At 66.1% G+C, this 57,671-nt stretch carries 46 protein-coding genes and 2 rRNA genes (2 of these 48 cut by a window edge); 23 read left to right on the top strand and 25 right to left on the bottom strand.

Annotation, left to right across the window (positions count from 1 at the left end; genetic code table 11):
* A protein-coding gene (locus tag DMR_RS07920; protein WP_015860384.1) for an N-acyl homoserine lactonase family protein crosses the window boundary here: on the top strand, positions 1-689 show its 3' portion. 64 nt of this gene lie to the left of the window's left edge; 689 of the gene's 753 nt are visible here — the last part of the coding sequence; its start codon lies beyond the left edge, outside the window; the stop codon is at positions 687-689.
* A gap of 71 nt (positions 690-760) precedes the next feature.
* On the opposite strand, the gene DMR_RS07915 is transcribed toward DMR_RS07920, so the two are convergent.
* The gene (locus DMR_RS07915) at positions 761-988 is read right to left on the bottom strand and encodes a hypothetical protein (RefSeq protein WP_015860383.1); all 228 of its coding nucleotides are present in this window, start codon (positions 986-988) and stop codon (positions 761-763) included.
* Between the two features lie 201 nt (positions 989-1,189).
* Positions 1,190-1,354 (bottom strand): hypothetical protein, encoded by a 165-nt coding sequence (locus DMR_RS25035; protein WP_173362475.1) that lies wholly within the window; start codon positions 1,352-1,354, stop codon positions 1,190-1,192.
* A 248-nt stretch (positions 1,355-1,602) separates the two neighbouring features.
* On the opposite strand from DMR_RS25035, the gene DMR_RS07905 reads away from it, so the two are divergent.
* The 3 genes from DMR_RS07905 to DMR_RS07895 are packed head-to-tail and all read left to right on the top strand — an operon-like array spanning position 1,603 to position 4,232.
* The gene (locus tag DMR_RS07905) at positions 1,603-2,298 is read left to right on the top strand and encodes an acid phosphatase (protein WP_043600312.1); all 696 of its coding nucleotides are present in this window, start codon (positions 1,603-1,605) and stop codon (positions 2,296-2,298) included.
* Between the two features lie 12 nt (positions 2,299-2,310).
* On the top strand, positions 2,311-3,306 hold the full coding sequence (locus tag DMR_RS07900; RefSeq protein ID WP_015860380.1) for a hypothetical protein: 996 nt from the start codon (positions 2,311-2,313) through the stop codon (positions 3,304-3,306).
* Positions 3,303-4,232 (top strand): YihY/virulence factor BrkB family protein, encoded by a 930-nt coding sequence (locus DMR_RS07895; RefSeq protein ID WP_015860379.1) that lies wholly within the window; start codon positions 3,303-3,305, stop codon positions 4,230-4,232. Before DMR_RS07900 ends, DMR_RS07895 begins: the two co-directional genes overlap by 4 nt.
* A gap of 76 nt (positions 4,233-4,308) precedes the next feature.
* Here DMR_RS07895 and queF read toward each other — a convergent pair whose 3' ends face one another.
* Positions 4,309-4,740 carry a preQ(1) synthase gene (queF, locus tag DMR_RS07890; RefSeq protein ID WP_015860378.1) on the bottom strand — a complete coding sequence of 144 codons (432 nt, stop codon included), beginning with the start codon at positions 4,738-4,740 and terminating at the stop codon, positions 4,309-4,311.
* A gap of 108 nt (positions 4,741-4,848) precedes the next feature.
* Here queF and DMR_RS07885 point away from each other — a divergent pair, with 108 nt between their 5' ends.
* Genes DMR_RS07885 through queC form a run of 3 tightly spaced genes read left to right on the top strand, consistent with a single transcriptional unit; the run spans position 4,849 to position 6,576 of the window.
* A complete protein-coding gene (locus DMR_RS07885; RefSeq protein WP_015860377.1) occupies positions 4,849-5,220 on the top strand; it encodes a 6-pyruvoyl trahydropterin synthase family protein in 372 nt (123 codons plus the stop codon).
* Positions 5,220-5,852 (top strand): 7-carboxy-7-deazaguanine synthase QueE, encoded by a 633-nt coding sequence (locus DMR_RS07880; protein ID WP_015860376.1) that lies wholly within the window; start codon positions 5,220-5,222, stop codon positions 5,850-5,852. The genes DMR_RS07885 and DMR_RS07880 overlap by 1 nt, the downstream gene beginning before the upstream one ends.
* Before the next feature lie 16 nt (positions 5,853-5,868).
* The gene (queC, locus tag DMR_RS07875) at positions 5,869-6,576 is read left to right on the top strand and encodes a 7-cyano-7-deazaguanine synthase QueC (protein WP_015860375.1); all 708 of its coding nucleotides are present in this window, start codon (positions 5,869-5,871) and stop codon (positions 6,574-6,576) included.
* A 27-nt stretch (positions 6,577-6,603) separates the two neighbouring features.
* Here the strand turns inward: queC and DMR_RS07870 are convergent, their stop codons facing one another.
* The gene (locus DMR_RS07870) at positions 6,604-7,659 is read right to left on the bottom strand and encodes a hypothetical protein (protein WP_043600309.1); all 1,056 of its coding nucleotides are present in this window, start codon (positions 7,657-7,659) and stop codon (positions 6,604-6,606) included.
* A gap of 242 nt (positions 7,660-7,901) precedes the next feature.
* Here DMR_RS07870 and uvrA point away from each other — a divergent pair, with 242 nt between their 5' ends.
* Positions 7,902-10,658 (top strand): excinuclease ABC subunit UvrA, encoded by a 2,757-nt coding sequence (uvrA, locus tag DMR_RS07865; RefSeq protein WP_043600308.1) that lies wholly within the window; start codon positions 7,902-7,904, stop codon positions 10,656-10,658.
* A 94-nt stretch (positions 10,659-10,752) separates the two neighbouring features.
* Here the strand turns inward: uvrA and DMR_RS07860 are convergent, their stop codons facing one another.
* Positions 10,753-10,929 carry a nucleoside transporter gene (locus DMR_RS07860; RefSeq protein WP_043601596.1) on the bottom strand — a complete coding sequence of 59 codons (177 nt, stop codon included), beginning with the start codon at positions 10,927-10,929 and terminating at the stop codon, positions 10,753-10,755.
* Positions 10,930-11,472: 543 nt separating this feature from the next.
* On the opposite strand from DMR_RS07860, the gene DMR_RS07855 reads away from it, so the two are divergent.
* Positions 11,473-13,806, top strand: a complete 2,334-nt coding sequence (locus DMR_RS07855; protein WP_043600307.1) for a methyl-accepting chemotaxis protein — start codon at positions 11,473-11,475, stop codon at positions 13,804-13,806.
* Positions 13,807-14,013: 207 nt separating this feature from the next.
* On the opposite strand, the gene DMR_RS07850 is transcribed toward DMR_RS07855, so the two are convergent.
* Entirely contained in the window at positions 14,014-14,931 is a 918-nt protein-coding gene (locus DMR_RS07850; RefSeq protein WP_015860371.1) for a hypothetical protein, read from the bottom strand.
* Between the two features lie 279 nt (positions 14,932-15,210).
* Between DMR_RS07850 and DMR_RS07845 the strand changes: the two genes are divergently transcribed.
* The 5 genes from DMR_RS07845 to purE all read left to right on the top strand — a co-directional run bounded on the left by DMR_RS07845 (position 15,211) and on the right by purE (position 24,996).
* A complete protein-coding gene (locus tag DMR_RS07845; protein ID WP_043600306.1) occupies positions 15,211-17,544 on the top strand; it encodes a methyl-accepting chemotaxis protein in 2,334 nt (777 codons plus the stop codon).
* Between the two features lie 369 nt (positions 17,545-17,913).
* Positions 17,914-20,265: a methyl-accepting chemotaxis protein gene (locus DMR_RS07840; protein ID WP_015860369.1), complete on the top strand. Its 2,352-nt coding sequence runs from the start codon at positions 17,914-17,916 to the stop codon at positions 20,263-20,265.
* Between the two features lie 291 nt (positions 20,266-20,556).
* A complete protein-coding gene (locus tag DMR_RS07835; RefSeq protein ID WP_015860368.1) occupies positions 20,557-22,893 on the top strand; it encodes a methyl-accepting chemotaxis protein in 2,337 nt (778 codons plus the stop codon).
* Between the two features lie 318 nt (positions 22,894-23,211).
* Positions 23,212-24,498: a phosphoribosylamine--glycine ligase gene (gene purD / locus DMR_RS07830; RefSeq protein WP_015860367.1), complete on the top strand. Its 1,287-nt coding sequence runs from the start codon at positions 23,212-23,214 to the stop codon at positions 24,496-24,498.
* Positions 24,499-24,996, top strand: a complete 498-nt coding sequence (gene purE / locus DMR_RS07825) for a 5-(carboxyamino)imidazole ribonucleotide mutase (RefSeq protein ID WP_006921735.1) — start codon at positions 24,499-24,501, stop codon at positions 24,994-24,996.
* 262 nt (positions 24,997-25,258) lie between these two features.
* Here the strand turns inward: purE and DMR_RS07820 are convergent, their stop codons facing one another.
* Positions 25,259-27,256, bottom strand: coding sequence for a hypothetical protein (locus DMR_RS07820; protein ID WP_043600304.1), 1,998 nt, complete (start codon positions 27,254-27,256; stop codon positions 25,259-25,261).
* Positions 27,256-29,487 carry a DNA helicase RecQ gene (gene recQ / locus DMR_RS07815; protein WP_015860365.1) on the bottom strand — a complete coding sequence of 744 codons (2,232 nt, stop codon included), beginning with the start codon at positions 29,485-29,487 and terminating at the stop codon, positions 27,256-27,258. Before recQ ends, DMR_RS07820 begins: the two co-directional genes overlap by 1 nt.
* Positions 29,488-29,633: 146 nt before the next feature.
* On the opposite strand from recQ, the gene DMR_RS07810 reads away from it, so the two are divergent.
* Positions 29,634-31,595: a sigma-54-dependent Fis family transcriptional regulator gene (locus DMR_RS07810; RefSeq protein ID WP_015860364.1), complete on the top strand. Its 1,962-nt coding sequence runs from the start codon at positions 29,634-29,636 to the stop codon at positions 31,593-31,595.
* Positions 31,596-32,004: 409 nt separating this feature from the next.
* Positions 32,005-33,186 (top strand): iron-containing alcohol dehydrogenase, encoded by a 1,182-nt coding sequence (locus DMR_RS07805; RefSeq protein ID WP_015860363.1) that lies wholly within the window; start codon positions 32,005-32,007, stop codon positions 33,184-33,186.
* 423 nt (positions 33,187-33,609) lie between these two features.
* Here the strand turns inward: DMR_RS07805 and DMR_RS07800 are convergent, their stop codons facing one another.
* On the bottom strand, positions 33,610-34,083 hold the full coding sequence (locus DMR_RS07800) for a YbaK/EbsC family protein (protein WP_015860362.1): 474 nt from the start codon (positions 34,081-34,083) through the stop codon (positions 33,610-33,612).
* 139 nt (positions 34,084-34,222) lie between these two features.
* Here DMR_RS07800 and DMR_RS07795 point away from each other — a divergent pair, with 139 nt between their 5' ends.
* Positions 34,223-35,062, top strand: a complete 840-nt coding sequence (locus DMR_RS07795) for a hypothetical protein (RefSeq protein ID WP_052278972.1) — start codon at positions 34,223-34,225, stop codon at positions 35,060-35,062.
* Positions 35,063-35,263: 201 nt separating this feature from the next.
* Here the strand turns inward: DMR_RS07795 and DMR_RS07790 are convergent, their stop codons facing one another.
* The 10 genes from DMR_RS07790 to DMR_RS22365 all read right to left on the bottom strand — a co-directional run bounded on the left by DMR_RS07790 (position 35,264) and on the right by DMR_RS22365 (position 44,588).
* Positions 35,264-36,088 carry a DUF4198 domain-containing protein gene (locus DMR_RS07790; RefSeq protein WP_015860360.1) on the bottom strand — a complete coding sequence of 275 codons (825 nt, stop codon included), beginning with the start codon at positions 36,086-36,088 and terminating at the stop codon, positions 35,264-35,266.
* A gap of 27 nt (positions 36,089-36,115) precedes the next feature.
* On the bottom strand, positions 36,116-36,439 hold the full coding sequence (locus DMR_RS07785) for a hypothetical protein (protein ID WP_015860359.1): 324 nt from the start codon (positions 36,437-36,439) through the stop codon (positions 36,116-36,118).
* Between the two features lie 99 nt (positions 36,440-36,538).
* Positions 36,539-39,049, bottom strand: coding sequence for a ferrous iron transport protein B (gene feoB / locus DMR_RS07780; RefSeq protein WP_015860358.1), 2,511 nt, complete (start codon positions 39,047-39,049; stop codon positions 36,539-36,541).
* A complete protein-coding gene (locus DMR_RS07775; protein WP_015860357.1) occupies positions 39,046-39,297 on the bottom strand; it encodes a FeoA family protein in 252 nt (83 codons plus the stop codon). Before DMR_RS07775 ends, feoB begins: the two co-directional genes overlap by 4 nt.
* Positions 39,298-39,350: 53 nt before the next feature.
* The gene (locus DMR_RS25135; RefSeq protein ID WP_015860356.1) at positions 39,351-40,742 is read right to left on the bottom strand and encodes a methyl-accepting chemotaxis protein; all 1,392 of its coding nucleotides are present in this window, start codon (positions 40,740-40,742) and stop codon (positions 39,351-39,353) included.
* A gap of 98 nt (positions 40,743-40,840) precedes the next feature.
* Positions 40,841-41,221: a DUF1987 domain-containing protein gene (locus DMR_RS07765; RefSeq protein ID WP_043600301.1), complete on the bottom strand. Its 381-nt coding sequence runs from the start codon at positions 41,219-41,221 to the stop codon at positions 40,841-40,843.
* A gap of 195 nt (positions 41,222-41,416) precedes the next feature.
* Complete coding sequence (locus tag DMR_RS07760) at positions 41,417-41,965, bottom strand: SiaB family protein kinase (protein WP_015860354.1); 549 nt, start codon at positions 41,963-41,965, stop codon at positions 41,417-41,419.
* A complete protein-coding gene (locus tag DMR_RS07755) occupies positions 41,962-43,134 on the bottom strand; it encodes a PP2C family protein-serine/threonine phosphatase (RefSeq protein WP_043601590.1) in 1,173 nt (390 codons plus the stop codon). Before DMR_RS07755 ends, DMR_RS07760 begins: the two co-directional genes overlap by 4 nt.
* Before the next feature lie 112 nt (positions 43,135-43,246).
* A complete protein-coding gene (locus DMR_RS07750) occupies positions 43,247-43,444 on the bottom strand; it encodes a hypothetical protein (RefSeq protein WP_043600297.1) in 198 nt (65 codons plus the stop codon).
* Positions 43,445-43,481: 37 nt separating this feature from the next.
* Complete coding sequence (locus DMR_RS22365; RefSeq protein ID WP_015860352.1) at positions 43,482-44,588, bottom strand: GGDEF domain-containing protein; 1,107 nt, start codon at positions 44,586-44,588, stop codon at positions 43,482-43,484.
* 305 nt (positions 44,589-44,893) lie between these two features.
* On the opposite strand from DMR_RS22365, the gene DMR_RS07740 reads away from it, so the two are divergent.
* The 5 genes from DMR_RS07740 (at position 44,894) to larB (ending at position 50,513) form a co-directional block, all read left to right on the top strand.
* Positions 44,894-45,829, top strand: coding sequence for an AraC family transcriptional regulator (locus tag DMR_RS07740; RefSeq protein ID WP_015860351.1), 936 nt, complete (start codon positions 44,894-44,896; stop codon positions 45,827-45,829).
* Positions 45,830-46,008: 179 nt separating this feature from the next.
* Complete coding sequence (locus DMR_RS07735) at positions 46,009-47,214, top strand: aldo/keto reductase (RefSeq protein WP_015860350.1); 1,206 nt, start codon at positions 46,009-46,011, stop codon at positions 47,212-47,214.
* Positions 47,215-47,334: 120 nt separating this feature from the next.
* Positions 47,335-48,792 carry a nickel pincer cofactor biosynthesis protein LarC gene (gene larC, locus DMR_RS07730; RefSeq protein WP_015860349.1) on the top strand — a complete coding sequence of 486 codons (1,458 nt, stop codon included), beginning with the start codon at positions 47,335-47,337 and terminating at the stop codon, positions 48,790-48,792.
* Positions 48,789-49,634: an ATP-dependent sacrificial sulfur transferase LarE gene (larE, locus tag DMR_RS07725; RefSeq protein ID WP_043601586.1), complete on the top strand. Its 846-nt coding sequence runs from the start codon at positions 48,789-48,791 to the stop codon at positions 49,632-49,634. Before larC ends, larE begins: the two co-directional genes overlap by 4 nt.
* 117 nt (positions 49,635-49,751) lie before the next feature.
* Positions 49,752-50,513, top strand: coding sequence for a nickel pincer cofactor biosynthesis protein LarB (gene larB, locus DMR_RS07720; protein WP_015860347.1), 762 nt, complete (start codon positions 49,752-49,754; stop codon positions 50,511-50,513).
* A 144-nt stretch (positions 50,514-50,657) separates the two neighbouring features.
* On the opposite strand, the gene DMR_RS07715 is transcribed toward larB, so the two are convergent.
* Together DMR_RS07715 and DMR_RS07710 are read right to left on the bottom strand one after the other, a co-directional pair.
* On the bottom strand, positions 50,658-51,353 hold the full coding sequence (locus tag DMR_RS07715; RefSeq protein ID WP_015860346.1) for an LrgB family protein: 696 nt from the start codon (positions 51,351-51,353) through the stop codon (positions 50,658-50,660).
* Positions 51,353-51,721: a CidA/LrgA family protein gene (locus DMR_RS07710; RefSeq protein ID WP_015860345.1), complete on the bottom strand. Its 369-nt coding sequence runs from the start codon at positions 51,719-51,721 to the stop codon at positions 51,353-51,355. The genes DMR_RS07715 and DMR_RS07710 overlap by 1 nt, the downstream gene beginning before the upstream one ends.
* Positions 51,722-52,097: 376 nt before the next feature.
* Between DMR_RS07710 and DMR_RS07705 the strand changes: the two genes are divergently transcribed.
* The gene (locus DMR_RS07705; RefSeq protein WP_015860344.1) at positions 52,098-53,465 is read left to right on the top strand and encodes an APC family permease; all 1,368 of its coding nucleotides are present in this window, start codon (positions 52,098-52,100) and stop codon (positions 53,463-53,465) included.
* 72 nt (positions 53,466-53,537) lie between these two features.
* Here DMR_RS07705 and DMR_RS07700 read toward each other — a convergent pair whose 3' ends face one another.
* From DMR_RS07700 to DMR_RS07685, 4 genes are all read right to left on the bottom strand, one after another.
* Positions 53,538-54,176, bottom strand: coding sequence for a LysE family translocator (locus DMR_RS07700; RefSeq protein WP_015860343.1), 639 nt, complete (start codon positions 54,174-54,176; stop codon positions 53,538-53,540).
* Between the two features lie 100 nt (positions 54,177-54,276).
* The gene (locus tag DMR_RS07695; RefSeq protein WP_015860342.1) at positions 54,277-54,975 is read right to left on the bottom strand and encodes a hypothetical protein; all 699 of its coding nucleotides are present in this window, start codon (positions 54,973-54,975) and stop codon (positions 54,277-54,279) included.
* 339 nt (positions 54,976-55,314) lie between these two features.
* Positions 55,315-55,429: ribosomal RNA gene (gene rrf / locus DMR_RS07690) — 5S ribosomal RNA — on the bottom strand.
* A 44-nt stretch (positions 55,430-55,473) separates the two neighbouring features.
* Positions 55,474-57,671 (bottom strand): 23S ribosomal RNA (locus DMR_RS07685); it runs 725 nt beyond the window's last position.

Raw genomic sequence — 57,671 nt, 5'->3', positions numbered from 1 at the left:
CCTACCAGTTCGACTACGGCACGCCTTACACCATCCCCATCTACGGCTGGTATCTGGAAGGCGGCGGCAAGAAGGTGCTGGTGGACACCGGCGAGATACGCCCGGTGCAGTCCGCCGCCCGCGAGGCGGCCCTTGGCGGCACAATCCACACCCTGGAATCGGGCCTGGCCCAGTACGGTCTGACCCCTGCCGACATCGACGTGGTCATCCACACCCACCTGCACAACGACCACTGCGAAAACGACGCCTATCTGGAAAACGCGGTCATCTACGCCCATGAACGGGAGCTGGCCCACGTGAGCGACCCGCATCCCCTGGACTTTCGCTACAACGCCGAATACGTGGAAGACGTCATCGATTCCGGCCAGATGCAGGCGATCACCGGCGACACGGAGATCCTGCCCGGCCTGCGCATGGTCCACACCCCGGCCCACACCGAAGGCGGCATGTCGGTCTTTGTGGACACCCCGGCCGGCCAGGCCGTCATCACCGGCTTTTGCGTCATCAACGAGAATTTCTTTCCGCCCAAGGCCGTAACGGCCCGAGAGATGGACGTCATCCCGCCCGGCACCTGCGTCAATCCTTACGCGGCCTACGACATCATGGTCCGCGTCAAGAAGGCGGCCCACATCCTGCTGCCGCTGCATGAGCCGGCGTTTGCTTCCGGCGCGCCCATCGGCGTGAAGTAGAAAGGCCACGCCCGGGTGGAAAACAAAACGCCGGCCCCTTTCGAGGAGCCGGCGTTGTTGCGTTCAAAAGCTTAAGGCGCGGGCGGATAACCGCCTGGATGGCCGTAAGGGCCGGGGCCGGGTTGATACGGTGCCTGACCGGGGCCGGGCGGGTATCCTCCGGGACCGGGCGCGGGGTGGTAGGGGCCGGGCTGATAGGCTCCCGGACCGGGCGGCGGCAGGGGCCGGCGCGGCGGCGGGCAGCCGGCGGCCGTGAAGGCAAAGGCCAGCAAAGCCAGGATGCACAGCAGGCGTTTCATGAAGCCTCCGAGTTTCTGGCCGGGACCGGCCGCGCGGCAAACAACGCGTCGGCCCGGTTCTCGAAAGCAAGCAAATATTGCGCCGTCATCGTGGCTCGGCTGGGATTCGCCTCAAAAAATATGGTTGTTTCGAGAAATAACTTCTCCCCCCCGTAACGCCGCTGCCTGTTTCGCATCGGCCCCATCAAGGCTGGCCGGCAATTACAGCAGCGAGCGGCGGCAGAAGGAAAGAAAGTCCTCATCCTCGTCGTCCGGGCAGCGCGAAGACTCCTCTTCCGCCAGACCCTTGACGCGCTCCTCCCGCCATTCCCCCTTGGACGGTTCAAAAAAACTCACGCATTCCACATGGATACTTGGTGCGAACATGGGCAATTCCTCCCTGTATGCAGGCGATCATGCAGAATCCATTCCACAATCGTCCTGCTTCAGGCCGGCGCAGGCCAGGGACACTCCCATCCCCCCAACCCCCCGCGCCGATGCCCGTCAGTCGCTCCAAAGCCCAAGCCGGTTGCAGCCCCGGCCGTGACAGCCGCCGGCCAAGGCCCTATAACTTGCCCAGCCCCGGCTGCGCCGTCCCGGCCGGCCCCATGCCCGTCAACCCAAGGAGGTCCGCCATGCTTGCCCGGTTCCGCCTGCTCCTGCTGGTCCTGCTGCTGTCGCTGCCGCAGCTGGCCTGGTCCGAAACGCAGTTCGTCAGCCCGCAGCAAGTCGATCTGGCCCGGCTGCTGCCGCCGCCGCCGGCCATGGACTCGGCCGAGCAGCGCGACGAGATCGCCCTGCTCCTGCAACTGCAAAAGGACCGCACCCCGGACATGGTGGCCTTTGCCCAGGCCGACGCCGCCCGCGAGGTTTTCCGCTTCACCGATGTGGTCGGCCCCCAGTTCACGGCTGAAAAGCTACCCGTGGCGGCGGCCTTTTTCAAGGCGGTCAAGGAAAACGGCGACGCCATTCTCGGCAACGCCAAGAAGCACTGGGACCGCCCCCGACCCTATGCCGCTAGTTCGCAAATCGATCCCTGCGTGCCCAAGCCCGGCAACGCCTCCTACCCCAGCGGCCATTCCACCTACGGCACCTTGATGGGCATCATCCTGGCCAACATGGTCCCGGAAAAGGCCCAAGCCCTGGCGGCCCGGGCCGAGCAGTACCGCTTCAACCGGGAGATCGGCGGCGTCCACTATCCCAGCGACGTGGCCGCCGGCCGCATCACCGGCACGGTCATCGCCGCCTTCCTGTTCAACAGCCCGGAATTCCAGCAGCAGTACGCCGCCGCCCGGGCCGAAGTCCGCAGCGCCCTGGGGCTGGCCCAGTAACAGGAGGAAGCCATGTCCGCCCTGCCGCCGTCGTGCCGCCGGCTTCGCCGGTCCGCTCGGCCGCGCCTTGCGGCGCCCTGGCCCCTGGCCGGGCTGCTGGCCGTGGTGTTGGCCCTGTTCCTGGCCGGTCCGAGCGCTGCCGCCTCGGCCGAACCCGGACCGGACGTCGGGGTTTTGACCCTGGACGCCCCTGCCGCCAGCGCCCTGCCCCATCGGTTTCGCACCTGTTTTTTCCCCCTGACCGCGTCGGACGGGGCTGCCGTCCCCTCACGGGAGGGCTTAAACGGGCTGCGCGTCTCCGGCAGCAGCCAGTTCTCCCTGGCCGGGCTGGCCCTTATGCGCGAACAATTTCCGCCGCGCGCCGTCATCGTCGATCTGCGCCGGGAATCCCACGGTTTTCTCGGCGGTAATGCCGTGTCCTGGCGGCTGCCCGACAACCAGGGCAACCCGGGCCGCGACGCTGCTTTCGTGGCCGAGGCCGAAGCCGCCCTCCTGGCCGCCATCGATGAGCGGCCGGACATCGTCGTGGCCCGGGAAGCCAGGCGCGGTGGCCCCACCCCCCTGACCCTCGGCCCGCTACCCGCCGTCAGCGAAGCCCAGGCCGCCGCGTCCCTGGGCCTGGGCTATCTGCGCCTGGCCGTGTCCGACCATACCCGGCCCGACGACGCCGTGGTCGAACGGTTCGTGCGATTCTCCCGCAGCCTGCCCCCGGACGTCTGGCTGCATTTCCACTGCCGGGGCGGGGCCGGACGCACCACCACCTTCATGACCCTGGTCGACATGCTGCGAAACGCTCCTAGCGTGGCTTTCGAGGACATCATCGCCCGCCAAAAGGCCCTGGGCGGCTCGGATCTGGCCAAGACCAGCGACGGCAGCGCCCCGGGCCGCGACGCCCTGGCCCGGCAGCGCCTGGAATTTCTGCGCCGGTTTTACGAATACGCCCGGGCCAATCCCGGCGGCGCGCCCCTGGGCTGGACCGCCTGGCTGGCCGGAGGCGCGAAGCCTTGATCCTGACCCGGTTGCGGCGACGTGATGTTACCGCCTGGCTGCGGGAGGTCGGACGCTTGTCCGTCAAGGCCACGGCCGCCTTTTTCCGCTCGGGCGGGCCGACCCAGGCCGCCGCCCTAGCCTTTTACGCGCTGCTCTCTTCGGTGCCGCTGCTTTTTGCCATGCTGGCCCTGTGCGGGGCGGTGTCGGGCGAGGACTGGACCGGCCAAATGGCCCTACGCCGCCAGCTCGCCATCCTCACGCCGTATATCGACGAACTGCTGGTCTCCCGGGCCAGGCGGCTGCTGTGGGCCTCGCCGGGGTTTTCCCTGGAAAGCGCGGTGTTTGTGCTGTGGTCGTCGTGGCTGTTTCTGGGCGCGTTTCGCCGGGCGCTACGCCGGCCTCTTGGCGAGGCGGCCCCGGAACAACGGCCGCCCCTGGCCGCGCGATTGATGAGCACGGCCTGGGGGGCGATTGCCGGCGTCTTGTTCTTGGGAGCGCTGACGGCGGCCCTGTATCTGGCCTATCTGCCGCGCCTGGAGCCGCGCGGGAGTCTGGCGCGCCAGTGGTCGGCGGCCTGGGGCGTTCTCTGCCTGACCGGCATGTTCGCCGCCGCCTATCTGCTGTTTTTGCCGGGGCGGCGGCCGCTTCGGGCCATCGCCGGCGTGTCGGCCTTGCTGGCCGTCGCGGCCTGGGCGGTGACGGCGGCTTTCGGGCAGTTCGTGGCCCATGGCGGGCGCTACGAACTCGTATACGGTTCCCTGGGCGGGGCGGTGCTGTTTTTGTTGTGGCTGCAGTACAACGCCTGTCTGGTGCTGTGGGGAGCCTGGTTCTTGCGCCTGTGGCGGCGCGACCATGGCCCGTCGGCCCTGCGGCGGCGGCTGTCGCCGGCCAGCCTCTTCGACCGCCTGCGCGCCGGCCGCCTGGCCCGCCGCTCGCGGAGCTGATTCCCCATTTTCCCAAGTGGGGGGTCTGGGGGCCTCAGGCCCCCAGCCGCCGGAGGCATCTTCCTCCTATCTCTCCCTATTTCTTCTCTTTCACAAACGTCGCCGTCACCGAAATAGTGATGCCGCCCCGGGCGGCGAAGTCGCCGGTGACTTCCATATGATGCGGCTGGCAGACTTCCACGAGGTCATCGAGGATGCGGTTGGTGAGGGTTTCCATGAAAGCGCCTTCGTCGCGGTAGCTGAAGAGGTAGAGTTTGAGCGACTTGGATTCGATGCACAGCTTGTCGGGCACGTAGCGGATGGTGATGGTGCCGAAGTCGGGCTGGCCGGTCTTGGGGCACAGGCTCGTGAACTCGTCGGAGGCGAAGGTGATGTCGTAGCGCCGGTCCGGGAAGGCGTTGGGGAAGGTTTCGAGCAGGCCGGGGGTGACGTTTCTCGGGTAGACCGTGGCCCCCTGGCCGAGGGTTTTGAGCGTGCTGACGTCGTCTCTGGGTACGCGATGCGGCATGGGTACGTCTCCTTGACGGCCGGGAGCGGCCGTGGTTGTCTTGACCTTTCGGGCGACCCTCCATAGCTTTCCTCGCCCCGATGTTCAACGCCAGGGAGAGTCCCAGCCATGCCGCCGATCTATACCATCGCCGTTGCCGGCGACTTCAGCGCCGCCCACCGTCTGCCGGGCCATCCCGGCCCCTGCGCCGCCATGCACGGCCACAATTTCCAGGTCACGGCCGAAATCTGCGCCGACAGCCTGATAAACGGCATGGTGGCGGATTTCCTGGATGTCCGCACGGCCATGGACGCCATTTTCGCCGATCTGGACCACGCCTGCCTAAACGACGTGCCCGCCCTTGATCCGCCCACGGCCGAGGTGCTGGCCGGCTACATCCTCTCGCGGCTCAAGGCTCGGCTCGACGACGGAAGGGTGCGCGTCACGGCCGTGACGGTGGTGGAAAGCCGTGGCCTGGCCGCCACCTGCCGCGAGGCGTGATGCTCAAGGTTCATGAAATATTTGCCAGCATCCAGGGCGAGTCGAGCTATGCCGGCTGGCCCTGCGGTTTTTTGCGCCTGTCGGGCTGCAATCTGGCCTGCCGTTGGTGCGACACCCTCCATGCCGGGGATTCCTACGCCGAAATGACCGTGGCCGACGCCACGGCCGCCCTGGCCGGGCTGGGGCTGCCGCTGGTGGAAGTGACCGGCGGCGAGCCGCTTCTGGCCCCGCAGACCCCGGAGCTGGTCAAGCGCCTGTGCGATCTGGACCTGACCGTGCTGGTCGAGACCAACGGCAGCTTCGACATCGCCGTGCTTGATGCCCGGGCCACGGCCGTGGTGGACGTCAAATGTCCGGGCAGCGGCATGGAGCATCGCAACGATTACGGCAATCTGGAGCGGCTGCGTCCCCATGACGAGGTGAAATTCGTGCTGGCCGACCGGACTGATTACGATTTCGCCCTGGACATCGCCTCACGGATCTGGCGCACTCACATCGTCCATTTTTCGCCCGTGGCCGCGACCCTTGCCTCGGCCGAGCTGGCCGCCTGGATGGTGGCCGACCGGGTCCAGGCGCGCCTGGGGCTGCAACTGCACAAGCACATCTGGAGCCCCGACGCCCGGGGCGTCTGACAAGGAGACGGCCGCTATGACGACCGACGCACCCCAAAAAGCCGTGGTCCTTTTTTCCGGGGGCCTGGATTCCACCACCTGTCTGGCCGTGGCCCGGCGCGACGGATTTTTGCCGTGCGCGCTCAGTTTCGAATACGGCCAGCGCCACAAGGTGGAGCTGGAGGCCGCCCGCCGGGTGGCCAAGGCCATGGCCGTGACCACCCACCTGATCCTGCCTCTGCCGCTGGGGTCCATCGGCGGTTCGGCGCTGACGGCCGACATCGACGTGCCCAAGGACCGCGATATTGGTGAGATGGAAGCCGACATTCCGGTCACCTACGTGCCTGCCCGCAACACCATCTTCCTGTCCATGGCCCTGGGCTGGGCCGAGGTGCTCGGGGCCAGCGACATCTACATCGGCGTCAACGCCCTGGACTATTCGGGTTATCCCGACTGCCGGCCGGAATTCATCGCCGCTTTTGAGGCCATGGCCAATCTGGCCGTCAAGGAGGCGGTGGAAGGCCGGCTGGCCATCCGCATCCACACCCCGCTGCTGCATCTGTCCAAGGCCGGCATCGTGGAACTCGGCACGAGCCTGGGCGTGGACTATGGCCTCACCCACTCCTGCTACGACCCGGCCCCGGACGGCCTGGCCTGCGGCCGCTGCGACAGCTGTTTGCTGCGAAGGAAAGGCTTCGAGGAAGCCGGCGTGGCCGACCCCACCCGCTATCGGCCGAGCCTGTAGCCCTGGCCCGACACGGGCGGGGCCGGATCAGCCGGCTCCGTAGGGCACAAGGCCGGGGGCGCGGGTGACAAGCAGCCGCTCGGCCAGTTCGTCGCAGTAACGGCAGGCGGCGCAGCGCCGGGAGCAGGACGCCGTAACCTCGAAAAAATCCTCGGGCAAGGCGGCGTTGTCGATGGCGAAACGGTCGGACAGCGCCTCCTGGGCGTCGAGAAGCCAGACCAGATTGCCGTCAAAGCGCCCGTCCAGATAGGCCGCGACAATGGCCCGCACATCGGCCGCCGGCCGGCTGCGGCCGCACAGCTTCAGGCAATCGACGACGCCTTCGTAGCGCCCGGCGTCCTCGGGGCGGATGCTGGGCGAGGCGAGCAAGCGTCCCGGCGCTTCGGCGAAGCTGCGCAGGCAGCCCAGGTCGCGGTTGAGATCCGGCCCGACCCGGCAGGCGGCCAGGCGCGACAGCGCGATGTGGGCGTCGTGGGCCTGCTTGAAGGGGCAGGCGTACAGGCAACCCTCGTTGGCCATAAGCCCCAGTCCCATGTCCGGCCACTCCCGGCGCAGCTTCCCGGCCATGGCGGTCAACCCGTCCAGGTCGCGGTTGACGTCACGGTCAAGGATGATGCGCGGCGGCGGGCGAAACCGGGAGGAGCAGGCCGCGTCCACCACGGCCGCCGCCCGCTCGAAGTTGTCCAGCCGGAAATTGATGCCCGGCACGGCGCACAGCTCCCGGGCAACCGACGGCGAGGCATCGGACAAGGCCTGCAAAAGGTACTGGTCGGCGTAGACGATGCCGGTCAGCGCCCCGGCCGCCAGATAGCCGTCGAGGAGCATGAGCAGATCGCGCAGCCCGTCCTTGGACAGGGTTTCCTGGGCGTGGAAGGCGGCGTTGAGCAGGCCCAAACGGGGCATGGGCGGCAGGCCCGACAAGCCGGCGGCCAATTCCATGGGCGAGGGATCGGCCAAGCCGGGCATCCGGGCGTCCGGGGTTTCGGGCCCGAGGCGGAAGTAGACGCCGGCCAGCCTGTCCGCCGCGCCGGCGAGCAGCGCGCCGTAGGCCGGATCGGGCACAAAGGGGACCTCGTAGCGCATGGTCGCTCCTTTGCCGGGGCAACGCCGCGCGGGCGGCCCGGCAAGATCGACATAATGTAAACGAGTGTTAACCGCAACGATTCCCAACGTCGGCCGGCCTCGAAATGCGCCGCAGCCCGGGCCAGAAAACAGTCCATGAGCTTCCAGGGTGTGCCCGATTGGCGACATTTTGGCAATCGCCCTTGCCTTTCCGGCCAGGGTCCTTATTTTGCCTCCTTGTCGTTTGGCAGTTTGGAGGCATGATGGACGAGACTCCCCGGATTCGCATCGAAGGCGCGCGCCAGCACAATCTCAAAAACCTCACCCTGGACATTCCCCGGGACAAGCTCGTGGTGGTCTGCGGCCCGTCGGGATCGGGCAAGTCCACCCTGGCCTTCGACATCGTCTACGCCGAGGGCCAGCGGCGCTACGTGGAATCGCTGTCCGCCTACGCCCGGCAGTTCCTGCCCCAGATGGACAAGCCGCAGGTGGACAAGATCGAGGGCCTGTCCCCGGCCATCTCCCTGGAGCAGCAAACGGCCACGCGCAACCCCCGCTCCACGGTGGGCACGGTGACGGAAATCTACGATTTCCTGCGCGTGTTTTTCGCCCGCCTGGGCAAGCCCCACTGCCCCAAATGCGGCGAGGCCATCACCGCCCGCACCGCCGACGAGATCATCGGTGACATCCTGGCCCTGCCCGAAGGCTCCAAGCTGCTGCTTTTGGCCCCGCTGGTGGAGCATCAAAAGGGGACCCACGCCGACAGGCTCAAAAAGCTCAAGAGCCAGGGCTTTGCCCGGGTACGCGTGGCTGGCCAGATCGTGCCCCTGGAGCCGTTGCCGGAACTGGAAAAAAACAAGCGCCACAACATCGATCTGGTGGTGGACCGGCTGGTGGTCAAGGACGGCATCCGCTCGCGCCTGTCGGATTCGGTGGAGCTGGCCCTGGCCCAGGGCGACGGCCGCATCTACATCGCCGACCATGAGGGCAAGGCCAAGGACCGCATCTTCTCCACGGCCTCGTCCTGCCCCACCTGCAAAATCAGCGTGCCGCGCCCCTCGCCCCAGCTCTTTTCCTTTAATAGCCCCCAGGGGGCCTGCCCAGCCTGTTCGGGCATCGGCGCGGTGGAATACTTCGAACCGGCGCTTCTCGCCCCCAACAAGGGCCTGTCCCTGGCCGAAGGGGCCATCCTGCCCTGGAAGAGCGAACGGGCCCTGGCCCGCTACAGCAAGCAGCTGGAAAACCTGGGCGCGCGCCACGGCTTCACCCTGGCCACCAAGCTGGCCGATTTCACCCCCGAGGCGCTCCAGGCGCTGTATTACGGCGACGCCGCCTTTGGCTGGGCCGGGGTGGTGAGTCTGCTCGAAAAGGGCCAGTCCTTCGGCCCGGTCTGGCATGACGAGCTGGCCCGCTACCGCCAGTCGCGGCCGTGTCCGGTCTGCGGCGGGGCGCGGCTGCGCCCGGAAGCCCTGGCCGTGCGCGTGGCCGAGGCCAGCATCGCCGATTTTTGCGCCATGCCCATCGACCGCGCCCTGCCCTGGCTGGCCGGCCTGGACTTTACCGGGGCCGAGGCGGTCATCGCCGAGCCGCTTTTAAAGGAACTCAACCACCGCTTGAAGTTTCTCTCGGGCGTGGGGCTGGAGTATCTTTCGCTGTCGCGCAACATGGCCACGCTGTCCGGCGGCGAGGCCCAGCGCATCCGCCTGGCCGGACAGCTCGGCTCGGGCCTGGTCGGCGTCACCTATGTCCTGGACGAGCCGAGCATCGGCCTGCACCCCCGGGACAACGACCGGCTGCTGGCGACCCTGCGCCAGCTCCAGGGCCGGGGCAACACCGTGCTCGTGGTCGAGCACGACGAAGCCACCATCAAAAGCGCCGACCACGTCATCGAGCTGGGTCCCGGCTCGGGCCGGCTTGGCGGCGAGATCGTCTACCAGGGCGACGTGGCCGGCATGCTCGCCTCGCCCACATCGCTTACCGGCAAATATCTGCGGGGCGAGGCCGCCTCGCCCCGCCCCGAATCGCGCCGTCCGCCCAAAGGCGAACTTGTGCTGCGCGGCGTGACCACCAACAACTTGAAAAACATCGACGCGACCATTCCGCTGGGGTGTCTCGTGTGCGTCACGGGCGTGTCCGGCTCGGGCAAGTCGTCCCTGGTCATGGATACGCTGTACAAGCACCTGGCCTTGTCCAAGGGCATCAAGGTGGATGCGCCCGGGGCCATCGCCGGCATCGAGGGAGCGGGACTTATCGAAAAGATCGTCAGCATCGACCAGACGCCCATCGGCCGCACCCCGCGCTCCAACCCGGCCACCTACACCAAGGTGTTTGATGAGATCCGCGACATCTTCACCACCACCCCCGACGCCAAACGGCGCGGCTTCAAGCCCGGGCGCTTCAGCTTCAACGTCAAGGGCGGGCGCTGCGAGGCCTGCGGCGGCGACGGGCAGATCCGGGTGGAGATGCACTTTCTGCCCGACATCTACGTCACCTGCGAGGTCTGCGGCGGGCTGCGCTACAACCGCGAGACCCTGGATGTGCGCTACAAGGGCTTAAACATCGCCGAGGTGCTGGACCTCACCGTGCGCCAAGCCCGGGAGTTTTTCGAAAACTATCCGGTGCTGGACCGGCGTCTGGAAGTCCTGGAGGAAGTGGGCCTGGAGTACCTGCACCTGGGCCAGCCGGCCACGACGCTGTCCGGCGGCGAGGCCCAGCGCATCAAGATCTCGCGGGAGCTGGGCAAGCGGAGCCTGCCCGGGGCGCTCTACATCCTGGACGAACCGACCACGGGCCTGCACATGCAGGAGGTGGGCAAGCTCATCACCGTGCTGCACCGGCTGGTGGACAAGGGAGCCAGCGTGGTGGTCATCGAGCACAACACCGACGTGGTGGCGGCCTCGGACCACGTCATCGACCTCGGCCCGGGCGGCGGCGAGGGCGGCGGGCGCATCGTGGCCAAGGGCACGCCTGAGGAACTCAAAGCCGACCCGAATTCGGTGACCGGGCGTTTTCTGCCGTAACACCGTATCCCAAGCCTGACACGGGGCCTGGGCTGCCCGTTCTCCAAGCCTATCCGGCGGCAATGCGCTTAAGCACGTTGCCGCCGTCCGCCTCTCAACGTTTCGCGTCCGAATCGTCTTCATCGTCCTTGTCCTTGCCCGTCAGCCACTTGTCCACCGGGTTATCCTCCCCGGGATGGCGCTCTTGATAGTTCCTGGAGCGCTGATGGAAGTAGATGAGAAAGGCAAAGCCGAGGCCGATCAGCACGAGGAGGAATACGCCGTTGCTCATGGGCGGTCTCCGGGGACGCAGGTTGGCCGTTATCGGAAATAGCGCATCATGAACGTACGCCGTCGCTTGGGTGTTGTACAGACCTCTGCTGCCCCTCGCCGCCGCGCCAACCGCGTTTTCCGGCCGCCTCACGCCGCCACGGCCGACGCGCCAAGCCTTTGGGGCCATCGGCCGCCTCCCTTGTAACTCTGACGCGACAAGCACATCGAGCGCCCTGGTCTTGCGGCGTTTGCCGCCGACCGCTCCCCGATGACGCGAATCGGGCAGCCGACATTGCATTTTTCGGCCAGAAAACGAACATCGTCCGCGACAAGTCGCGTCACCGACACGAAAACGTCAACATCACGTGAATGTTGGCGCAAAAAATACTGCTGGCTTCCCGGCCGCGTTTTTCGTATCCCTTGCCCAAGGGGGGCGCGTTTTTCCAATCTTGGAAAAACGCCGGTCATCGGCCTTGCCGATTGCCGCACGTCAGACGACGTCCGTCGCCGCTCCCCTGGCCTTAAGCACCCAGCATCATTTACCGCATACGGGAGTATTGTCATGCGCCGACTGGGCCTCAACGCCGTTTTGACCCTGGCCGTCATCGTCTCGCTTTTTTGCGGCATCGCCGCCATCATCACCTACGCCGCCGTCTCCACCAACGAGATTTCCACCTCCCTGCAAGAGGAGGAACTCCAGCGCACGGCCACGGACATGGTCAACCTAATCGGCTTGAGCCTCGATACCGCCAAGGAAAGCGTCGACACCCTGGCCTCGCTGCCGATCTTTCTCGAAGCGCTGATCGGCGCGCCCGACCGGGCCCAGAAAATGCTGGAAGGCTACCTCAAAAGCTCCACCTCCCTGCTGGCCGTGGCTGTGGTGGACAACGACGGCAAGGCCGTCTCCGGCGTCTACAAATCCGGCAAGCCCCTGGCCGATTCCTACAAGGACTGGGACTTCTTCAAGAAGATCACGGCCGGCAGCGACGACTTCACCAGCGGCGAAATCCGCGTCGACGACGCCGGCAAGCCCTACTTCCTCACCGCCCACGCCGTTCACGGCCCGGACGGCAAGTCCCGGGGCATGATCGTGCTGGCCACGGACTGGAACCGACTCATCCGCAAGTACCTGTCCCCCATCCGCTTCGGCGAGACCGGCTACGGCTTCATGTTCGACGACCAGGGCCGCATCATCGCCCACGCCAAGGACAAGTCGCTCCTGCTCAAGCAGCCCGCCGACCGCACCATTGGCGAGCGCGCCCTGGCGCTCAAAAACGGCGTCATGCCTTACGCCTACAACGGCGAGAAAAAATTCATGGGCGTGGCCCAGATCTCCGGCGTCCAGTGGTTGGTGTGCATGACCGTGTCCTCGGACGAACTGGCCCAGCGCGCCGTGGGGCAGCGCAACGTGCTCATCGCCATCGGCGCGGCCGCCCTGGTGCTTGTGGCCGCGCTCATCATCATCTTCAACCGGGTGGTGGTGCTTAAGCCCTTGGCCGCCATCGCCGCCTACGCCGCCGCCGTGGCCGACGGCGACCTCAAGGCCGCCCTCGCCGGCCGCTTCCGCTTCGAACTGGCCGATCTGGCCCGCAACCTCGAACGCATGGTGGCCGAACTCAAACACAAGCTCGGCTTCGCCCAAGGCGTCATGGAAGGCATCTCCGCCCCCTGCGGCATCGTCGGCCCGGACTGCAACATGCTCTGGGCCAACCAGCAGATTTGCGATCTGCTGGAAAAGTCCGAGGCCCCGTCCAGCTACGTCGGCCAGAAGTCCGGTCTGTTCTTCCTGGGCGACGCCTCCAAGGAGACCCGCTCCGACCGCGCCCTGGCCCAGCGCCAGGCCCAGGAAGCCGACAGCGAATACGTCACCCCCTCGGGCCGCACCCTTAACGTCCACATCGTCGCCACGCCGTTTTACGACATGGACGGCACGCTCCTTGGCGCGCTGTCCTTCTGGACCGACCAGACCGAACTCCACAACCAGCAAAAACGCATCGCCGCCCAGAACGTGCTCATGGCCGACACGGCCGACGCCGCCTCCCACACCGCCGACCGCATGGCCTCGGCCGCCGAGCAGCTCGCGGCCCAGATCGAGCAGGCCAACCACGGCGCGCAGGAACAGAACAATCGCGTCCAGGAAACCGTCACCGCCGTGGAGCAGATGAACGCCACCATCCTGGAAGTGGCCCGAAACGCCGGCGAGACCGCCGGCAACGCCGCCGCCGCCCGGGACAAGGCCCGCGAAGGGGCCGAGCTGGTCGTGGACGTGATGGAGGCCGTGGACAAGGTGCGCGACGCCGCCGAACAGCTCAAGACCAACATGCGGGGCCTGGGCGAACAGGCCCAGGGCATTGGCGCGGTGCTGGGCGTCATTTCCGATATCGCCGACCAGACCAACTTGCTGGCCCTTAACGCCGCCATCGAGGCGGCCAGGGCCGGCGAGGCCGGGCGCGGTTTCGCGGTCGTGGCCGACGAAGTCCGCAAACTGGCCGAGAAAACCATGCACGCCACCAAGGAAGTGGGCCAAGCCATCAGCGGCATCCAACGCGGCACGGCCGACACCGTGACCATGGTGGATCAGGCGGCTGCGGCCGTGGATCAGGCCACGGCCCTGGCCTCGCGCTCGGGCGCGGCCCTTGGGGAAATCGTCTCGGTGGTCGAGGCCGCCGGCGATCAGGTCCGGGCCATCGCCACGGCGGCCGAAGAGCAGTCGGCCACCGCCGAGGAGATCAACCGGGCCGTGGACGCCATCAGCCGTATCGCCTCGGAAACCGCCGACGCCATGGGCCAATCCGCTCAGGCCGTGGCGGAACTCGCCACCCAGGCCCACGAACTCAACGCCCTGGTGGCCGACATCAAGGGCGGCAGCGGCGGCCAGGCCGCCATCGCCTCCTGACGCGCCAGCGACGTTTCGCCACGCCAAACGGCCCTTTCCGGAAAAACCGGAAAGGGCCGTTCACATTTTGGGGAGCCGCGCCGCGACAACCGGCCGGGCGAGCCTTGGCCGACAGCTCACGGCGGCGGCACCCGAAGAAGTCCCGCAATGGGTTCGGCCGGCGCTTCGGCTCCTGGCCGGTCCCGGGCCGCGCCCGGACAGACGGATTCAGGAACTGGCCGCGCCGTTCTCGGCCGGAGCGGCCTCGGCCCGGGTCAACATTTCCATGATCACCTCATAACGGGGATGGCCCGGCTCCAAAATCGGTCGCTGGATGGCCGCCCGACGCAATTCCTCGAAGGCCGCCGCCGGTTCCGCCCGGCGCAGCGCGTAGATGACGGAGATATCGGGCTGGGCCGAGGGAACCAGATTCCCGGCCAGGGCGTTGAACTTCATGTAAAACGGCCGCCGGTGGCGCACCAGTACCGATTGCAGGGGGTCGGGGGTCATCATGTAGCCGATGAGCTGGTTGTCCGTGGAAGCGTAGTGCACATGGAGATAGTTGTGCCAACGGAAGATGCGGCCGTGGAAATCGACAGGCGCGTCGGGCACGGCCAGCACGCCCACGGTTTGCATGGCGTCGTCGGCCGGTTCGCCGATGACGGCCGCGCCGAGGAGCCAGACATCCGAGGGCGCGGTGCGCACGGCCAGATCGTAGCAGCCGCCAAGCAGTCCGAGCAGGTCGTTCAAATAGACGGCGTCGTTTTGCCGGTTGAGCAGCTCCAGGCTGACCACGCCGCGTCCGAAGTCAAACGGGCTGACGGCCCGGGCGTCGTGGCGGCTTTTCAGGATCTGACAGGAGAACTCGGGAGCATAGGCCCCGATGGCCTCGTCAAGAAACAGCCCCGCCGAAACCTTGAAGAACTGGGCGTAGCGCTCCAGGCGCTCGGCCGCCATGCCGCAGCGGATGTCTTCCAGCACGGTGTTGACGCTGCGCGGCAGGCGGCATTGCCGCCAGTGACCGTCACTGGTCAGCCGCTCCGCCTCGACCCTGGTGCTCCAGGACAGCCCCAGCAGCTTGAGCGCCATATAGAGCTTGTCGCCCGTTCCACCCAGTCGCACCGCCCGCGGTCTTCCCGGCGTCATGCCAACCCTCCAATACTACAAGGACAAAGAGTATTTTGGTATTTATTTATTGTCAAATAAAACCAAAAAAAGGTTCTAGTAATGTACCGTCCTTTCCTCTAGCTACCAACGCCAGAACTCGGACTGACAAGACGCCGGCGGCGCCACGCGCCGCAAGCTGTTCCCGGCCAAGCGCGGCCCGAGCACATCCCCCCATTTTCTTGCCCGCCGCTCCTGCCCGGATGCGTTCTCTCGCCGCATCGATGACTCTTGGAGCGCGCCATTCGAGGAGATTGCCCCATGAAACGCCTTGGCCTCAATCAGGTGCTGACCCTCGCCGTCCTGGCGTCCCTTTTCTGCGGCATTGCCGGCATCATCGGCTACACCGCCAAATCGACCTACGATATTTCCCTGCATCTGGAACAGGAAGCCCTGGAGCGCACCGCCAAAAACCTCGGCAACATCCTCGAACTCTACATCAGCAGCGCCGAGGACCAGGTGGAAAGCCTGGCCAGCCAGCCTACCGTGGTCAACGCCTTGTCCGGCTCGCCCGAGGCTGCCCAAACCATGCTGCGCCAGTTTATCGCCAACGCCGACAACCTCTTTTCCGCGCTCATTATCGACACGTCCGGCAAACCCGTGGCCGGCGCCCTGAAAAGCGGCGAGGGCCTGGCCGCGAGCTACGCCGACCGCGAATACTATAAGGCCATCATGGCCGGGCAACAAAGCTACGTCACCAAATCCATCCTCAAGGGCAAGACCAGCGGCACGCTCCTTTTCGTGGCCGCCCATGCCGTCAAGGACGCGGCAGGCAAAACCGTTGGCATGGTCATCGTCAGCCCCATCTGGGAGAATTTCACCAAGCGGTATCTTGACCCTGTCCGCTTTGGCGAGTCCGGCTACGCCTACATGCTGGACGGCCAAGGCGTCGTCATCGCCCATGCCAAGGACAAATCCATGGTGCTTAGCGCGCCGGCCGACAAAACCATTTCGGACCGCGCCCTGGCCCTGAAAAACGGCATCATGGCCTACATGTTCAAGGGAGAGGGAAAGTTCATGGCCGTGGCCGAAGTGCCTGCCACCGGCTGGCTGGTGTGCATGACCGCCTCGGAATCGGAAATGGCCGCCCTGGCCTCGGGCCAACGCAGCGTACTGCTGGTCATCGGCGCGGCCGTGCTGGCGCTCGTGGCCGGGCTCATCATCATATTCAACAAGATTGTGGTGCTCTCGCCCCTGGCCGCCATCGCCGCCTACGCTGCCGCCGTGGCCGGCGGCGACCTCAAAGCCGTGCTGTCCGGCCGATTCCGCTTCGAACTGGCCGGCCTGGCCCACAACTTGGAACGCATGGTGGCCGAACTCAAAAACAAACTCGGCTTCGCCCAGGGGGTCATGGAAGGCATCCCCGCCCCCTGCGGCATTGTCGGGCCGGACTGCAACATGCTCTGGGCCAACAAGCAGATCTGCGATCTGTTGGAAAAAACCGCCCCGCCTGAAACCTTTTTTGGCCAGAAATCCGGCCAGTTTTATTTGAACGACGCCTCCAGGGAGACCTGCTCCGACCGCGCCCTGGCCGAACGCCGGGCCATCGCCGCCCACAACGAGTTCACCGCCCCCTCGGGCAAGAAACTGCGCATTGATGTCATCACCACGCCCTTCTACGACATGGACGGCAATCTCCTCGGGTCCATTTCCTTCTGGAACGATCAGACCGAACGCTACCTCCAGCAGGAGCGCATCGCCGCCCAGAACGCGCTCATGGCCGACACGGCCGACGCCGCCTCCAACACCGCCGACCGCATGGCCTCGGCCGCCGAGGAACTCTCGGCCCAGATCGAACAGGCCAACCAGGGCGCCCAGGAACAGAACCACCGCGTCCAGGAAACCGTCACCGCCGTGGAGCAGATGAACGCCACCATCCTGGAAGTGGCCCGAAACGCCGGGGAGACCGCCGGCAACGCCGCCGCCGCCCGGGACAAGGCCCGGGAAGGGGCCAGCCTGGTGGTGGATGTCGTGGCCGCCGTGGACAAGGTGCGGCTGGCTGCCGACAAGCTCAAGACCAACATGCACGGCCTGGGCGAGCAGGCCCAGGGCATCGGCGCGGTGCTTGGCGTCATCTCCGACATCGCTGACCAGACCAACCTGCTGGCGCTTAATGCCGCCATCGAGGCGGCCAGGGCCGGCGAGGCCGGGCGCGGCTTTGCCGTGGTTGCCGACGAAGTGCGAAAGCTGGCCGAAAAAACCATGCACGCCACCAAGGAAGTGGGCCAGGCCATAACCGGCATCCAGCGCGGCACGGCCGACACCGTGACCATGGTGGAACAGGCTTCCTCCGCCGTGGAGCAGGCAACGGCCCTGGCCAAGCGTTCCGGCGACGCCCTGGGCGAAATCGTCGCGGTGGTGGAAACCGCCGGCGATCAGGTCCGGGCCATCGCCACGGCGGCCGAGGAGCAATCAGCCACCTCCGAGGAGATCAACCGGGCCGTGGAAGCCATCAGCCGCATCGCCTCGGAAACCGCTGAAGCCATGGGCCAGTCCGCCCAGGCCGTCACCGAGCTGGCCGCCCAGGCCCACGAACTCAACACCCTGGTGGCCGACATCAAGGGCGGCAGCGGCCAGGCCGCGCTGACGGCCTAGCGTTTGCCCCTTTTTACCAACATGCACTGACCGCCGTGAGGCACGCCTCACGGCGGCGGACACCAGCGCCGCAAAGGAGAACGCCCTTGGGCCATGCCGCCCGCCAGTCTCTCGACAGGCCGGCCGCAAGCCCCAAACCAGCCCCCACTCGCCCGCGCTTCGTCCGGGCCTCCGCAAGCGGCGCGTGAGCCGCCCCTGTCCCGGCCGGCGGCCTCCGCCGGACAAGCTGGATATTATCACGTTTTGCCGTTGCGCTTTTCGTTGCCGTTCCGTAATAATTCCTGCCAACAGCGTCTCAGGGCGTCTCTTGGCCGTTTGCCGCCGCCGGATCTTCCGGCCGCCCGTGGGACCCAATCCCCGGGAGGGCTCATGGCCAAGGGCAGCGTCAACACCGTGCTCACCGTGCTCGTCGCCGGCTGCGTCACCGTCGCCATCGTCGTCCTGGTGCTCTACGTCTCGCGCACCTCGTTTCGCATGGCTTCCGACCTGCAGGAAACGGCCTTAAGCCAGCTGGCCTCCTCCACCAGCCGCACCCTGGACCTCTATCTCGAAGACGCCGCCGACGTGGCCCGGGCCCTGGCCACCCAGGACGCCGTCATTGCCGGCCTGTCCGGCGACGCCAAGCGCTCCCAGGACCGTTTTCGCAACTACATCGAGAGTTACAAGCACTACTGGGCCATCTTCTCCTTCGATCTCAAAGGCAAGGTTGTTTCCGGCTTCAACGCCAACCTGCAGGACATGGCCGGCGGCGACCGCTCCGACCGCGACTACGTCAAAGCCGTGCTCGGCGGCAAAGACCTCTTTTTCACCGACCAGATCATGAGCGCCAAGACCGGCGACATCCTCATCTTCGTGGTGGCCAAGGCCGTGCGCGGCCCGGACGGCAAGCTGCTTGGCGGCGTGGCCGTGTGCCCCAAATGGAACGTCTTCACCAAGAACTTCATCGACCCCCTGCGCTTTGGCACGCGCGGCTACGGCCTCATGCTCGACGGCAAGGGCAACGTCATTGCCCACGCCGCCGACAAGGAACTGCTGCTCAAAAGCATGGCCGACCAGCCCTTTGCCAAGGAAGCATTGGCCCGCAAGGAAGGCGTGGTCGCCTACGATTGGAAGGGCGAGCGCAAGTTCATGGCCTTTGCGCCGGTGGCACTTACCGGCTGGGTCGTGTGCATGACCGCTTACGAATCCGAGATGACGGCTACCGCCGCCGCCCAGCGCAACCTGCTCCTGGTCATCGGGGCCTGCTGCCTCGTCGCCGCCGTGGCCGGCATCACCCTGGCCAACCGGGCCATGGCGCTGCGTCCGCTAACCCGGGTGGCCGCCTACGCCCGTGAGGTCACGGCCGGCAATCTCGGAGCAAAACTCGTCGGCCGCTTCCGCTTCGAACTGGCCGACCTGGCGGCCAGCGTCAGCGCCATGGTGGCCGACCTCAAAAACAAGCTCGGCTTCTCCCAGGGCGTCCTCGACGGCATCCCGGCCCCCTGCGCCATCGCCGGCCCGGACGGGCGCATCCTGTGGCTCAACCGGCAGGTCATCGACCTGCTCGACCTCGACGCCACCCCGGAATCGGCCAAGGGGCAGGTGACCGGCCAACTCTTCTACGGCGACCCGAACCGGGAAACCCTTTCCCAACGCACCCTGCGCGAAGGGCGCGGGCTTTCCCTCGACCTGGACTTCACCACCCGGCGCGGCCGTGTCCTGCATCTGCATGTGGACACCACGCTGTTTTACGATATGGACCGCAATCTGCTTGGTTGCGTCATCTTCTGGAACGACATGACCGGCATCGTGAGCCAGAAAAACCGCATCGAGGAGCAAAACGCGCTGATCTCCAGTCTGGCCGGCCAGGCTTCCCAGGTGGCCGATCGCATGGCCGCCGCCGCCGACGATCTGGCCCGCAGCATCGGGGAAGCCAGCCTTGGGGCACGGGAACAAAGCCACCGCGTCCAGGAAACCGCTTCAGCCGTGGCCGAGCTTTCCGCCACCATCATGGACGTGGCCAGAAACGCCGGCGACACCGCCAGCCTGGCGGAAAAGGCCCGGGACACCGCCGATGAAGGGGCGGGGCTGGCCGGCGAGGCGGCCAAGGCCGTGGACGCCGTGCGCCAGCAATCCGCCGCCCTGGCCGCCACCATGGGCGAACTCGACGAACGGGCCAAGGGCATCGGGGCCATCATGGGCGTCATTTCCGACATCGCCGACCAGACCAATCTGCTGGCTCTTAACGCCGCCATCGAGGCGGCCCGGGCCGGCGAGGCTGGTCGAGGGTTTGCCGTGGTGGCCGACGAGGTGAGAAAGCTAGCCGAAAAGACCATGGCCGCCACCAAGGACGTGGGCCAGGCCATTGCCGGCATCCAGCGCGGGGCCGACGAGACCGCCTCCCGCATGGATCAGGCCGCCGCCCGGGTGGCCGACGCCACCGGCTTGTCCGAACGCTCGGGCCAGGCCCTGGCCCGCATCGTCGACCTCGTGGCCGGAGCCGGGGACCAGGTCCGGTCCATCGCCGCCGCCGCCGAACAGCAATCCGCCACCACCGAAGCCATCAACGCGTCCGTCGGCGACATCAACGCCCTGGCCGCCAAAGCCGCCGACACCCTGGACCACTGCGCCGACGCGGTGCGCGAACTGGCTGATCTGGCAAACAATCTTAATGAACTGATACGCGATCTCCAACAACAGGATGCCAAGCCTTTTGCCCTGCCCCAGGGAAAAAAGGGCTGACGTAAGGCTTGCCCATTTCCCATTTTCAAAGTAGACATTGCCCCCATTGCCCACAAGCGACGCCGGGTCGTCCGCATACGGCGCCGTCCGCACAGTCCGCAGCAGCGGCCGTGCGGGCGGCGTTTTCCTACATGACGCCCTGCGGTTGCCGACACCGCAGGGGCCTGCACCGAGCAGCCCCTTACCCGACCGCTTGTCGTTCCCAGAGTGGTGACAGTCAGCTGTGGCGCAATAGCAACCACCGATGCGGCGTCCAAACAGCGCCAGACGCCGCATACCAAGGAGAACGCCATGGGCAAGTCAGGCATCACCACCATCATCGCCGCATCCGTCGCCGCGACCATTCTGGCCGGCGTCGCGGCCCTCGTGATTTACGTCGCGAAAAGTTCGTTCACCATGATCGAGAACGTGCAGGAAAGCGGCCTGGAACAAACGGCCGCCCTCACCGCCCGCGCCGCCGACATCTACCTCAAGGGCACGGCCTCGGTGCTTGATTCCCTGGCCGCCCAGGACGAGATCAAGGCTGTTTTTTCGGGAAACAAGGAAGAGACCCAGAGGTTATTGCTCTCCTTCATCAAAAACCATAAGGATTTCTTTTCTTTCACCGTCTTTGACACCTCTGGCAAAATCGTCGCCGGCTACAACTCCAATGGCCAGGACATCAGCGGCGGCGACCGCAAGGACCGGGATTACGTCAAAGCCATCCTGGCCGGCCAGGACACGGTCCACAGCCGGTCCGTCTTCCAGTCCGGATCCGGCTCGGAACTCATCTATGTTGTAGCCAAATCCTTGCGCGGCCCGGACGGCAAGCTCCTGGGCGGCGTCGCCGCCGCTCCGCTTTGGGGACGTTTCACCGCCGCCATCATGGATCCGATTCGCTTCGGAAAACGCGGCTATGGTTTCATGGTCGATAGCGACGGCAATTTTATCTCCCACCCGGACCAGAAACTGTTGCTCCAGAGCTTTGCCACCAATCCGACATTCAAGGCGGCCATGGACAAGGGCTCGGGCACCTTCGATTACCTTTGGAACGGCGAGCGCAAGGCCATGGCCGTGGCCCGCATTCCCTCCACTGATTGGCTCGTGTGCATGTCCTATTACACCGACGAGATGACGACCCTGGCCGGCGAGCAGCGCAATACGCTCGTGGCCCTGGGCCTGGGCGTGGCCGCCCTGGCCGTGGCCGTCATCGTGCTCATCACCCGCCGGCTGGTGCTGCGGCCGCTGCTGTGTCTGAGCAATTTCACCGCCAAGGTGGCCGGCGGCGACTTTGACGCCGCCATCCAGTGCCCGCTTCGGGCCGAACTGGCGGCCTTCGGCGAAAACCTGCGCCAGATGGTGGCCGAACTCAAAGCCAAACTCGGCTTCGCCCAAGGCGTGTTAAACGGCATCCCCTCCCCCTGCGGCATCGTCGGCCCGGACTTCAATATGCTGTGGCACAACGAAGAAATCAGCCGGCTCCTCGACAAATACGAACCCGGCAAATCCTTCGTCGGCCAAACCTCGGGCCAGTTCTACTTGAACGATCCGGCCAAGAACACCCTTTCCGACCGGGCCATTCAGGAACGCCGGATGCTCGCGGCGGAAAACGACTTCACCACCGTGACCGGCCGCAAGCTGCGCATCGCCATCCGCACCACGCCCTTTTACGACCTCGACGGAACGCTGCTCGGCTCTATCTCCTTTTGGAACGACATCACCGAACTCTATGAGCAAAAGCAGCAAATCGAGGAGAAAAACGCGGTCATCGCCCAAACCGCCGCCAGCGCCTCGGCCGTGGCCGACCGGGTGGCCGCCGCTTCCGAGGAACTCTCGGCCCAGATTGAGCAGTCCAGCCGGGGAGCCGAGGAACAAAACGGCCGAGTCCAGGAGACGGCCACGGCCGTGGAAGAAATGAACGCCACCATCATCGAAGTGGCCCGAAACGCCGCGGCCACGGCCGGCAGCGCCGAACTGGCCAGGGACAAGGCCCGGGGCGGCGCGAAGCTCGTGGCCGACGTGGAGAGCGCCGTAGGCTCCATCCGCGAGGAAGCGGTGGTCCTGACCGACAACATGCGGAGCCTGGGTGATCAGGCCAAGGGCATCGGGGCCATCATGGACGTCATTTCCGACATCGCCGACCAGACCAACCTGCTCGCGCTCAACGCCGCCATCGAGGCGGCCCGGGCCGGCGAGGCCGGGCGCGGCTTCGCCGTGGTTGCCGACGAGGTCCGCAAACTGGCCGAAAAAACCATGAACGCCACCAAGGAAGTGGGCCAGGCCATCGCCGGCATCCAACGCGGCACGGCCGACGCGGTGTCCCGGGTGGAGCGCGCCGTTTCCAAGGTCGAGACGGCTTCGGGGCTGGCCGAGAAGTCCGAGGCGGCCCTGACCGAAATCGTCTCCGTGGTGGAGGCGGCCGGCGATCAGGTCCGGGCCATCGCCACGGCGGCTGAGCAGCAGTCGGCCACCTCCGACGAAATCAACCGCTCCGTGGAATCCATAAGTTCCATTGCCCACGAAACTGCCCAGGCCATGCACCAGTCGGCCCAGGCGGTGTCCGATCTGGCCCGGCAGGCCCAGGAACTCAACAGCCTGATGGTCAGCCTGGGTAGCGCGAACGACGCGCCCAGGGCCCTTGGCCAATAAAATACTTCGGGAGTCATTTTTTTCGGGCAAGCGGCCAAGGGTGCTCAAACGGGTCCGGCCCCCCCCTTGGAAGTAGGCTATTTAGGCCTGGAAAGCCGTTTTACGCCGGTCCGGGAGCCTTGCCAGGCTCCCGGACCGGTTTGCCTTTTTCGGGCGTTACGGCTAATGGATTTTTTCCTTTGGGATGGGCTTTGCCGGGTTGCCCGGCCGCTCGTCCCCCACGACAGCCAATATCGCGGGGAGCGTTCCCGATGGTTCCGGCCGGGGTCTCCCAAGGCCGGACGCTCTGGGCCTATCCCCCGCCCAAGGAGGCGCGACATGCGCATTCTGGTGGTCGGCTCCGGCGGCCGCGAGCACGCCCTGGCCCATACCCTGCTCAAAAGCCCTGACGTGTCGGCGGTCATCGCCGCGCCGGGCAACGGCGGCACCGCGACCTGCGGCGAGAACGTGCCGCTTTCCGATACCGACGTGCCCGGCATCGTGGCCCTGGCCAAGGACCGGGGCATGGATCTGGTCGTGGTCGGCCCGGAAGCGCCGCTGGTGGCCGGCCTGCGCGACGCCCTGGAAACCGCCAGCGTGCCCTGCTTCGGCCCCGACGCCTACGCCGCCCAGCTTGAGGGCAGCAAGGCCTTCGCCAAGGACGTCATGACCGCGGCCGGCGTGCCCACCGCCGCCTACGCGTCGTTTACCGACGCGGCCAAGGCCCGGGCCTACGCCCAGGACCTCGGCCGGCCCGTGGTGGTCAAGGCCGACGGCCTGGCCGCCGGCAAGGGCGTCACGGTCTGCACGCAGACGGCCCAAGCCCTGGCCGCCATCGACGAAGCCATGGTGGACAAGGCCTTTGGCGCGGCCGGCGGCACCGTGGTCGTGGAAGAAATGCTCGTGGGCGAGGAAGCCTCGTTCCTGGCTTTTTGCGACGGGGAAACCGCCGTGCCCATGACCGCCTGCCAGGATCACAAGGCGGTCTTCGACGGCGACCAGGGCCCCAACACCGGCGGCATGGGCGCTTACTGCCCGGCCCCGGTCTTGCCGCCCGCGCGCTACGCCGAGATGATGGATCTGGTCATCCATCCGATTTTAAAGGAGATGGCCAAGCGCGGCCATCCCTTTACCGGCATCCTCTACGCCGGACTCATGATGACCGAGGCCGGCCCCAAGGTGCTCGAATACAACGTCCGTTTCGGCGACCCGGAGTGCCAGCCGCTGCTCATGCGCCTGGCTAGCGACCTGCCGGCCATCATGCTGGCCTGCCGGGCCGGCAAGCTCAGCCCGGAACTGGTGCGCTGGTCGGACAAAAGCGCCCTGTGCGTGGTCATGGCCGCGCCGGGCTATCCGGGCAGCTACCCCAAGGGCATGGCCATCACCGGCATCGAGGCGGCCGAGGCGGCCGGCGACGGGCTGGTCAAGGTGTTCCAGGCCGGCACGAAGCTCGTTAACGGCCAGGTCGTGACCTCGGGCGGCCGGGTGCTGGGCGTGACGGCCCTTGGCGACGGACTGGCCCAGGCCAAGGCGACGGCCTACCGGGCTGTGGAGAAATTGCATTTCGACGGGGCCTTTTGCCGCCGCGACATCGGCGACAAGGGCCTTAAACGGGAGGGAAAATAGATGCGCATCGCCATTTTGATCGGCTCCATGTCCGACGAAGAGAAAATGCGTCCTTGCTCCAAGGTCCTTGATTCCTTGGGCATCGAACATATCTTTACCGTCACCTCGGCCCACCGCACCCTGGAGCGCACCGAGCGGGTCATCCGCGAGTGCGAGGCCCGGGGCTGCCAGATCTTCATCTGCGCCGCCGGCCTGGCCGCCCACTTGGCCGGGGCCGTGGCCGCGCGCACCATAAAGCCCGTCATCGGCGTGCCGCTTTCCGCCCCGGGCTCGGCCCTGGGCGGGCTGGATTCCATGCTCTCCACCGTGCAGATGCCCCCGGGCTATCCGGTGGCCACCGTGGCCCTGGACGGGGCCGGCGCGAAAAACGCCGCCTGGCTGGCCGCCTCCATCCTGGCCCTGGGCGACGCCGAACTGGCCGGACGCATCCGCGCCGCCCGCGAAGGCTTTGCCAGCGACGTGGAAACCGCCGCCGCCAAGCTCGGCAGCAAGCTGTAGCCGGACGTTTTTTCATGGACAAGGCCCGGACCGACGCTGTCGGCCCGGGCCTTGTGTTTTGCTCCAAGGGAAGGCTTCGGGACTGGCCGCCGTCCTGCCGCCGCCTTCTTGCTGCGCCCGCGCAACCGGCCACGTCTCGTTTATCAGTTCCGCCGCCCGCTCCGTTTTGAGCCGCGCCCGCGCAACCGTGAAAGCTCCTGGCGTAGATCAGGCGCCCGCCGCCCATGGCCGGACTGTGGCCGGCCGGCCAAGTCCGTGCGACTCAGGGCTGGACGAACAGGACGTTGAGCAGGGCGAACCCGAGCCTACGGTGGTCTTCCCCGCCCAGGGAAGCCGGCGAAAACGCCCGGTCCAGGCGAAATTCGAACGTCGCCTGTCCGCCTGACAGAAGCTCTCCGGGCACGGCAATCTGCTGCACGGCCGGCGTGGCCGTCAGATCGAGCGTTGCCAGCGGCTGACCGTTGACCCACACTTCCAGAGCCTGGGAAACCCGTCCCGGGGCCAGCACCCCGCCGGCGGTGAAGGCCAGCACACCGTCCTTGCCGAGGGCCACGCCCTCAAACGGCAGACAGGCCCGCTCGCCCCGGCTGTACACGCCCCAGGCAGCCGGCCAATACCAGCCGGCGCGGCCGTAAAACCGCCGAGGCAGCTCTGCCGCCGCGTAGAGACGGCCGGGAGTAAGCGTCACGGGCCGGGCGGCAAAACGCCCGAGGCTTTCGCCAAGCCAGGCGTCGCCCCGGCGCGCTTCGCGCCAGGTGACGTACTGCCGCCAATAGGCTTCCAGGTCGAATTCGGGATGGCCCGCCACCAGTCCCAAAGGATCGACGCGGGCGGCAAGGCCGCCGTTTCGACCCGATTCGGAACCGCCCGCCCCGGTGACGGCACGTGCCTCGGCGGCGAGACGTCCGGCCCGGTCCCAGGCGGCCGTGTACTCCAGCATGGCCTGGCTCATGTCCGCATTGTGATAGTAGGTGTAGGCCGAGGCAGCGCCGAGAATCAGCCCGAACAGCATCGAGAGAAAAAGCCGCCGCGCCCCGTGGCCGAGATGCCGGCCAAGGAGGCAGACAAGGCAGGCCAGGGCGGCCGTGGCCCACAGGAAGGCGAACCGGCTGTCGACATAGGCCGGGAGATGTTCCAGCTGCAATTGCTGATACTTGGGCGAAAGCGCCAAGGGCAGGACCACGAAAAAGGCCAGGCCGAGGCAGACCACCGCCAGGCGTTTGCCCAAGGCCAGCCCCCGCAGCTCCTGGAGCGTGGCCGCCCCCAGGAAGGCGCTGCCGACAAACACCCCGACAAGGGGAAGCCAGCCGCCGGGCGGCGGCGAGGCGTTGGCCGCCAGCACGGCGTAGAGCTCGGGCCGGGCCAGGGTGAAGCCCCCCACGGCGTGGGTTGCGGCCGTGGCCAGGATCAGGATCGGATCGAAGGCCGCGGCCAGGGTGGTGCCGGCGTAGGCCGGCGGATGGAGCAGCCGCCAGCCGCCGTAGGCCAGGGCGGCCAAGGCCACCGGGGCCGCGTCGAACCAGGTTTTCTTGCGCCGCAGAAGTCCCTTGGCCTTGGCAATCAACCCGCCCCGGCCACGCCACCAGGCCAGGGCGTACTCCAGGAGCAGCAGGGAGACGCCGAAGATAAAAACATAATCGCTGGCCAGATAGGCGGCCAGCACCACGGCAAAAAGAGCCAGCCGTTTGGCCGTCGAGGCCTGGGAGAGCGCGCCGTCCCATGACAGCAAGACACGGCGCGAGCACACCAGCAGCAGCGCCGGCAGGGTAAAAGCGATGGTGAAGCTGTTGGGCGGCAGGTTGTTGAAATCAAGGATTTGCAGGGACACGAGCAAGAGCAATAGCAACAGCGCGGCCTCGGCCCGGACCAGCCGGGCCCAATAGGCGGCAAAGGCCCACAAGAACCCGAAGTAGACGCCGATAAACAGCGCCCGGACCACAAAATAGTCGGACAGCAACTCGGCGTAATACGACAGCGGCGAAAAGAAAAAGCAGAAACGCCCGGACACCACGGCGGCGGCCACGGATTCGGTCAGGATGGCGTCGAAACCCAGCATAGACACCCGGTGCAGAGCCAATTGGTCAGGCGTGAGGCGGTAGCCCGACAGGAACAGCACGCCCTGGAGCGCCACCACCACGGCCAGGGCGGCCCAGCGTAGGGGCCTGTTGTCCAATAGCCTCGCCGCGCGCGACACGAATCCGCCGGCCGGCTCCTGTCCTTGGCGCGCGTCGTTGGGACCGGTCGCCCCTTGCAACGCCATCACACCTGCCCGTCCCGGGCCTTGGCCCGAAGCTCGGCGTCGATGCAGCGCAGAGCCTCAAACGAGACCGCGCCTCCCAAAGCCTCGTGGGCGGCGCCCAGGCCGGGCACACCCTCGCGCCGCAGCCGCGACAGGGTCTCGCGCGCCCGGGCCATGAGCTCGTCCGGCAAACCGCACACGTTCGCCGCCTCGATCTTACCCCAGGCCACATAGGCCAGCAGATGCCCGTGGATGGTGGACACGGCCAGCTCGCGCTTTTGGGCCACCGCCTCCACCGAACCGAGTTCCTGAAACAGGGCCAAGGACTTGGCCGCCGTGTCGTTGGGTTCGCGGGGAGCAAGCGCGCCGGCCTCGGGCGGCAGGGCCGGACGCGGCGCGGCCCGGCCGTGGGCGGCATAGTGCTCGGCGAGCATGGTAAGCAGCGTCTGGCCGTATTTGTCGATCTTGGCCTGGCCCATGCCGCCAGCTCCGGCCAGCCCGGCAGGGTCCTGGGGCTTTAGCAGCACGACGTCCAGCAGCGTGCGGTCATGGAAGACCACATAGGGCGGCACGCCGCCCTCCTTGGCCGTCTCGGCCCGCCAGGAGCGCAGCCGGTCCCAAAGGGCCGCGTCCTCGGGGGTGGACAGGTGGTCATACACCCAGCTCTTCTTGCCGCCGCCCTCCCCGGCGGTACCCCGGGAGCGCTTGCGCCGCTCCTTGGGCGGCGGTTCCTTGGGCAGGCGCATGGCAAAGGGCCGCTGCCCCTTGAGGATCTCCCAAGCCAGCGGCGTGAGCACCAGGCCCCCGTGGCCGGCCTCGTCCGGGGCCAGGGCCCCCATGGCGGCCAGACGGCGGTAGATGGCCCGCCAGTGGTCCTTGGTCAGGTCCGCGCCGATGCCGAATGTGCTCACCTCGCGGTGGTTGAAGCGTTCCACCTGGGTGGTCGGCCGGCCGAGCAGCACGTCGACCAAATGGCCGGCCCCGAAGCGCTGGCCGGTGCGAAAAACGCACGACAACGCCTTCTGGGCGGCCACGGTGGCGTCCTCGGGTTGGCTCGGGTCCAGGCAGACGTCGCAGTTGCCGCACGGCTCAAGCCGGGCCTCTCCGAAATACCCAAGCAAGGTCTGGCGGCGGCAACAATCGGTCTCGCAGTAGCCGGCCAGGGCGTCGAGCTTGGACAGATCAATGCGGGTGCGCGTGCCCTCGCCGCCTTCCGGGGCGATGAGCCGGCGCAGGGCGGCGAAATCGGCCAGACTGTAGAGCATCAGCGCCGTGGCCGGTTCGCCGTCGCGCCCGGCCCGGCCGGTCTCCTGATGGTAGGCCTCCAGGCTTTTGGGCGGATCGAGATGGGCCACGAAGCGCACGTCGGGCTTGTCCACTCCCATGCCAAAAGCCACGGTGGCGGCCATGACCAGACCTTCCTCGCGCATGAAGCGGTCCTGGCGGCGGTCGCGCTCGGCCGGGGCCAGACCGGCATGGTAGGCCAGGGCCGGGATTCCGTTGTCGGTAAGCCACTGGGCCGTGTCCTCGGTCTTGGCCCGAGACAGGCGGTAGACGATGCCGGACTGGCCGGGGTGCTCCTCGCGGATAAACCGCAACAGCCGCCTGCGGGGATGGTCCTTGGGTTCGACCAGATAGCGGATGTTTGGCCGGTCGAAGCCGGTGGCGAAGACCCGGGCCTGGGACAGTTCCAGGCGCGTGAGGATGTCGGCCCGGGTCGGACCGTCGGCCGTGGCCGTCAGCGCCATGCGGGGCACGCCGGGAAAATCATGGGCAATGGAGGCCAGCTGCAGATATTCCGGCCGAAAATCATGCCCCCACTGGGAGACGCAGTGGGCCTCGTCGATGGCGAATAGGGCCAGGGGCAACCCGGCCAGGAGATTGGCGAAACCCTGGGTCATGAACCGCTCCGGGGCGGTGTAGAGAATGTCGAGCTCGCCCCGACGCAGACTGGCCATGACCTCCCGGGCCGCGCCGGCCGGCAGGGCCGAATGCAGGCACTCGGCCCGCACGCCAAGGCCGGAGAGCGTTTGCACCTGGTCACGCATGAGCGCGATGAGCGGTGAAATAACGATGGCCGTGCCCGGGCGCAGGATGGCCGGGATCTGGTAGCACAGCGACTTGCCGCCGCCGGTGGGCATGAGCACCACGGCGTCGCCGCCGCCAAGCACGTGCTCGACGATGGCTTGCTGGGGACCGCGGAAGCGGTCGTGGCCGAAAACCTGTTTGAGAACGTCGCGAGGGGTGTTCATACGGCGCGGCGGCCTCCAACCGCCGCCCGACAGGTAGCCTTTCGCCCGGGGAAAGACAATGCGGACCAAGGCTTGAATTGCCCCGGCCCCGGCCCTATGCTGCCCGGACGCCGGCTCGCCGTCCGGAGGCGGCAGGGGAGACCTTCATGGAAACCGAAGCGCAGCTGCCGCTGTCCCGGGAGCGAGCCGCGGCCGTCCTGGCCCAATGGCGGCGATTCCAGGCCGGCCTGGCCGTGGACGAGGCCGTGGCGCGGCCGGTCATTCTCCAATCCTGGCAGCGTTGCCGCCGGGCCGGCTTTCCGGCCGATACGCTGGCCCTGTGCCCCATCGACGCCGCCGGCCTGGCCCGATCCGTAGCCGACAACCGGGAGCTGGTGGACACGGCCAAGCGGGTCATGGACCGGCTGGCCCACTCCATTCACCTCTCCAGCAGCGTGGTCACCCTGGTGGACACGACCGGCTTGGTGCTGCACGTGTCGGCCACCCGGGAAGACCTGGCCAGCGTGCCCTACGGCGAACCCGGGCGGCGCTGCGACGAAGCCACCCTTGGGACCAACGGCATGGGCCTGTGCCTGGTTGAACGCCGGCCGGTCCACGTCATGGGCGCGGAGCATTTCAGCTCCTCCCTGCACTATTTAAGCTGCTCGGCCGCGCCCATCCACGACAGCACCGGCCGGTTCCTGGGCGCGCTCAATCTGGCCATCAGCACCGAGAACTTCCACCAGCACACCCTGGGGCTGGTGGAAGCCGCCGCCCACGCCATCGAGGAGCATTTGCGCCTGCGCGCGCTTATCGCCAGCCAGCGCGTCATCCTCGAACTTCTCGACGACGGCGTGGCCGTGCTCGGGGCCGACGGGACCATCGTCAGCCTCAACGGCCAGGCCTGTTCCATGCTGGGGCTGTCCCCGGACGTGGTCGGCCGCGACATCCGAAGTTTTGTGCGCGAAAGCGAGGTGCTGCGCGCCATCCTGGCTGACCGGCAGACCTTCCACGACCGGGAGGTGACCTTCCGGCTTGTCCAAGGCGAGCTGTCGTGCGCGCTCTCCTGCGCGCCCTTTGCCGACGGCGGCGTCATCCTGACCCTGCGTGAAACCCGGCGGATGCGCAAATACGCCGCCCGGGTGGCCGGAGCCAAGGCCGTTTACACCTTCGAGCACATCCTGGGCCAGTCCAAGGCCCTGCGCGAGGCGGTGCGGCTGGCCCGGGTAGCCGCCCAGGGCGACGCCACCACCCTGCTTCTTGGCGAATCCGGCACCGGCAAGGAACTCTTCGCCCAGGCCGTCCACAACGCCGGGGCCAGGCGCAAGGGGCCGTTCGTGGTGGTCAACTGCGGCGCGCTGCCGCGAAACCTGGTGCAAAGCGAACTGTTCGGCTACGTGGCCGGGGCCTTTTCCGGAGCGCTCAAGGAGGGCAGCCCGGGCAAGTTCGAGCTGGCCGACGGGGGGACGCTGTTTCTGGACGAGATCGGCGAGATGCCCCTGGAGGCTCAGGTGAGCCTGCTGCGGCTTTTGCAGGAAAACGAGGTGACGCGCCTGGGCGGCAAGGAGGCCCGGCGCGTGGACGTGCGCATCATCGCGGCCACTAACAAGGACTTGGCCTTAGCCGTGCGCAACAACGCCTTTCGCGGCGACCTCTATTACCGCCTCAATGTCCTGTCCATCGCCATCCCGCCCCTGCGGCAGCGCGAAGGCGACGTGCCGCTGCTCACCCGGCTGTTCCTGGACAAGTTCACCGCCTCTCTCGGCAAGCCGGAGTTGGAGATCTCCCGCGAGGCCCTGGCCGCCCTGGCCGCCCACCACTGGCCCGGCAACGTGCGCGAGTTGGAAAACTGCATCGAGCGCCTGGTCAACGTGGCTTGCTCCAGCCGCATCGACATCGCCGACCTGCCCCAGGACGTCATGACCGACATGCTGCGGGGCCGGCCGGCCGCCCCGGGCGAGGCCGGCATGTCGCTTAAGCGCATCCAGCGGGCGCTGATCCTCGAAACCCTGCGCGAAACCGGCGGCAACTTCCGGCGTGCCTCCAACCTGCTCAACATCTCGCGCACGACGCTGTACGCCAAGCTTAAGCAGTACGGCATCTCCGCGGACACGTTTCGTGACCAGTAGCCGGCCGTAAACCGGACATGTCAGGTTGACATGTCCGGTTTCTGAACACCTTCGACTAGGTCAGTCACCGCATCGTCTCAGCCAACAGACTATAATAATTAATGATCCTCTTCAAACGGCCCTTCTGAGAGTTCTGGTCCGCCTCTTGCTGTAGCGCTGACAAGACATTGCCGGACCGTATGCAACAACAACGAATCCTGACCACAGGCGTCGCCTTTTCCTCCGCGTCGAGGTCGTGAACTCGACCAGAAAATCCGATTGACGCACGAGGAAAAGACCGACTCGGCTGCGGCAGCCGTCACGACACGTCCTGTCGTTCGCTTCAATCGAGACAGGATCTGTCATAAGCGATGTTGTTGCATGCCATGTACAGGCAAGATCTAACCATCAAACCGTCTCGGAGGACGCCATGGCAGTTCAGGAACAGGTATACGGTTTCTTCATTCCCAGCGTGACCCTCATCGGCATCGGCGCGTCCAAGCTCATCCCGGAGAAGATCAAGGCGCTGGGGGGCAGCAAACCGCTGGTCGTCACGGACAAAGGCGTGGTTGCGGCCGGCATCCTCAAACAGGTGACCGAACTCCTCGACGCCGCCGCCATGCCCTACACGGTCTACGACAAGACCGTGCCCAACCCCACTGACCTCAACGTGGCCGAAGGGACGGAACTCTACAAAAGCTCGGGCTGCGACAGCCTCATCACCCTGGGCGGCGGTTCCTCCCACGACTGCGGCAAGGGCATCGGACTGCTCATTTCCAACGGCGGCAAGATCCACGACTACGAAGGCATCGACAAGGCCACCAAGCCGCTCATGCCCTACCTCGCCGTCAACACCACCGCCGGCACGGCTTCGGAGATGACCCGGTTCGCGGTCATCACCGACACCTCGCGCCACGTCAAAATGGCCATCGCCGACTGGCGCGTCACCCCGGGCATCGCCATAGACGATCCGGTGCTCATGGTCGGGATGCCCCCGGCGCTGACGGCCGCCACCGGCATGGACGCGCTCACCCACGCCGTGGAAGCCTTCGTCTCCACCATCGCCAACCCCATGACCGACGCCTGCGCCGTGGAAGCCATGAAACTCATCTTCACCCACCTGCGCAAGGCCGTGGCCAACGGCCAGGATCTGGCCGCCCGGGAAGGCATGTGCTTTGCCCAGTACCTGGCCGGCATGGCCTTTAATAACGCCAGCCTTGGTTACGTGCATTCCATGGCCCACCAGCTCGGCGGCTTCTACAACCTGCCCCACGGCGAATGCAACGCCCTGCTTCTGCCCTACGTCGAGAAGTTCAACCTCATCGCCAAGGTGGAAAAATTCGCCGAAATGGCCGCCATCATGGGCGAGAACACGGCCGGTCTGGCCCCGCGCGACGCCGCCGAACTGGCGCTCAAGGCCATCCGCCAGCTCTCGACCGACGTCGGCATCCCGGCCAATCTGGTCGAGCTTGGCCGGCGCTACGGCAAGGAGGTCAAGGCGGGTGACATTCCGACCATGACCGCCAACGCCCAGAAGGACATCTGCCGCTTCACCAATCCGCGCTGCGCCACGGACAAGGACGTGGCCGACATCTACACGGCGGCCATGTAGCCGCCAGGCCCGCCGCGCCGGGGAGATTCCCGGCGCGGCGGCCCCCGGTCCGGCCGGACGCGCCGGCCGGGAAGGGTCCGTCGCCGCGCATCGTCAGCGAACTGCCATGGCGCCAACCGATGCCTGTTTTCTTGCGGCGGCTGGCGGACTCTTCCTAGCCGGCACGTCCGGCCCTGGCCGGTGCTCCTGAGCCGGCAGCCTTGGTCACTTAGCCGCAGCAGCTTCGCAGCGTCACACGCCAGCGACCAGCGACCAGCGACCAGCGACCAGCGACCAGCGACCAGCGACCAGCGACCAGCGACCAGCGACCAGCGACCAGCGACCAGCGAGAAAACGCTGCCAACCACCGCGCGCGGCCGTCAAGCCGCAACGCGTCACAACAAACCAGAATCACGGATAAAAACGGATGCGCAGACAGGAAGCTCAGGCAAGCAGCGGCGCAGACAGTGCGCCGGCCACGCGCACGGCCTCGGCCGGGGACAGGCGGACCATGACGCCGCGCTGGCCGGCGTTGATGATGACGTAGGGTTCGTCCAGCGCCGCCGCCTCGATGACCACGGGCAGGCGCTTTTTCGCGCCAAAGGGGCTGATGCCGCCCACGTGGTAGCCGGTGGCTTTTTCGGCTTCGGCCGGGGGCATCATGGCGGCGGCCTTGCCGCCAAAGGCGGCGGCCACGCGTTTCATGGACAGCTCGCCGTCGGAGGGGACCACGCAGCAGGCCGGTTTGCCGTCCACCAGCACCATGAGCGTCTTGAGCACCCGCGAGGGCGGTTCGCCAATGGCGGCGGCGGCTTGCAGGCCGATGCGCTCGGCTCCGGACTGATAATCGTAAGTCAGGACATCAAAGGCCGCGCCGGCCTTGGCCAGGGCCTGGGTGGCCCGGGTGGTCTTGGACATGTCGTGCGCTCCCCTGCGTCTTTGCGCCGCCCTGGGATAGCCGATCGGCCGAAAGGCGGCAAGGGAGGCCGGGTGGCGGATCGCCCGCCCCTATACGCCGTCGCCGGGACCCGATATGGTCAGGGCAAGGAGCGCCGCCATGCCCGCTTGTCCATCCGATCCCCCAAGGCTGCGCCTCGTGCCCAAGCCCGAGAAAAAGCCTCGTTTCGCCCGCTACATCGGCATCGACTATTCCGGGGCCGAGGTTCCCACCTCCCCTTTAAAGGGTCTTCGCGCCTATGTCGCCGACGGCGACGGCCCGCCCCGCGAGGCGACCACCACCGAACCGGGCCGCAAATACTGGTGCCGTCAGGCGCTAACCGACTGGCTCGCCCAGCGCCTGGGCGAAGACATCCCGACCCTGGTCGGCATCGACCACGGGTTTTCCTTTCCCCTGGCCTATTTCGAACAGTACGGGCTTCCCGACGACTGGCCGGCCTTTCTCGACGACTTCGCCGCCCACTGGCCCACGGACGAGCCCTATATGTACGTGGACTTTATCCGCCAAGGCGCGTTTGGCGACGGCGCGGCCCGTATGGGCAGTTCGCGCTGGCGGCGGCTGTGCGAGATCCGCACCGGCCGGGCCAAGTCGGTGTTTCATTTCGATGTGCCCGGATCGGTGGCCAAGGCGACCTTCGCCGGCCTGACCATGCTGCGTCGCATCCGCCAGGAGACCGACGGCAAGGCAGTTTTCTGGCCCTTCGACGGCTTCATGCCCCCGGCCGGGGCATCAGTGGTCGCCGAAGCCTATCCGTCCCTGGTCAGCCATCTCTATCCCCGGAACGGCCGCACCCCGGATCAACACGACGCGTTTTGCCTGTGCGCTTGGCTCCAGGCCACGGACCGGGCCGGCCGGCTGAGCGCGTTCCTGGAGCCGTCGCTGAGCGACGCCGAACGCGAGGCCGTCGCCATCGAGGGCTGGATTCTCGGCCTGGCCTGACCGCCTGACCCGTCCCCGCTCCCCCCGCGCGGACGGGTCGACATTTGAAAGAACCTTGGCTTCCGTGTGTCCGCCGGCAATACGGCTTCTGCGCTTCCAAGGACGCGACGCCAGGAGCCGTCCGGCGATGGACCAAAAACAAAACGGGACGCCCATAAACGGACGCCCCGCTTTCCCGGAGGGTTCCCGGCATGGGGGGAACTATTTCATGTCCACGGCCTTGACCCAGATGAGCGCGTCCTGGGACATGGCCTTGCCCTCGAACTCTTTGACCGGCCCCACGCCCATGGCGGCAAAACCCCACCAGCCGGCCTTGGGCATGGCGTAGACGAAGACGCCATTGGCGTCGGCCTTGATGGCCTGGGTGATGAAGCAGTCGTGAGGGGCGGCCACGGCGGCTTTCTTGTCGAAGCTGTTGGCGGCCATGTTCGGGGCGTGGTTCAAGTATTCCACCTCGATCTCGGCATTGGGCACGGGCTTGCCCTCGGACAAGACCTGGCCCACGAACACGTTGCCGGTGTAGAGGCCGTAGGGCTTGGCCAGGGGCACGATCTCGGCGGGCAGGCCCACCGGCTTGTCCCAGTTGCCGGGGATGCCGCCGACGTTGAGCACCAGTTTGGTGATCTGCTGCATGTAGGCACCTTCCTCGGGCTCAAGATAGGGCGCCGGGACCAGGGCGAAAACATAGTCGCCGGGGCTACGCAGCTTTTGCTTGAAGGTGTAGGCCTTGCCGGTGTTGCCCAGGCTCTTCCAGACGATGGGGGCCAGCCCCGCCTTGAGGTCGGTCTTTTGCGGCTCGCCCTCGCCGCCTTTCTGGTAGACCATGAAAAACTGCTCCGGCGCGCCCATGTCCATGGAATGCCCGGCCTCAAAGGGGTGGGTAAACACCAGGCGCATGTCCACTTCGCCGCCCTTGTCCAGGGCGATTTCCGGCGTGTAGATCATCTGGAAGTGGGCCAGGGCCAGGCCGGGAAGGGCCAAGGCCAGGGCGGCCAAAACGCCGGCAACGGTTTTTTTGTGCTGCATGTCGTGCTCCTTTGTGGGGTTTCCGCGTTATTCCAGGATCTTTTTGCCGTCGATCTCGATCTTGTGGCCTTCGCCGGCCTCGAAAACGACTGTGTACGCGCCGGCGGGCTTCTTGAAGGTGTACTTGGACGTCTTGTCCATGGCCCCTTGTTCGATGACCTTGCCCCCGCCGTCCTTGACGATAAGGCTCACGCCCGAGGCCGAGGAGCCGTCGGAAAAGCCGCCTTCGCAGGTGATGGTGCCGTCGGCGTTGTCAAAGCAGGTGCAAAGGGCGGTGTGGGCCAGGGCAACTCCGGGCAGGGCCAGCACCAGACTAACGATAACGAAAAGCATTTTCATTTTCAGTTGCATGATACGTCTCTCCGATCATCCGCGTCCGCGCGGGTTGAGGTTTTCCCGGGCGGGGGCAAGGCCGCGCCCGGGATTTACGGCTTCTTGAAACATCGACGGCTAGGAATTGGGAACCGCCGGGCAGGCATTCCCGGCCACGGACAACATGCCCCGGGTCCGGTGCGGCACAAGGCCGGCCAGAATGGTGGCGGCCACGGCCACGGCGTAAAAACTCCACATGGCCGTGACGCCGTCGAGGCCCAGGAGCCGGCTGCCGGTGAAAACGGCGCTGGCCACGACAATGCCGAGCACCATGGGATAGAGGATGGCCAGGACCATCCACTTGGCCTGGCCGGTCTGGACCTTGATCATCATGGAGGTGGCCATGCAGGGCGGATACAAGGCCATGAAGAGCATCAGCGCCAGGGCGTGCAAGGGCGTGAAATCGGCCTCGCCCTTGCGCATGGAATCCTCCAGCGAAGCGTTGTCGTTGCCGCCGGCTTCAAGCTTGTAGATGGCCCCCATGGTGGCCACGGCCGATTCCTTGGCGGCAAAGGCCGAAAGCAGACCGGCGTTGACGCGCCAGTTGAATCCCGCGAACTGGGTCACGGGTTCCAGCGCCCGGCCAAGGATGCCCAGGAAGCTCGTTTCCAGGCGCTCCCGGCGCATTTCCAGGGTGATGCCGTCACGGGCTGCGGCAAAGCCCTTCACCCCAGCCTGGGCGGCCTTGGCCGCGGCATCGGTCCGGGGTTTCAAGATGGCGAAGAAATCCGGGCTCTCGTCGCGGAACCTGGCGTCCACGGCCTTGGCCGCCTCGGCGTCCTCGATGCCGGCCCGGGCCGCCTTGTAGGCTTCCTCGTAGCGCAGGAAATGGAGCAGCCCGTCGCCGGCCAGGACGGCCTCGAAGCGCGACCCGGCCACGGCGGCGTCCAGCTGCCCCCGGGCCTCGTCGATCCGGGCCTGATAGACGGCCTTGTGCTCCCGGCTGATGCCCGGAAACTGCAGCAGGACAAAAACGATGACAGCCACGGCGGCCACCACGGTGACGATTTTCTGAATGAAAAGCGCCACCTTCTCAATGGCCCTGGTGAGGAGGTTTCGCAGGGTCGGCATATGGTATGGCGGCATTTCCATGATAAACGGCGCGCTGTCGAGGTTGGACAGCAGCGTGCCCGAGAGCAGCCGGGCGATGGGCAGGGCCATGAACAGCGTTACCGTGGAGATGAAGAACATGGCCGCCGAGGCTTCGTGGGGGAAAAACGCGCCGACCAAGAGGACATAGAGCGGCACCTTGGCCAGACAGTTCATGAGCGGGATAATAAGGATGGTGGCCAGCCGGGACTTGTCGTCCGGGATGGCCTTGCAGGCCATGACCCCGGGCACGCAGCAGCCGCCGAGATAGACCCCGGCCAGCACCATGGGCAGGGTTGATTGCCCGTGCAGGCCGTAGGACCGGAAGAGCCGGTCCAGGATGAAGGCCATGCGCGGCATGTATCCGGTGTCCTCCAGGAAGGCCACGCAGAAAAAGAGCAGGAAAAATATCGGGATGTAGTTGAGCAGCGCATTGATGGAATCCATGAACCACAGCCCGAGCGACCGCAGCACCGGGTCTTCGAGCATGCCGGACGGAGGCAGATAGCCGGCCACGAAGTTTTTGAGGCCCGCCAGAAGCGGCCAGGTGTAGTTGGTGAGCTTGTAGCCGTAGACGATGGACACTTGGTAGAGAACGAACAGCACGGCCACGAGAATGGCTGGACCAAGAAATTTGTGGCACACAAGGTCGTCGATGCGGTCTGTGGCGGTGCGCTCGGGGCCGGCGGCCTTGAGCGTGGCGGCCTGGGCCAGGTTTCTGGCCAACCGGCGGCGGGCCAGAGCGGCAAAGGCGGCGGGGGATTCCCCGGACGCCTCCCCAAAGGCCTGCTGGCGCTCGGCGACAAGCGTTCCCAGGCGCACGGGATCGAAAAACACCTCGCCCACGAACGCCGTGGCTCCGGCGTCGCCCTCCAGCAGCCGCACGGCCAGCCAGCGCCTGGGCGCGCCCAGCTCCCCGCCCTCGGCCAGCACGTCCTCAACGGCCCGGATGTGGGGTTCCAGGGGGCCGTAATCCACCCGAAACGGCTCGTCCTTGGGGGGCTGTTCCATGGCCTGGGTCATGACCGCCGCCAGTTTCTCGCGGCCCTGGCCTTTGCGCCCCACGCCCGAGGACACCGGCACGCCCAGGCGCGCGGCCAAGGCCTCGATGTCAAGCTTCTGGCCCCGGCGCTCGGCCACGTCCATCATGTTGCAATGGACCACCACGTTGGCCTCAAGCTCGAGCAGTTCCACGGTCAGGCACAGATGGCGGCGCAAATTGGAGGCGTCGATGACGTTGACCACCACCTTGGGGTGGTCAAACAGCAGGAAATCGCGGGTGACGCGTTCTTCCGGGGAATAGGAGCTGATGGAATAGGCGCCGGGCAGGTCCACCAGTTCGCAACTGCTGCCGCCGAGCTTGAAATGGCCGGATTTCTTTTCCACGGTGACGCCGGGAAAATTGGCCACATGCTGGCGCGCGCCGGTGAGCATGTTAAAGACCGTGGACTTGCCGCAGTTGGGCTGGCCGGCCAGGGCGGCGAGGATGCGCGCGCTCATTTTGCCGTCACCTCGACCAGGGAGGCCTCGCAACGCCGCAGGCTGACCAGAAAGCCGCTGACCTTGATCTCAATGGGGTCGCGAAGGGGCGCGTTTCGCACCACCGTCACCGTTTCGCCCGGCACCAGCCCCAGATCACCCAGGCGTTGCCCCAGGCAGCCGTCGCAGCCCACCCGTGCCACCGTGCATTGCCCGCCCGGGGCAATGGCCCCCAGATGCGTGCGGTTGTCGTCCTCGCGCCTGTCCATATTCCCTCCCAACCAAGACTGGATTTCGGATTCATTGATAATGGCTGTAATTTTCAATTACAGGCCACAGATCCGTCCGCCGCCGTCGTGCCGCATAGCCGGGCCATGAGGCTGTCCACGCCGGCCAGGGCTTCTTCCACCCGGCGGGCATGGTCCTGGCCGGCCAGGGACGATTCTTCGATGGCCGTGGCCTTGGCCAGGGTTTCGGCCAGGGCCTGACCGGCCCGGTCCAAGGAAGCCAGGGACTGCCCAATGGCCTCGGCGCTGCCTTGCCCCTGGGTCCGGGCGGCCTCGGCGTCGCCGGCGATGGAGGCCAGGGCCGCGCCTAGCCGGCCGGACAGGTCGAGGAACTCGCCGGCGGCGGCGTTGGCTTCGGTCAAAAGGCCGGCGTTGCCCTCGGCCTGGGCCAGAACCCGGCCCAACCGGGCGGCAGCCTGGGCGGCGGCCTCCTTGGAGCGCTCGGCCAGCCGGCGCACCTCGTCGGCGACCACGGCGAATCCCCGGCCGTGGTCGCCGGCCCGGGCGGCCTCGATGGCGGCATTAAGCGCCAGCATGTTGGTCTGGTCGGCGATGTCGGCAATGGCTTCGCCGGTGTCGGCGGCAAAGCGCAAGCCGCCAAGGAGTTCGGAAAAGGAGGTTGAAAGCCCGTCCATGGCCGCGGACAAGGTGCGGCACCCCTGCCCCAGCCCCTCTTCCAGGCGGCGGCCGCTGGCGGCTGTGGCGGCGGCGGCGTTGGCCTTGGCGGCGGCGGCCAGGGCGGCATCGGAGGCCCGACGCACGGCGGCCAGGGCCAGGTCGAGGAGGTCCATGGCCTCGCCGAGGCTGGCCGACTGGCCGGCCACGAGCTCCACGGCGGCGGAACTATCGGCCAGCAGCGACCGGGTCCGACCCGAGGCGGCGTCCACATGGCCGCGCACCTCGCCCACCACCTCGGCCACGGCGGCGGCGCGCGCCTGGTCGGCCTGCTTGCGGGCCTTGGTCGCGTCGCGCAGGGCTTTGAGCGCCTGGCGATTTTCGGTGAAGGCCTGGCGGCGCTGAGCCTCGGCTTCGGCCCCAAGGTCGGCCACCCGCCCGGCCACCTCACCGGCCGCCGGCCACAACCCGGCCAGAGGGCCGACGACAAGCGCCAGAGGCGGCGGCCCCTCGGCTTGAATGCCCTCCGCCGCCTGGGCCAGCCGGTCGGCCATGAGGCGCGCCGGCATTTCCGCCAGCAAAGCCAGGCCGGCCAGGGTCAGGCACAGGGCCGAAAGCCCGACCAACAAAACGGCAGCAACCGGCGGCATCTGCCACAGGACGCAGGCCCCGGCCGCACCCCCGGCCGCCACGGCCACAAGACCGGCCAGGGCCAGGGAGGCCGGATGGGGCGCGCGCCAGCAAAGCGGCCGGCCGGCCGCCATTTTCCGAACCGTTTCCGGCCCATCCGCCACCATGGCGACGTCATCCATGTCGTCCCCCCTCGCTCCTTGATCCTTGTTGCCCCCCTTTCAGGGAGGGTCCGGGAGGGGGTTACCCCCTCCCGGCCGCCGGAGGCATCTCCCTCTTGTTAGAGCGCCAGCAGCGTAAATATGAGCGCCTTGGCGTCCTCGGCGAACTCTTCGCCGCATTCGCAGGCGATGTCGTTATCCTTGTCGTAGCGCCAATTGACGGTGATGTTCGTGCCCGAGGCGGCGGCGCGCTCCAGGATCTCGAAGAGGTCGAGCAGAGCCTTGGACGAGGACGAGTTGAAATAGACCAGTTCCAGATCGAACACGACCGGGCCGGCCGGTTTGGCGGCCAGATAGGCCTTGACCCAGGTGAAAAGCGGCCCGAAAAACGCGGCCGCGTTTTCCGGATAACATTCGCCCTTCATGCGGTGGCGATGGCTGGCCGCGTCAAAGTGGACTTCCGGCGTGGAGCGCGTGGGCGCGCAGACAAACGGCTGCATGAAAACTTCTCTCCTATGGCCTGCGCCGGTCCCGGCCCTGAAAACGCTTCCAGGCCGGACCTTGCGCGGCGGCTGCAATGGCGGCGGTCTTCCCGGCTCGTGTCGCGTCCTTAAAAAGAGCATCCGGCACTTCGCCGACAACCACCTGCAACTCATGATTTTACAATAACACGAGCGTCTGTTTGAAGAACGCTTTTAGGCGATGACGACATCCAGGGAAAACCAGGCCAGCTCGTCGGAAACGGCCTCGATCTCGTAGCGCATGGGCGAAACGGCCCGCCGGGCCATCTCCAGAAACCCCAGTCCCGCGCCGCGCGACTGCTCGTCCGGCCCCTGCTGGCGGGCGGCCTTGTACAGGGCCTTGAGGCCGTCCTTGTCAACGCCGGCCAGGGCGTCGAGGCGTTCCCGGATGCGCGGCCCCAGGTCCCTGGTGATGAGGTTGCCGCAGCTCAGGCACAGGCCGGCCGGGTCCAGGCGGATGATGAGTTCCCCGGAAGCCATGCGGCCGCTGGCCATGTCCACGGCGTCGGCGGCGTAGCGCAGCACGTTTTGCAGCTGTTCCACCAGCACGGCGAAAGCCTGGGAGGCCCGGGAACGGTTGGCGATCTCGAAATCCACCTTGCGCCGGATCATGGAGCCAAGGCCCTCCACCACCTCCTGGGTCACCGGTCCCTTGAAGTAGAGGACCACGCCGCCCTCGCGCAGCATTTCCCGGCATTTGTCGAATTGCGGCCCGCCTGTCATGCATTGACTCCTTGCTTGGCAACGGGGCGCACGGCCAGGGCGGCCACGTCGTCGCGCCGGGAGGCGCGGCCCCTGTGGTTTTCAAAAATGGTGACCAGGGCCTGCCGACGCTCTACCAGGGGCGCGCCGGCCGCCTCGGCCAGCCATTGGCGAAGGGGCTTTTTGCCCAGCGGCAAGCCCCGTACGCCGCCGATCTGGTCGGTGAGGCCATCGGAAAAAAGAAAGAGCGTATCGCCCGCAGCCAACTCCACGGCCACGTTGGCAAAGACCGCGTCCTCCGGGGTTTTGGCGTAGCCCAGGCCCAGGCGGTCCGCGCCGATCTCCTCGACCTCGCCGCCGCGCTCGACCCAAAGCGGCCGGCGCGCCCCGGCGTAGACCAGCCGCGAGGCGTCGTCGGCGTCGAAATAAACCAGTCCCATATCCATGCCGTCGTCCACCTCGCCGCCCTCGGCGATGAGCCAGCGGCGCATGTAGCGGTGGGCCTCGGCCAGAACGCCGCCCGGATCGCCCTCGAAGCGTTCCAGGCGCACCCGGTCCAGGGCGGCCTTGGCGATAAGCGTCATGAACGCGCCAGGCACGCCATGGCCGGTGCAGTCGCCGATGCCGAGAAAGACGCCGCCGGCGCTTTTGGCCAGGAAAAAGACGTCGCCGCCGACCACGTCGCGCTGGTCCCACCACACGAAGCTGTCGGGAAACACCGAGGCCAGTTCGGCCGGATCGGACAAAAAGGCGCGCTGGATGCGGGCGGCGTAGTCGATGCTCGATTCGATCTGGCGGCGCGCCGTCTCCAGGTTCACCAGGGTGTCGTTTAAGCGTCGCTCGCGCACGGCCACGGCATGGCCAAGCCAGTAGATTTGCCGGGCCAGACCCGGAAAATCACCGGACTCGCCCCGGGCCGGCGGGGCCGTGGCGGTGTCGTAGCAGCCCTGCTTGATGCGCATGCAGCTGTCCACCAGCCGGCCGACCTGATCGAAAACAATGGATTTCCCGGCCAGGCGCACCAGGGGGTAATAGAGGATCACGCCCAGGGTGACGTAGCCGGCCAGCACGGCCTTGAGCGTGGCCTCGTCCAGGGCGGCGTGGCCGAACATGAGGCCCAAGGGAGCGACAACCACGAAAGGAAAGAGGATCAGACCAAGCTTGGCCGGCGTGCCCAGGCCCGCTTTCATGACGCCTTCCCCGGCCTCCCCGCCCCGCCATTTTCGAATGAATCTGCGCACCATGGCCTCCTTGCCGTTGCGGCCTTCCAGTGTTCTGGATCACCCCTTTGCCTGAGCCTCTTTATTGAAATTGAAAATTGATGTCAATATCATTAAATGGCAACATTGCGACGGCTTTGAGGATTTTCGCGCCGCAAGGCTCCGGCCACAGGTTGTCGCACTCCGTCTCACCGCACGGGACGGCCCAAGCGCCGTATACCGGCTTTACGTATGCCAAGGCCACCACCACAACAAACAACACCGCCAGATTTTGCGACATCCTGAAAACATGCCTGCGTCATGTTTTGAGAGAAGCATCACACGGCCCCGGGGCCAAGGGAACCGTCGGACTCCAGGCAAACCCGGTTGCGGCCGCCGCGCTTGGCGGCGTACAGCGCCCGGTCGGCCCGGGTCAGGCAGGCGCTTGGCGCGGCGTCACGATCATCGCGGCACTGGGCCACGCCAAAACTGGCCGTCACCTTGACGGCGCGGCAATCGGCCGTCACTACCATGTCCTCCAAGGCCAGACGCAGGCGCTCGGCCAGTTCGACGCCGCCGGCCAGGTCCGTGCCCGGGCACAGGACGGCGAACTCCTCGCCGCCCACCCGGCCGGCCAGATCGGACACACGAAGGCTTTCGCGCAACCTTCCGGCCACGGCCCGCAGCACGGCGTCCCCGGCGTCGTGGCCATAGGCGTCGTTGACGGCCTTGAAATGGTCGATGTCGAGCATGATCATGGACAGCGGCGTGCCGCAGCGCCGGGCCATGCCGAGCATCCGGGCCGCGCCCTCGAAAAAGCCCCGGCGGTTGGCCAGGCCGGTCAGCGGGTCCGAGGCGGCCAGGCGCAATAGCTCCTCTTCCAGGGCCTTTCGGGCCGAGATGTCCTGGGTCATGCCGACCACATGGCCGTCGGGCTCGACCAGGGCCGCGCCCACCAGACACCAGACCGGCCCGCGCGGGGTGGCCAGCCGGGCCTCCATGCGCCGCACCTGGCCCCTTGCCGCCAGTTTTTGGGCAAAGGCCTGATAGTCGGTCGGATCATGGAACAAGGATTGGACGTCACCGGCCAGGGCCGGCGTGGCTGTGGCCGGATCGTCGGCCACCTCGCCCGGTCGCAACAGGCCGACCAGGGCAGGATTGACGGCCATGAGCGCGCCCTCGGCGTCGGCCAAAAAGATGCCTTCGGTGGAATTCTCGAAAATGCCCCGGTAGCGCTCTTCCTGCTGGCGCAGGCGGCGGTTGAGGTCCACCATGCGGGCCTGGGTGCGGTCGCCGATGCGGGCCAGCTTCTCGGCCTTGCCGGCCATGCGCTCGGCCAAAAGCAGAAAATCGGCGGCCAGGGCCAAAGCCTCGGCCGGGTCGTCCCCGGCCTGCTCCAGTCTGGCCCGCGCCTCGCGCAAACTTTCGTCGTCCTGACTCGCCATTGTCCGCCCCACTCCCGCGACCTGTCGATTCGTCGGCCTTGTCCCGCAAAGCGTCCGTTCCAGGCTTGGGGAGCCATAATTGATTACGATTGTCATTGTCAACAAAACTCTGGCGCTCCTCCCTTGCCCACGGCCAAGAAACAGTCCGGTCCGCGCCGGGACAGCGAAGCGCCAGACCGAAAAAGAAGAAAACGCATTGTTTGATCGTGCCGCTTTCTTGCCTAATCCTCGCAAAAACGATCAAACAGCCTTGCCGCCGGGCCGGACCCGGGTAACCTTGGCCAAAACAGCAAGGACGGTGTCCAATGACCGATCAGGGCGCTTCCCGCCGGGTCGAACCCGAAGACATCAAGGTCGCCCGCGAGGGGCTGGCCGAAAGCATCGCCCGGCGCACCGCCGTTTGCGACGTGCTGGACACGGCCATCCCGGCCCTGACCCTGGTGCGGCGCGGCGAGCCCACGGCCCAGACCTGCTACGTGCACGAGCCGAGCCTGTGCTGCATCGTCCAGGGGGCCAAGCGGGTGTACCTGGGCGAGGACGTCTACCAGTACGATCCGTACAACTATCTCATCACCTCGGTGGACTTGCCGGTGATGTCCCAGATCGTCGAGGCCAGTCCCGAGACGCCCTATCTCGGCCTGGTGCTGCGCCTTGATCAGCGCGAAGTGGCCCAGACGGTGGTGGACAGCAAGCCGCCGCCCCTGCCCGAGCGGCAGACCAACCGGGCCATGGCCGTGGGCCGGGTCACCCTGCCGCTTCTGGACGCCCTGCAACGGCTGGTGGCGCTTTTGGACGAACCCGAGAGCATCCCGGCGCTGGCCCCGCTGGTGTACCGCGAGATCCTTTTCCGGCTCCTGACCGGCGACCAGGGGGCGCGTCTGCGCCAGATCGCGGCGGCCGGCTCGCGCGGCAGCCAGATCGCCGTGGCCATCGACTGGCTCAAGGGCCATTTCAAGGAAGCCCTGCGGGTTGAGGAGGTGGCCGAACAGGCGCGCATGAGCGTTTCGACCTTCCACCGCCATTTCCGGGAACTGACGGCCATGAGTCCGCTGCAGTACCAGAAGTGGCTGCGCCTGCACGAGGCCCGGCGGCTGCTCTTGGCCGGGGGCATCGACGCCGCCGGCGCGGCCTTTGCTGTTGGCTACGAGAGCCATTCCCAGTTCAACCGGGAATACAGCCGGCTTTTCGGCGCGCCGCCGCTTCGCGACATCAAAAGCCTGCGCCGGCTGGCCGGCGACTAAGACGGCACGACGGAAGCGACGGAAGAGGGCGACGCCCACCCGTGCGAGGATCAGGCAATTTTTCAGCAGGAATGGACGTTCATCGGCCCGCTGCCCTCGGATAAGGTGCCTCTCGTCGCACCATGCCGACAAACGCGGCAACCATCCGGGGCCAACCGCCCGCGACGAGGAGAGAAACAATGCTCTACAGAAAAATGCCCAAGACCGGCGACGAACTGTCCATTCTTGGTTTCGGCTGCATGCGGATGCCGACCGTGGACGGCGTCATCGACGAACCCCGAGCCATCGACCAGATCCGCAGCGCCATCGACCAGGGCGTCAACTACGTGGACACGGCCTGGCCCTACCACGGCGGCGCAAGCGAACCCCTGCTCGGCAAGGCCCTCAAAGACGGCTACCGGCAGCGCGTCAAGGTGGCCACAAAGCTGCCCTCCTGGCTCGTCCAATCCCGGGAGGACATGGACCGGTACTTAAACGCCCAGCTGGAGCGCCTGGGCACGGACCACATCGATTACTATCTGCTGCACACCCTCAAAGGCTCGTCCTGGGACGAACTGGTCGCCCTTGGCGTGCGGGAGTTCCTGGACGCGGCCAAGGCCGACGGCCGCATCGTCAACGCCGGGTTTTCCTTCCACGGCGAGGGCAAGGATTTCGCCCGCATCGTGGACGGCTACGACTGGGTCTTCTGCCAGATCCAGTACAACTTCCTGGACCAAGAGTACCAGGCCGGCACGGCGGGCCTGGAGTACGCGGCCTCCAAGGGCCTGGGCGTGATCATCATGGAGCCGCTGCGCGGCGGCACCCTGGCCCTGCCCGAAGCGCCGCCGGCCGTGGCCGCCCTGTGGGACGAGGCCGCGACCAAGCGCACGCCGGTGGAATGGGCGCTGCGCTGGATCTGGAACCATCCCGAGGTGACGGTGGTGCTCTCGGGCATGAACGTCGAGGCCCATATCGCCCAGAACCTGGCCGTGGCCGCCGTGGCCGCCCCCGGCTCCCTGACCCCGGCCGAGCTGGAACTGGTGGACCGGGTGGCCCGCAAATACCAAGAACTCATGCCGGTGGGCTGCACTGGCTGCGCCTACTGCCTGCCCTGCCCAATGGGCGTCAACATTCCGAACTGCTTCAACTTCTTTAATCAGCTGCACATGTTTGGCGAGAACTCCGGGGCCAAGATGATGTACACCGCCTTTGGCAGCGGCGTGACCTCAAACGGCGAGCAGAGCTACGCCTCCCAGTGCGTGGCCTGCGGCGAGTGTCTGGAGAAGTGTCCCCAGCAGATCGCCATCCCCGACCAACTGGAAAAGGTCGCCGCCGCCTTCGAAGGCCCCAACTTCCAAGCCGAGGTGGAGGCGCTCAAAAACCACTTCCGGGCCGGCCTCGACTGATCCCGCCCGCGTCGGCGCGGCTCGCCCCCCTCTGGACAAGCCGCGCCGATTGCCCCACCATTGCTCAACCATGACCCGGCGTAACGAACCCGGCAACCCGGCGCACCGGCGCGGCATCCCATGAAAATACTGTTCTACGACTGTTTCGCGGGCGTATCCGGCGACATGAACCTGGCCGCCATGATGGGCCTTGGCGTTTCGCCCGACTTCCTGCGGGCCGAACTGTCCAAGCTTGGTCTGGATGAGGAATTTCGGCTGGACGTCGGCGAGGACGCCCGAAACGGCATCCACGGCCTGCGCGTGGACGTGCGTCTAACTGCCGACGACGCGGCCGGCGGCCATCACGAACATGGCGAGATACATGGACACGACCACGGCGGACCGCACGGCCACGAACACGGGCACGGCAGACATCATGAACACGGCCAGGAGCAAGAGCACGGTCATGTCCATGGCGGGCATCACCACGAAGCCCAGGCGAAGCGTCATGCCCACGCGGCAGCCCACGACCATGGCCACCGTCATAGCCACGACGGCCACCACCACGAGCCTGGGCAAGAGCACGTCCACGGTTCTCACAGCCACGGCCACGCCCCCCACCGCAACCTGGCCGCCATTGAGGCCATCATCCGGGGAAGTTCCTTAAGCGAACCGGTCCAGGACACGAGCCTGGCCATCTTCCGCAAGGTGGCCGAGGCCGAGGCCAAGGTCCACGGCAAGGCGGTGGACGAGGTGCATTTCCACGAGGTCGGGGCCGTTGATTCCATTGTGGACATCGTGGGAGCGGCCATCTGCTATCATGCCCTGGGCGTGGACGCGGTCTGGGCCTCGCCGGTGGAGCTTGGCGGCGGTTTTGTGCACTGCGCCCATGGCCTCATGCCCGTGCCGGCCCCGGCCACCACGGAAATCCTGGCCGGCGTTCCCACCACCCGGGGCGGCACACCCCACGAGGCCACCACCCCCACCGGCGCGGCCATCCTGGCGACCCTGTCCACCCGCTTCACCGCCACGCCCGCCCTGACCCTTGAAAAAACCGCCTACGGCATCGGCCACCGCCACACCGAGCGGCCAAACGTCCTGCGGGTCCACCTAGCCAAGGCCGAAGCCCCGGACGCCACGGCGGCCAAGGCCCCGGACGACGCCCGGCTGCTTGTCTGCAACATCGACGATATGACCGCCGAGGCCCTGGGCGTGGCCATGGACGTGCTTATGGAACACGGGGCCATGGACGTGCATTTCACGCCCATCCTCATGAAGAAAAACCGGCCCGGCACGACCTTGTCGCTGCTCTGCGCCGCCGCCGACGAAGAACGCTTCAAGGACTTGGTCTTTCGCCACACCACAACGCTTGGCGTCAAAGTCCTGCGTTTGGAGAAAACCGTGCTCGACCGGACCTTTTCCCGGTTGGACACGCCCCTGGGGCCGGTGACCATGAAGCACGCCGCCCGAAATGGCGTACGACTTCGCTCCAAGCCCGAACTGGAGGACTGCCGGGAACTGGCCAGGCGTCACGGGCTGTCCCTGGCCGAGGTCCAGGCCGTGGTGTCCCAGTGCGCCGGACGCGGGGAAACGCCGTGACCGACGACGCTGGCCGAATCGAGCGGTACCGTCGCCTGCTGGCCGATCTGGGCGGGCTGCAATCTGCCGTGCTGGCCTTTTCCGGCGGCCTGGACAGCAGCTTTCTGCTCCACGCCGCCAGCCGAGCCATGGGCGAGGGCCTAACCGCCGTCACCCTGGACACGCCCTACGCCCCCCGGGCCGAGATCGCCGAGGCGGCGGCCCTGGCTGGCCGCCTTGGCGTACGCCATGTGGTCCTGCCCGTCCCCTTTCCCGAGGCGCTGCGCGACAACCCGCCCGAGCGCTGCTATCTGTGCAAGAAGGCGCTTTTTGCCAAGCTGCTGGAGCTGGCCGCCGGCGAGGGCATCGCCCATGTGCTGGACGGGACCAACCAGGACGACCTGGGCGACCATCGCCCGGGGCTGCGCGCCCTGGCCGAGTTGGGCATCGTCAGCCCGCTTTTGTCCGCCGGCATCGGCAAGGCAGACATCCGGGCGCTTTCCCGGCAGGCCGGCTTGCCCATCTGGGACAAGCCGTCCGGGGCCTGCCTGCTCACCCGCCTGCCCCACGGCAGGCGCGTTACGGCCGAGGAGCTCAAGCGTATCGACACGGCCGAAACCTGGCTGCGCAGCCTGGGCTTCCCGGCCGTGCGGCTGCGCAGCCACGGCGATCTGGCCCGCCTGGAAGTGCCGCGCGACCAGGCACCGGCCGTTCTTGAGGCCGACGCCAGGCACGACATCGACGCCAAGCTCAAGGCCCTGGGCTACCGCCACGTGACCCTGGACCTGGCCGGCTACCGCATGGGCAGCCTCAACGAAAAGCCGGACGCGGCGTCTGTCCCGCCACCCTGCGGCGACGCTTAGATATCGGCACGGGCCGGTCCGACCATCAACCGGTCCGCACGACGCCGGCAACACCTGAAACCCGTGCCGCGCGGCCTTATCGACCAGGCCGCGCCGGGCGCAAAGCGATACGGAACCATGGACGCGAATGAGACTCTGCGAGCGCTTTTAAACGACATCCGCGACGGCGGCCTGAGCGTGGACGACGGGCTTTCGCGCCTGCGCGACCTGCCCTTTCTGGACATGGGCCACACCAAGCTCGACCTGCACCGGTCGCTTAGAAACGGCTTTCCCGAGGTGATCTACGCCGAGGGCAAGACGCCGGAGCAGGTGGGCGAGATTTTCCTGCGCCTGCGCGAACACGCCAATGTGCTGGCCACGCGGGTGTCGCCCGAGACGGCGGCCCATGTGATCGGGCTGTGCCCGCAAGCGCGCTTCAACGCCCTGGGACGCACCCTGACGCTCACGCGCGGCGAGATCGCCTATAAGGACGGAGAGATCGCCATCGTGACCGCCGGCACGTCCGATCTGGCCGTGGCCGAGGAGGCCCGTGAAACCTGCCAAATGCTTGGCAGCCGGGCCTTTGTGGTGTCGGATGTGGGCGTGGCCGGCATCCACCGGCTTTTGGACAAGCTGTCCGACATCCGCCGCGCCCGGGTGGTCATCGTGGCGGCGGGCATGGAGGGGGCCTTGGCCAGCGTCATTGGCGGGCTTTTGTCCCAGCCCATCATCGCGGTGCCGACGTCGGTGGGCTACGGCGCGGCCTTTTCCGGGGTCGCGGCGCTTTTAGGGATGCTCACCTCCTGCGCCAGCGGCGTGACGGTGGTCAACATCGACAACGGCTTCGGCGCGGCCTGCGCAGCCTGTAAGATCAACAACCTCGTCCAGGCGAAACCCTAGTCTGCCCGTCATCTGGATGAGAACCTCGGCCACAGGAACCATCGAACGGCTGCGGCTGGATGCGTGACGTGCCGGCCCCGAGCCAGCGCGCCGCGCTACGTGCTCCAGGCCGAGGATGACCCGGCCTTGTCGAGGACTGCGGCTCTAAAGCAGGCCGAGCAGCCGCACCACCAGCGGTGCAAAACCGGCGGTGAAGACCCCGGCCAGGATCATGGCCAGACCGGCCATGGCCCCCTGCTCCTCGCCTTCGAGCAGGGCCGTGGCCGTGCCCTGGGCGTGGGACACCGTGCCCAGGGCCAGCCCCCGGGCCACGGGATGATCGATGCCGGAGCGGTTCAGCAGCCAGGCGCCGAAGAGCGAGCCCAGGGTGCCCGTGGCCACGACAAAGGCGGCGCTGAGCGCCGGTATCCCATCGTATATGCGGCTAATTTCCACGGCAAAAGGTATGGAGACGCCCTTGGGCAGGATGGACACCACCACCTCCCGGGGCAGGCCGCCGAGGCTGGCCGCCAGCCCGGCCGAAACCATGGCGAGCAGCGCCCCGGCACCGACGCTGGCCAGGATGGCCAGGCCATGGCTGCGCAGCAGCCGGCGATGGCGGTAGAGCGGCACGGCCAAGGCAACCGTAGCCGGGCCAAGCAGCGTGGTCATGGCCTCCCGGGCCGGGGCATAGGCGGCGTAGGGCAGATCGCAGGCCACGAGCACGGCGATGATGACCCCGGCGCTGACCGCCACGACGTTGAGCAAGGGATGGTTCACCCAAAACGCCAGCCGGCGACAGGCCAAATAGACCGCGACCGTCAAAACGACAAACACGACGCCAAGCGCAAGTCCGTCCATCACCGCCTCCGCTGGAGCAGCAAGCTGAGATAGCCCACCGCGAAAAACGGCAGCACGGAACTGATCACCACGGCCACGAGCAGCATCAGGCCGTACTGGGCGAAGGTCGCGCCCCAGTCCATGAGGCCCACGGCGATGGGGATGAAAAAAAAGACCAGATGGCGCAGGAGAAAATCCGCCGTCGCCGCCACCTGTTCGAGCTTGACCACGCCCAGGCACAACAAACCGAAAAGCAGCAACACCCCAAGCACGTTGCCCGGCACGGGCAGCGCCAGGGTCTCGGCCAGAAACCGGCCGGCCAGGGAAATGCCCCACAGCAAGCCAAGCTGCCCCAGGCATTTGGCGCAGTAATAAACCCGTTGCGTCACGCAAATCTCCGCAAAATGATGTCCGGTCAGGGCTCTGTACGCCTCTTGGCCGGCCTCAACAAGCCCGGACCGGCCGGTTTGGGCGGCCTCGGCTTCAAGCACCAACAGTCATCCAGGAACAGGACTAAGCAAAGAAGGACAAACTCCCTACTGGGCGGTTTGCCGGCGCGGGTGAAGGTGGAGCATGTCCGGCTCCACTCCGGCCACGCCTCGCCCCCCCTCTTCCATTGACTTCCCAACGTCTTGCCGCCACACCCAGTGTCGTAGCTTCAAACGTCCTTCACCGCCCCTACGGCACGGCCCCTTGGCCGCCAGCAACCAGCCGCCGAACGCTTATTGTCACACTCCACGCCCACCCCCTACCCGGAGCCTTTCCATGCTGTCCGCTTCCTCTCCCTCAGCTAAAGGCGCTCCCGCCGCCCCTGCCGCCAAACAGATGAGCCTGGCCTCGGCCGTGGCCATCGGCATCGGCGGCATGGTCGGCGGCGGGGTCTACGCCATCTTCGGCTCGGCCGCCCATGTGGCCGGTTCGGCCCTGTGGCTCTCCTTCCTGGCCGGCGGGCTGGTGGCCCTGGCCACCTCCTACAACTACGCAAAACTCGGCGCGTGCTACCCCACCAAGGGCGGTGCGGTGGAATTTTTGGTGCGCGGCCTTGGCGACGGCGTGGTCAGCGGCGGGCTCAACATCTACATGTGGATCGGCTACGTCATCGCCCTGGCCATGTACGCCGCCGGTTTCGCCGGCTACCTCATGACCTTTTTCCCCCACGAGCACCCGCTCTGGCTGCCCAAGGCCGCCGCCGTCGGCGCGGTGCTCCTTTTTACCCTGGTCAACGTCTTTGGCGCGGCCTGGGTCGGGCGCTCGGAACTGGTGACCGTGACCGTCAACCTGGCCGTGCTGTCGGTATTCGCGGTCTGGGGCTGCGCCACCGCCGACTGGCAGGGGCTGTCCAGGGCCGGCTGGGCCGAACCCTCGGGCATCGCCTTTGGCGGCGGGATGCTCTTTATCGCTTACGAAGGCTTCGGCCTGGTCGCCAACGCCGCGGGCGACATGGCCGATCCGCCGCGCACCCTGCCCAGGGCGCTCTATCTGTCGGTATTTTCGGTCATCGTGGTCTATCTCGGCGTAGCGTTTGCCGTGCTCGGCCATCTGCCCCTGGCCCGCATCGACGCGGCCAGCGACTACGCCCTGTCCGAGGCGGCCGGCACGTTCATGGGCAAGTCCGGTTTCACCGTCATCGCCGTGGGCGCGCTGTTCGCCACGGCAGCGGCGTTAAACGCCACCCTCTACGGCGCGGCCAACGTCTGCTGGATGATCGCCAAGGACGGGGAGCTGCCGGCCGCCTTTGACCGGACGGCCTGGAAACGCGCGCCTGAAGGGCTCTTTCTGACTGCCGGGCTGGTGCTGGTTTTCGTGCTGTTTTTCGATCTTTCCAGCGTGGCCATGATGGGCAGCGGCGCGTTTTTGTTTATCTACGCCGCCGTGGCCTGCTCCCACCTGCGCCTGCGCGCCGCCACCGGCGGCCGGCCGGCGCTCATCTGGCTGTCCATAGCCTTGTGCCTGTCGCTGCTGGGCGTGCTTGGATCCAACATGTACGCCCACTCCCGGCCGGCCTTCTGGACCATGCTCGGGCTTTTTCCGGTCTCTTTCGGCCTGGAATGGGCGTATAGGCGGGCCACGGGACGCCGGCTCAAGGTCGGTTCGGCGTCGGGCGCGACGAAAAATCCGGCCGTCAACGCGTAACAGGCGTCAAACGGCACGGAATCAGACGGGATGGGGCAGGAAGCCCGTTTTGGTGAGGCAGGGGGGCGGAAATCAGGATTGTTCGGACAGGGCCAGCTTGACGCCAAAGGCCACGAACAAGGCACCGGCCCCCTGGGTGAGATAGGGGCCAAGCCGCCGGGCGCGGCCAAGGCCGCCGGCGACGCGCGCCGTGGACCAGGCCAGGAGCAGATTCCAGGTCGTACCGGTGCAGTTGAGGATGCCGCCCAAGACGGCAAAGGCCAGGGCCTTGCGCGGCGCGGCCGGATCGATGAACTGGGGCAGGAAGGCCAGGAAAAACAGCGCCACCTTGGGGTTCAGCGCGTTGGTGAGAAAGCCCTGGACGAAGATGCCACGATGCCGGATTTCAGGCGTCTGAGGAATTTCCTCGGGCGCTGTTTTTTTTCGCGCGCCAAGGATCATGCGCACGCCAGCATACACGAGATAGGCCGCGCCCACCAGTTTGATCACGGAAAAGGCCGTAGCCGAGGCGGCCAGCACGGCTGAAAGTCCCACGGCGGCGGCCAGGATATGCACGCAGCAACCGGCCCCGATGCCCAGGGCCGCTGTCATGCCGGCCTTGGCCCCCTGTCCGGCGCTGCGGCTGACGACGTAAATGACGTCCGGGCCGGGAGCCATGTTGAACAGGATGCCCGAGACAATAAAAAGCCACAGATCGTGAATGCCAAGCATGGGAACTCCGTGCGTGCCGGGAAATGTTTCGAAAGCCGGCTATACCCGGCGGCGACGGCTGTCAATGCGGGCGAGCTGGGATACAGTACAAGATCAGCAGTTACTCGTCGCTCACGTACGCCAGTTCTTCGTGGCCGTCATGGGTGATGACGCCTGATTGGCGCAGTCCGAACCGTTCGATGACACGCTGGCCGTCAGGCGAGACGATGATGGCGGCAAGCCCGCGATGCGCCGTGGCATCCAGGTCTTCGCGAAACGCCCGCATGAGCGCCTGGCTTGCCTCGGTGCGATGGAACCGGGGCAGGATGCCGATGTTATAGAGATAGAGGTACTGCTCACCGGACGCGGTCTGGGGCTGGGGTGTGATCTGGCGACGATTGGTGATGGTTTGCGGCGCGTCGCGCAGGACGGCGAAGGTGGCCGGGGAAATAGGGTGAAAGGCCGAATAGCCGATAGGCAGGATACAGCCGCCTGCGCCGGCCGTCCAAAGGCGAAAGCCTTTGGGAAAGACCGTGACCGCGTGTTGGAGATGCGGGTAAGCTTCGCGGTTGGCCGGATCAGGGTAGCAGGCCCAGTCCGCCGCCAGCAGGCACAGGACAAATCGGTTGAGGGATACCGGGTCCAGGCCCAAGGAGGCATGGGGCGCGTCCGCGAGGGAGATCGAAGCGACATTATCTACCTGAGCGTCATCGAAGTTGAGTGACGCGATACGGCGTGATTCCGGCTCCGCCCAGACGGCCACGGATGCTTCCTGCCACAGGTCGGGGACAGCGTCCAACATGTTCGCGGTGCGTTCCATGAAGCCTCCTTATCGCAGGAATCTTTTCTGCAATGGCGGGCAACCACGGAGTCGTCATGAAACTCCAGTCCATATCGTTATGTCTGGATACTGACTGGATGCCTAGCGACATGCCCCAAGTGTCTTCCCCGTGCTTTCATCTCCTCTTGCCTGCTGGCCGGCAGAAAAGCAAACCTATCCCCTGACCTCGTCCGTATCCGTGGTCGTGTCCCCGACCGTGTCCGCGTCCCCTACAGTGACCGTGACCGTGGTCCCTCCCCTACCCCCGTCCTCTTTCCGGCCCGGAAACCATAAAAAAAGCCCCCGAATCTTTCGATTCGGGGGCTTTTTGAAAAGTAGCCCTGGCGGCGACCTACTTTCCCACACAAGAATATGCAGTATCATCGGCGAAGGAGGGCTTAACTTCCGAGTTCGGAATGGGGTCGGGTGTACCCCCTCCTCTATGACCACCAGGACAAATATATAAGTTAAAATAAGGGATGGGATTGTCTGTTGGCAAAAATCAAGTCGAACGGACTATTAGTACCGGTCTGCTCAAACATTGCTGCTTTTGCACATCCGGCCTATCAACCATGTAGTCTACATGGGTCCTTCAGGGAGAACTCGTCTTGAGGCAGGCTTCCCGCTTAGATGCTTTCAGCGGTTATCCTTTCCGAACATAGCTACCCTGCGATGCCGTTGGCACGACAACAGGTGCACCAGAGGTTCGTTCATCCCGGTCCTCTCGTACTAGGGACAACCCCTCTCAATTCTCCAACGCCCACGGAAGATAGGGACCAAACTGTCTCACGACGTTTTAAACCCAGCTCGCGTACCACTTTAATCGGCGAACAGCCGAACCCTTGGGACCTGCTCCAGCCCCAGGATGTGATGAGCCGACATCGAGGTGCCAAACCGCATCGTCGATATGAACTCTTGGATGCGATCAGCCTGTTATCCCCGGCGTACCTTTTATCCATTGAGCGATGGCCCTTCCATTCGGGACCACCGGATCACTAAGGCCCACTTTCGTGCCTGGTCGAGATGTCTCTCTCGCAGTCAAGCTCCCTTATGCCTTTGCACTCGACGGCTGGTTTCCAATCAGCCTGAGGGAACCTTTGCATGCCTCCGTTACTCTTTGGGAGGCGACCGCCCCAGTCAAACTACCCGCCAGACAATGTCCTCGAACCGGATAACGGTCCGAGTTAGAAGCTTAAACAACCGAGGGTGGTATTTCAAGGATGGCTCCGCCGACGCTGGCGCGCCGGTTTCACAGCCTCCCACCTATCCTACACACGGTTGCCCAAGCTCCAATGTCAAGCTATAGTAAAGGTGCACAGGGTCTTTCCGTCTTTCCGCGGGTAGACGGCATTTTCACCGCCACATCAATTTCACTGAGTCTCTGGTCGAGACAGCGTGGAGATCGTTACGCCATTCGTGCAGGTCGGAACTTACCCGACAAGGAATTTCGCTACCTTAGGACCGTTATAGTTACGGCCGCCGTTTACCGGGGCTTCGGTTTAGAGCTTCGCTTGCGCTGACTCCACCCCTTAACCTTCCGGCACCGGGCAGGCGTCAGTCCGTATACGTCGTCTTACGACTTCGCACAGACCTGTGTTTTTAGTAAACAGTCGCCACCACCGTTTCACTGCGACCCCCCGCGGCTTATGCAGTAAATGCTTCACCATAGGGGGCACCCCTTATCCCGAAGTTACGGGGTCATTTTGCCGAGTTCCTTAACCAGAGTTCTCTCAAGCGCCTTGGGATACTCTCCCCGCCCACCTGAGTTGGTTTGCGGTACGGTCTGCTTGTGCTAAACTTAGAAGCTTTTCTCGGCAGCCTGGGATTAGTCACTTCAGTCGTAAGACACGGCATCACGTCTCGGCCTTGAAGGAGAACGGATTTGCCTGTTCTCCAAGCCTACACGCTTGCACCGGCACTTCCAACAGCCGGCTGACCTACCCTCCTGCGTCCCTCCGTCGCACACACAAACAGGTACAGGAATATTAACCTGTTTTCCATCAGCTACGCCTTTCGGCCTCGCCTTAGGGACCGACTCACCCTGGGAAGATTAACTTTACCCAGGAAACCTTGGGCTTACGGCGAACGGGTTTCACACCCGTTTTATCGTTACTTATGCCAGCATTATCACTTCCCGTTAGTCCAGCAGACTTTACAATCTGCCTTCATCCCGTCCGGGAACGCTCCCCTACCGCCTATCGTTAAGATAGGCCCGAGGCTTCGGTACCATGCTTAGCTCCGTTACATTTTCGGCGCAGGACCACTAGACCAGTGAGCTATTACGCTTTCTTTAAAGGATGGCTGCTTCTAAGCCAACCTCCTGGCTGTCAGAGCGGTCCCACTTCCTTTCCCACTGAGCATGGATTTGGGAACCTTAGCCGTCGATCTGGGCTCTTACCCTCTCGACCCTGGACCTTCGCACCCAGAGTCTGACTCCCGGGAAATAAAAGAACGGCATTCGGAGTTTGATAGGGTTTGGTAATCTGGTGAGACCCCTAGCCCTTTCAGTGCTCTACCTCCGTCCTTCCTTCCCGAGGCTATACCTCAATATATTTCGGGGAGAACCAGCTATCACCGAGTTTGATTGGCCTTTCACCCCTATCCACAAGTCATCCCAATGGTTTTCAGCCCATATGGGTTCGGTCCTCCACTCGGTTTTACCCGAGCTTCAACCTGCTCATGGATAGATCACCCGG

This window comes from Solidesulfovibrio magneticus RS-1, from assembly GCF_000010665.1.
Classification (GTDB): Bacteria; Desulfobacterota; Desulfovibrionia; order Desulfovibrionales; family Desulfovibrionaceae; genus Solidesulfovibrio; species Solidesulfovibrio magneticus.
Note: the sequence above shows the minus strand (reverse complement) of the source record. Positions and strands in the feature narration are given on the sequence as shown.

Bases quoted from the DNA above. Each gene is read 5' to 3' on its own strand.
- DMR_RS07750 (WP_043600297.1), bottom strand. From the start codon at position 43,444: ATGTCGCAAAATCTGGCGGTGTTGTTTGTTGTGGTGGTGGCCTTGGCA.
- uvrA (WP_043600308.1), top strand. From the start codon at position 7,902: ATGGACGAGACTCCCCGGATTCGCATCGAAGGCGCGCGCCAGCACAAT.
- DMR_RS07915 (WP_015860383.1), bottom strand. From the start codon at position 988: ATGAAACGCCTGCTGTGCATCCTGGCTTTGCTGGCCTTTGCCTTCACG.
- DMR_RS07700 (WP_015860343.1), bottom strand. From the start codon at position 54,176: ATGCTTGGCATTCACGATCTGTGGCTTTTTATTGTCTCGGGCATCCTG.
- queC (WP_015860375.1), top strand. From the start codon at position 5,869: ATGACGACCGACGCACCCCAAAAAGCCGTGGTCCTTTTTTCCGGGGGC.
- DMR_RS07885 (WP_015860377.1), top strand. From the start codon at position 4,849: ATGCCGCCGATCTATACCATCGCCGTTGCCGGCGACTTCAGCGCCGCC.
- DMR_RS07695 (WP_015860342.1), bottom strand. From the start codon at position 54,975: ATGGAACGCACCGCGAACATGTTGGACGCTGTCCCCGACCTGTGGCAG.
- DMR_RS07905 (WP_043600312.1), top strand. From the start codon at position 1,603: ATGCTTGCCCGGTTCCGCCTGCTCCTGCTGGTCCTGCTGCTGTCGCTG.
- DMR_RS07805 (WP_015860363.1), top strand. From the start codon at position 32,005: ATGGCAGTTCAGGAACAGGTATACGGTTTCTTCATTCCCAGCGTGACC.
- purD (WP_015860367.1), top strand. From the start codon at position 23,212: ATGCGCATTCTGGTGGTCGGCTCCGGCGGCCGCGAGCACGCCCTGGCC.
- DMR_RS07740 (WP_015860351.1), top strand. From the start codon at position 44,894: ATGACCGATCAGGGCGCTTCCCGCCGGGTCGAACCCGAAGACATCAAG.
- DMR_RS07860 (WP_043601596.1), bottom strand. From the start codon at position 10,929: ATGAGCAACGGCGTATTCCTCCTCGTGCTGATCGGCCTCGGCTTTGCC.
- DMR_RS07835 (WP_015860368.1), top strand. From the start codon at position 20,557: ATGGGCAAGTCAGGCATCACCACCATCATCGCCGCATCCGTCGCCGCG.
- DMR_RS25135 (WP_015860356.1), bottom strand. From the start codon at position 40,742: ATGGATGACGTCGCCATGGTGGCGGATGGGCCGGAAACGGTTCGGAAA.
- queF (WP_015860378.1), bottom strand. From the start codon at position 4,740: ATGCCGCATCGCGTACCCAGAGACGACGTCAGCACGCTCAAAACCCTC.
- DMR_RS07765 (WP_043600301.1), bottom strand. From the start codon at position 41,221: ATGCAGCCGTTTGTCTGCGCGCCCACGCGCTCCACGCCGGAAGTCCAC.
- larC (WP_015860349.1), top strand. From the start codon at position 47,335: ATGAAAATACTGTTCTACGACTGTTTCGCGGGCGTATCCGGCGACATG.
- DMR_RS07775 (WP_015860357.1), bottom strand. From the start codon at position 39,297: ATGGACAGGCGCGAGGACGACAACCGCACGCATCTGGGGGCCATTGCC.
- DMR_RS07880 (WP_015860376.1), top strand. From the start codon at position 5,220: ATGCTCAAGGTTCATGAAATATTTGCCAGCATCCAGGGCGAGTCGAGC.
- recQ (WP_015860365.1), bottom strand. From the start codon at position 29,487: ATGAACACCCCTCGCGACGTTCTCAAACAGGTTTTCGGCCACGACCGC.
- feoB (WP_015860358.1), bottom strand. From the start codon at position 39,049: ATGAGCGCGCGCATCCTCGCCGCCCTGGCCGGCCAGCCCAACTGCGGC.
- DMR_RS07840 (WP_015860369.1), top strand. From the start codon at position 17,914: ATGGCCAAGGGCAGCGTCAACACCGTGCTCACCGTGCTCGTCGCCGGC.
- DMR_RS07900 (WP_015860380.1), top strand. From the start codon at position 2,311: ATGTCCGCCCTGCCGCCGTCGTGCCGCCGGCTTCGCCGGTCCGCTCGG.
- DMR_RS22365 (WP_015860352.1), bottom strand. From the start codon at position 44,588: ATGGCGAGTCAGGACGACGAAAGTTTGCGCGAGGCGCGGGCCAGACTG.
- DMR_RS25035 (WP_173362475.1), bottom strand. From the start codon at position 1,354: ATGTTCGCACCAAGTATCCATGTGGAATGCGTGAGTTTTTTTGAACCG.
- purE (WP_006921735.1), top strand. From the start codon at position 24,499: ATGCGCATCGCCATTTTGATCGGCTCCATGTCCGACGAAGAGAAAATG.
- DMR_RS07800 (WP_015860362.1), bottom strand. From the start codon at position 34,083: ATGTCCAAGACCACCCGGGCCACCCAGGCCCTGGCCAAGGCCGGCGCG.
- DMR_RS07705 (WP_015860344.1), top strand. From the start codon at position 52,098: ATGCTGTCCGCTTCCTCTCCCTCAGCTAAAGGCGCTCCCGCCGCCCCT.
- DMR_RS07715 (WP_015860346.1), bottom strand. From the start codon at position 51,353: ATGGACGGACTTGCGCTTGGCGTCGTGTTTGTCGTTTTGACGGTCGCG.
- DMR_RS07810 (WP_015860364.1), top strand. From the start codon at position 29,634: ATGGAAACCGAAGCGCAGCTGCCGCTGTCCCGGGAGCGAGCCGCGGCC.
- DMR_RS07855 (WP_043600307.1), top strand. From the start codon at position 11,473: ATGCGCCGACTGGGCCTCAACGCCGTTTTGACCCTGGCCGTCATCGTC.
- DMR_RS07735 (WP_015860350.1), top strand. From the start codon at position 46,009: ATGCTCTACAGAAAAATGCCCAAGACCGGCGACGAACTGTCCATTCTT.
- DMR_RS07760 (WP_015860354.1), bottom strand. From the start codon at position 41,965: ATGACAGGCGGGCCGCAATTCGACAAATGCCGGGAAATGCTGCGCGAG.
- DMR_RS07820 (WP_043600304.1), bottom strand. From the start codon at position 27,256: ATGGCGTTGCAAGGGGCGACCGGTCCCAACGACGCGCGCCAAGGACAG.
- DMR_RS07785 (WP_015860359.1), bottom strand. From the start codon at position 36,439: ATGCAACTGAAAATGAAAATGCTTTTCGTTATCGTTAGTCTGGTGCTG.
- DMR_RS07755 (WP_043601590.1), bottom strand. From the start codon at position 43,134: ATGAAAGCGGGCCTGGGCACGCCGGCCAAGCTTGGTCTGATCCTCTTT.
- DMR_RS07795 (WP_052278972.1), top strand. From the start codon at position 34,223: ATGCCCGCTTGTCCATCCGATCCCCCAAGGCTGCGCCTCGTGCCCAAG.
- DMR_RS07845 (WP_043600306.1), top strand. From the start codon at position 15,211: ATGAAACGCCTTGGCCTCAATCAGGTGCTGACCCTCGCCGTCCTGGCG.
- larB (WP_015860347.1), top strand. From the start codon at position 49,752: ATGGACGCGAATGAGACTCTGCGAGCGCTTTTAAACGACATCCGCGAC.
- DMR_RS07850 (WP_015860371.1), bottom strand. From the start codon at position 14,931: ATGACGCCGGGAAGACCGCGGGCGGTGCGACTGGGTGGAACGGGCGAC.
- DMR_RS07870 (WP_043600309.1), bottom strand. From the start codon at position 7,659: ATGCGCTACGAGGTCCCCTTTGTGCCCGATCCGGCCTACGGCGCGCTG.
- DMR_RS07790 (WP_015860360.1), bottom strand. From the start codon at position 36,088: ATGCAGCACAAAAAAACCGTTGCCGGCGTTTTGGCCGCCCTGGCCTTG.